Source organism: Flavobacterium stagni (genome assembly GCF_004122105.1).
GTDB lineage: Bacteria > Bacteroidota > Bacteroidia > Flavobacteriales > Flavobacteriaceae > Flavobacterium > Flavobacterium stagni.
The window spans coordinates 807,400-865,070 of sequence record NZ_SBKN01000001.1; the positions used below are offsets into that span (position 1 = coordinate 807,400).

Sequence of the window (57,671 nt, forward strand, 5' to 3'; positions counted from 1 at the left end):
TGATGGAGTTCCAGAAGGAGATACGTATGATATAGATTATGTTGTTCACGAAGTTGGGCACCAATTAGGAGCTAACCATACTTTTACCCATGCCAATGAAGGTTCGGGTTATAATGTTGAGGTTGGTTCTGGTATTACAATTATGGGGTATGCAGGTATTACTAATTATAATGCTGCAATGCACTCGATTGACACCTACCATGTTTTGTCAATTTCTCAAATTCAAAACAATTTAAATACAAAAACTTGTCCCGTTTCTTCTCCATTAGCTGGAGTTAATGCTACTCCAACAGCTAATGCAGGCGGAAACTTTACCATTCCAAAAAGTACTCCTTTTATGTTGATTGGTTCGGGTGCAGATGCTGATGGAGATGCTTTAACCTATAGCTGGGAACAAGTAAATGTTGATTCAGCGGGGTCTTATACTGCAGCAAACAGTGTGGCTTCACCAACGAAAGCAGGAGGTCCAAACTGGATTTCTTATTCGCCTTCAACCTCACCAGTTCGTTATTGTCCTGTTTTACCTACTGTGTTTAATGGTGGTCAAACTACTACTGGAACTGGAAACATTGTGGTAGAAGCTTTAAGTTCTGTAGCTCGTACATTGAATTTCAGATTAACTGTTCGTGATAATGCAACGTATGTTGCAAATACAAAAGTGGCTCAAACAGGAACAGCTAATGCTACTATTACTGTAGATGGAAATAAAGGTCCATTAACGGTAACTTCACAAAATACCAGTGGTATTTCGTATACTGTTGGTTCAACACAAACCGTAACTTGGGCTGTGAACAGTACAGATACGATTACTGGTGGTGCAAATGTTGACATCTTGATTACTACAGATAATGGAGCTACTTGGACAACCTTATTAGCAGCTACGCCAAATGACGGTACTGCAGACGTAGTTATGCCAACCACTCCAGCAGTTTATTGTCGTTTAATGGTTAAAGCGAGTAATAATATTTTCTTTAACGTAAATAGTACAGATTTCTCAGTAGGTTATACCATTACTACAACTTGTGCAACGTATACCAATACTACTCCAGTAGCTATCCCTGATGGATTAGGTGCAAATACACAAGGTGCAGCAGTAAACAGTGTGATTAATGTACCTGCTACAGGTAACATTTCTGATGTGAATGTAAGTTTGAATGTATCACATACGTATCCAAACGACTTAGTGTTCCAATTGGTTCACCCTAACACAACTACTTTTGTAAATGTTTGGAACAGAGCATGTGGTTCTAATGACAATTTCAACGTAACCTTAAGTGACGGATCGCCAGCATTTACTTGTGTGGCAAACATGACAGGTACCTATGCGCCTTCTAGTCCTTTGTCTGCATTTAATAATTTAGCAGCAAATGGAAACTGGACGTTATATGCAGCTGACTTTTACAATACAGATACAGGAACTTTAAACAGCTGGGGTATTGAAGTGTGTACAGCCGTAGTTCAATTGAACAATGATACCTATAACCTAGACGGATTTGTTGTTTACCCGAATCCAAACAATGGTATTTTCAATGTTAAATTTAATCCTGCATCTAACGATATCAATGTAACGGTTCACGATATTCGTGGAAGAGAAGTATACAACAAAGCGTATACAAACAATGGTATTTTTGATGAGTCATTAAATTTAGGTGCTGTTGAAGCTGGAGTTTATCTAGTTACAGTAAAAGACGGTTCTAAGAAAGAAGTTAGAAAGATTGTAATTAAGTAATTCTTCTTACTATAAAACAGAAAAGCTCCCAATTTGGGAGCTTTTTTTATTCAATAAGTATGATTTTATTTTCCGTTATATTCATTCATTGTGTTAGCAAGTCCGGCAAGTACGAATGAATGTATTGCCGCAGCACTTGTCTCGTATCTTTCGGGTAATTTGGCTTGTTCTTCTTCATTCCATTCGCCCAAAACATAATCCACTTGTTGCCCTTTTTTAAATTGATCACTGATGCCAAATCGAAAGCGCGGATATTCAGTAGTATTCAATAAAAGCTGAATGTTTTTTAGTCCGTTATGCCCGCCATCACTTCCTTTGGCTTTAATACGAAGGGTGCCAAAGGACAAGTTTAGATCGTCGGTAATCACCAAAATATTCTCCTTGGCGATATTTTCCTTATCCATCCAATATTTAACTGCTTTGCCGCTTAAATTCATGTAGGTGTTGGGTTTTAAAAGCAATACGGTGCGGCCTTTGATTTTGAATTCGGCTAAGTCGCCCAATTTGGCCGTTTGAAAACTCACCCCTTCTTTTTTTGCTAAGAAATCAACTATTTTGAAACCTATATTGTGGCGCGTATTCACATATTCGGCACCAATATTACCTAACCCTATAATGAGGTATTTTTTCATGGGATCTGTTTTTTCTTGAGTTGTAGTCGAGCGAAATAATTGATGAAACCAATTCATGGGCACAAAAGTACTTTAAAAACTAATTTCTATTCAAAAAAAAAGCACCGGAAACTCCGATGCTTTCTTTGTATAAGTTGAAAAGATTATTTTTTCTTTCCTTTTGCAGCTGCCTTTTCTGCTTTTGCAGCTTCTTGAGCGGCTTTCATTGCAGCACGTGAAATCTTCACTTGACACACTACTGTATTGTCTGGGTGCATTAATTTGTAGTTTTCGTTACCTAATTTAGTAACGTACAATTTGTTACCCATTTGTAATTCTGAAATATCAGCATATACATAATCAGGAAGGTTTTTCGGTAATGCTTTTACTTTTAAACGACGTAAGTTTAAGTTCAAAACACCTCCTAAAAGTACCCCTGGAGAAGTTCCTGTAATTTTAACTGGAACTTCCATAACGATTTCTTTCTCATCGTTTAATTGGTAGAAATCGATGTGTAAAATCGCATCAGATACCGGGTGAAACTGGATATCTTGTAAGATTACGTTATACACTTTTCCTCCTAAATCAACCGCAACTGTGTGCGCATCTGGAGTGTAAACTAAACTTTTGAAAGCTTTGCTTTCTGCTTGAAAGTGTACTGGTTGTTCTCCTCCGTAGATTACGCAAGGAACCATTCCAGCATCACGTACGGCCTTCGTTGCCTTTTTGCCTACGCTTTCTCTTTCAGATCCTTTGATTGAAATTGACTTCATTATATAAATTAATTAATTATTTACATTAAAAATTTTCCGCTGATGGAATTGTTATGCTGTACCATATGCATTACTTCTGCAAATAACGGTGCACAACTTACCACTTTTATTTTCGCCGATTCCTTTTTAAGCGGAATAGAATCGGTAACTATCAATTCACTTAATTGCGAATTTTCAATTTTTTCATACGCCTCTCCCGAAAGAATGGCATGAGTACAAATTGCGCGAACACTCAAAGCACCACGTTCAATCATCAAATCAGCGGCTTTGGCCAATGTTCCTCCGGTATCGATCATGTCGTCTACCAAAATCACATTGCGACCTCTTACATCCCCAATCAACTCCATCGTTTCAATTACGTTAGCCGCTTTACGTTGCTTATAACATACCACAACATCCGAGGTCAAAAATTTCGAATAAGCATACGCTCTTTTCGAACCGCCCATGTCGGGTGATGCAATGGTGAGATTTTCTAGGTTCAAACTTTGTACATACGGCAAGAAAATGGTAGATGCAAATAAGTGATCTACTGGTTTTTCGAAAAAGCCTTGAATCTGATCCGCATGTAAATCCATGGTCATGATTCGCGTAGCTCCTGCCGTTTCTAATAGTTTGGCAATTAATTTTGCCCCTATCGGAACTCTCGGTTTGTCTTTACGGTCTTGTCTTGCGTAGCCAAAATAGGGGATTACCGGAGTAATGTGTCGGGCTGATGCGCGTTTAGCCGCATCAATCATTAATAACAACTCCATTAAATTGTCTGCCGACGGGAAAGTCGAACAAACAATAAAAACGCGTAATCCACGAATGGATTCTTCGAAAGACGGTTGAAACTCGCCGTCGCTAAATTTTGAGAACGTAACTTTACCTAGCGGCACGCCATAATTTTTGGCGATTTGCTCCGCAAGGTGTACACTTTGGGAACAAGCAAATATCTTTGCTTCCGGTTCTTGATGTGACATTGCTTTTAATTTGTTGTTTAGTAGTCAGTTAGTGTGTGTTGTGCAATTCGAGGTGCAAATTTAGGAATTAAATTCGACTAGGGAAGGATATTTTTAAGTATTTTTTTATTGTTTATTTTAAATTTTGATTACATTTGCACCCACAAAACACTAAAATCCATGCCCGGATGGCGGAATTGGTAGACGCGCACGACTCAAACTCGTGTTCTTAGGAGTGTGGGTTCGATTCCCACTCCGGGTACAAAACCTCTCACAACGAGAGGTTTTTTTTATTTCTTTTTTTGGGCGCGTCCCGGTCTGGCCTAGCGGCTGCCACCGGGTCGGGTTATCCGTTACAAGCTGCCTCCTCCTGCGTCGTCTGCAGGCTTTCCACTGCTACCCCTCGCGCGAAACTGCACAAATCATAACCTATTATAAAAAAACCGCTCTTTCAAGAACGGTTTCTATTTTATTGATAGACTCGAATGTAGTCAATTACATAGCGTTGCGGAAATATTGTATCATCGACTTCAGGTCCGCCAAAGTTGCCCCCCACCGCCATATTCACAAGTATAAAAAACTGCTGATCAAAAGGCCAGACTTCGGGTGTGCGTTCTTTGGGAGCAAACACATATACAGATTGATTGTCCACAAAAAACTCAATCTTCGTGGCGTCCCATTCTACTGCATAGGTATGAAATCCCTCTTCTATGGTTGGAAATTCAGTAACCTTACTACTCGCATGATCTCCATGATTGGCCGTAGTATGCAACGTAGTATATACTTGATGCGGATTTTTACCGACATATTCTAAGATGTCAATTTCCCCACAAAGTGGCCATCCCACTTTTCCAATGTTGGCGCCCAACATCCAAAAGGCCGGCCAAATGCCTTGCCCAACGGGAAGTTTGGCACGGGCTTCAATACGACCGTATTGGAATTCCTTTTTTCCTGCCGTTGTAATTCGCGTCGAAGTATATTTATTTCCTTCTTTACGCGCTTCTATCGTTAAATAGCCATCTTTAACTAGATGATTGGTTTGGGTGTAAATCTCTCGTTCATTATTTCCCCAGCCGCACACATTGGGACAACCATCTCCCAATTCGTAATTCCATACCACAGTATTGAGTTGGGTACCTTCAAAGTTTTCTTCCCAAACCAATTTTCTTTCTTTTTGTTGGCCCCAACTGATTTGGGACAGCATGAAAAGTGAGACGATTATTTTTTTCATAATAAATTTATTTAACCAATTCAAAAGTAGCGTGTAAACGGATATCCTCAGAAGAACTTCCTAACATTAACTCAAAAGCACCCGGTTCGGAAACCCATTCCAATTGATCATTGTAAAACGAAAGGAGTTCATTGTCCACAGTAAACGTAATCGTTTTTTGCTCACCCGGATTTAACTTAACCTTTTGGAATCCTTTCAATTCTTTAATTGGGCGAACGACAGATGCAAAGGGATCTTTCAAATACAATTGTACTACTTCTTCACCGGCATATTTGCCAGAATTGGTCAGTGTAAAGCTCACGGTAATTGACCCTTTAGATGTAAGTGATGGTGCTGATAATTTAAGATCGTTGTAGGTGAATGTTGTATAACTTAAACCGAAACCAAAAGGAAATTTTGCAGAGTTGGGTAAATCAATATACGCCGATTTATAGATTTTGTCGTTGTCATCTTTGGAAGGACGTCCCGTACTAAAATGGTTGTAGTACAACGGAATCTGTCCTTCGTCTCTCGGGAAGGTCATCGGTAATTTACCTGATGGATTGTAATCGCCAAATAAGACATCGGCAATGGCATTTCCGGCCTCTGAACCCAACCACCACGTATACACAATCGTAGGCATATTGTCGGCAATCCAATTGAAAATCAAAGGTCGTCCGGCATTAATCAAAACCACAATGGGTTTGCCTGTTTTTTGTAATTCTTGAATGAATTCCTCTTGAATGCCAGGTAAATGAATGTTGCTGCGACTCTTGGCTTCACCACTCATGTCATGGCGTTCTCCAATACTTACAATCACTACATCCGATTGTTTGGCAATAGCGATGGCTTCTTCAAAACCAGAACGGTTATTTCCTTCAATATCACAACCTTTAGCATATAATAATTTGGTGTTTTTACCTACTTTTCGCTCCAAACCTTCCCATTGCGAAACGATATAGGTCGAATCCACATCTTTCAAATCAATGGACCAAAACCCATGATTATTGCGTTTGGGTTTGACCATCGGACCGATAAAAGCAATGGTTTTGGTGTCTTTTGATAACGGTAAAACATTTTGTTCATTTTTCAATAAAACAATACTTTTTGCAGCGATTTCTCGCGCTACTTTCGCGTGTTCGGGATTATTTAATGCTTTTTCTTGTCGCTTGGCATCACTGAATCGATAAGGGTTGTCAAACAATCCCAATTCAAACTTTTTACGAAGAATACGACGTACCGCTTCATCCACAATGGACATCGGTACTTTTCCTTCTTTCACGAGTTCGGCTAAATGATACCGGTAAGCATTACTTTCCATATCCATATCATTGCCCGCTAAAATGGCTTTTTCAGCGGCTTCTTTATTGTCTTTGGCATATCCGTGAGCGACCATCTCTCCAATGGAACCCCAATCGGAAACGATGAATCCATCGTATTTCCATTTGCCTTTTAAAATATCACGTTGAATATAAGCATTGGCGGTAGCCGGAATTCCGTTTAAATCGTTAAACGAATTCATGAACGTGGCCACACCAGCATCTACACTCGCTTTAAATGGTGGTAGATAGGTTTCCCACAACATACGGTTGCTCATGTCGACCGAGTTGTAATCCCGGCCACCCACAGCGGCACCATAACCTACAAAGTGTTTAGCACAAGCCATTACCGAATTTAAGTCCCCTAGTTTATTTCCTTGAAAACCTTTGACCCGAGCATAGGCAATTTTTGAACCCAAAAATGTATCTTCTCCAGCGCCTTCCATTACGCGGCCCCAACGGGGATCACGAGCAATATCCACCATAGGAGCAAAGGTCCAATGCACCCCACTTGCCGCTGCTTCAGTAGCAGCAATTCGGGCGGATTGTTCAATCAAAGGCAAATCCCAACTCGCTGCCTCTGCTAACGGTAGGGGAAAGGTAATTTTATAGCCGTGAATCACATCTAGGCCAAAAAGTAGGGGAATCTTCAAGCGCGACTGCATGGCCAACTCTTGGTATTTTCGCGTGCGATCTGCGCCCATAACATTAAGCATGGAACCCAATTTCCCTTCTTTGATTTCTTTTTCTTTGTTAGGATTAATAACCAAAGGCCCGGTTGGATTGGCATCATTGGTATATTGATTCAACTGACCGATTTTTTCCTCTAAGGTCATTTTGAGCAATAAATCGTCAATTTTTTGTTCGGTGGTTTTTTGACCGATGGCAATATTTACCAATAAAAGTCCGAGGCTTAAGATGCTTTTATTCATAGTTTTTATTTTTTTCTTCTTTCGAAGGTGATTTCATTAAGGGCACAATTTCCGTTTTCGATGACTAGTCGTATTTTTTGCATTCCTTTTTTTAAGGTTATCGTCGATGTTTGTGTTTGCCACTTTGGAGTAGTTGCATTTGATGATAATTGCAGGGAAGGCGAAATGCGATTTCCTTCAGCATCTTCAAAATGGATTTGACCATCATTATTCGTAATTGAATAATTAACTTTTACGTTATAGGTATCTGAAAATTGAACAGCCGCAGTATATTGTACCCATTCTTTGGCTTCAGTATGGGTTATGGCATACACGGTTTTGTTATTTTCAGTAAAGGAACTAATATCCACGCCATCATTGCGGTAACTATCGCCAGAATTCCAATCGTTCCGTTGGTTATCAGACACCCAATAGTTCCCAGAAACCGTATCGTAATAGGCGGTATTTATCGGACCTAAATCGTAATCTTCGGCTTGGATGGTTCCGGGAATAGTATGGTTTTTAAAAGGAATACTCTTATCCGATTGCACTTGACGGAACATGGCATCCAAAACATCATAGCGAATGGTGACATTTTCCAAGCGATAATTGTTGACGATTTCGTTCAAATCATTTTGAGCTGATTCGGGGCTTGGTTTAGACGCTTTGCCGTTCCAATATTCGAGCAAGTTTTGGTAACCAGTATTGGTTGTCACCGAAGTGATACCCGCAATGTTTTCAATTTTCTTCATGGGCCAAAATGCCCAACCGATGTTATGGGTTTCCATAAGTTTGATCGCATCACGAAACCAAACGTTGGAGTTTTCTCCACTTTCCCCCAACCAAATAGGAACATTGTATTGCGTGCGGTAATCCAACATTTTTTGGATGCTTTGAACATTATTATGGTTCCAGTATTTGTGAAAACTCAGTGCCATATTTTTGTCCCATAAGGGAAAAATACCGTCGTAATTATTACCCCAACAATTTCCTTCAATAATGATGAGGTGATTGGTGTCGACACTGCGAATGGCTTCCGTAGTGCGTTTCATGAGTTCGCGCAACGGACCGTTTTGGGTTTCGTCGCATCCATTTTTATTCGTTCCCGTAAAGTTCCAATTGGGTTCGTTAATGATGTCATAGCCGCCAATCCAGGGTTCGTTGCGATAACGTTCGGCTATTTTTTTCCAAAGTGCAATCATTTTATCTTGATTGGCTTGTGCTTGCCAAAGCGCGGGTTTAGTGGTGTCGTAATCCGAAATATTGGCATCATTTCCTTGTCCGCCGGGTGCGCCGTGTAAATCAAGTATGAGATAGATTTTATTAGCGGCACACCAGCGAAGGAGATTATCGGTTCGTTGAAATCCTTCTTCGAGCCATGTTTGTTCCCCGAGAACGGGTTCTTTTTCTATAGGAAGTGTAAAAAGGTTATAGTGCATTGGAAGTCGGATCGAGTTAAAACCCCAATGGGCTAGGGAATCGACATCGCGTTTGGTTACGCCATTGTTACGAAAGGTTTGGTACCATTGAGCTGTGGCTTCTTCCCCAAGAACTTCCACTAATTTTTGACGGATAGCAAATTGGGGTCCGGCAAAATCAGCGGTTTTAAGCATATATCCTTCTTGCAGCATCCAGCCACCGAGGCCGAGACCGCGCAACAGTACATTATTCCCTTTTCCATCGACGATACGTTGCCCGTCTTGGTGCAAGAATCCTTGACCAAAAACGGTAGTGATGGAGAAAAGTAATGTGCTACTAAAAGCAAATAGGAATTTAAGTTTCATGCGTGATGTTTAATGCGCGGTGAGTCGGTTGATTTGAAAAACTCAGCGTGTTTATTAGCCCCGATTGACCCGATAGCTCCCGAAGGGACTAAAGGGGAAAGCGGGAAGATAGGTGTTTAAATACTAGAACGTTTGCTCCAAAAATTAATACATCAACGTTTGAATGGCGCGTGCTGGAATGGCAATTGTTGCCGCAGTTGTACCGATGCACAATTGGTATTCTACCGGTTGGTTGCTTTTATTAAGCACCACGGTAACCATTTTCCCGTTGGGATTAAGGAATGAAGTCGTTAACAAATTACTTCGGCTAGCCACGCTACTTATGCGTCGGGCCTTTTTTTCAATGAATTTAGAAAAATGACCGATGATATAATAAGCTGGGGTATAAATGATTTGATTGGTCGAAAGATCGGCGTGAACGGGAGCGAAGCAAAAGTTTTTCACATGATTGGGTCCGCCAAACTGATCCAATAGAATGTTCCAATCCGTCCAAGCGACGGTTCCGTTATTGAAATCGTTGATCATGGATTCGCCGTAGATTTCCCCATTGCGCCATAATTGGTAGTTGGCCGCATCAAATTTTTCTTTGCACCCTTCGGTAAAGATTAGGTTTTTATGGGGATACAATTCATGGACAGCTTTTACATTATCAAACATGGGTTGGCCACCGCTCCAGGTTTCGTACCAATGGAAACCAATGCCCCAAACGTATTTTGCAGCTTCGGGATCGTCGAGAATTGTGGTCGCTCGTTGCACCATAAGATCGCGGTTGTGGTCCCAAGCAATTATTTTTTTAGAGCTAAGTCCGGCTTTTTGGAGTGTTGGCCCCAAATAATATTTTAAAAAATCGCGTTCTTCTTCTGCAGAAAATAGACACGACTCCCAAATTTGAGTCGCCATGGGTTCGTTTTGTATGGACAGACCCCAGATTGGCAATCCTTCTTTTTCAAGTGCGTTGATGTATTTAACATAATAATTAGCCCAAGATTGACGAAATTCTGGAAGTAATTTTCCGCCGTGAAGCATGTCTTTGTTGTCTTTCATAAAAGCGGGTGGCGACCAGGGACTGATATAAAAAGTCGCCTGATTGCCAATCATTCCCATTGCTTGCTTGATCAGCGGAAGTTTGTATTTTTTATCGTGAGTGATATCGAACGTTTTGAGTGCGGCGTCACCTTCTTGGATGTAAGTGTAAGAATCAGAACTAAAGTCGCAACTGTTCATGTTTGTTCGAATAATAGAATATCCGATGCCGTTGGTTTTCGAAAAATAGGCGGTTAGAAATTCGTTTTGTTTTTCTTTAGGAAGTTGGGCAAAAACTTCAGCACTAGCATCTGTGATTGCACCGCCTATGCCCATGAACGATTGAAATTGATGTTGCGGTTGCACAAAAACACACGTTTGACGTTCTACGGGTTGGCGCAATTCACGGAAAGTAGCGGTACCTGTTGTAGTTAGTTTCAATTGCGTGCTATCGGCAGTAGTAACTATAGTGATGGTTCTGTCTTTTGTAGAAAAGGCAGGAGTTTGTTTTGATTTTTTTGTTTGCGCAGAAGTAACGAATGATAGTACTGACGCAAGGATAACAATTGACTTTTTCATGGGAACATGATTTAGAAAATATAGGTGGCGACATCCCCGGGGGTGAGGCTGACAGTGACCCATTTTCCGTTGTATTTAATATTGAATGTTTCAGAGTTTGAGCCGTCATTAACAGCAACAAGGACAATTTTTCCTTGTGGTGTTTTGAAAGCAACGTTAAAAACGCCACCCACTTGATTGGAAGCGATGCGTTGCGAACCGGTAGGTATAAATTTTGAGGCATGTGCTATGATATAATAGGCAACATTGCGTGTAATATTTTCCGACCCAGATAAAGTTAAGGCGCCTTTGCATTGTGTACATCCACCTGGAGTATGCGGGTTGTAGTTGGGGTCATTGGCTAAGTTCCATTCTAGGGCAATTTTACTCCAATTGCGCATTGAGCCGATGATTACGTTGCGAAGGTGCCAACGGAGATCGCCGTCAAAAGAACCTGTAGATCCTGTCCATTGTTCGGTGAAATAGACATTTTTTGTTGGGTAGGCATTATGGACTGACCCTAAGGCGCTGATGTCGCCTGCGTATAAATGGAACGCTGATCCATCAACAAAAGGGCGAGCGGCAGCATCGTTTAATATTTCTAGAGGGTATTCGGGTTTGTCACAATTGTGGTCGTAACAAATAATTTTGGTGGTAATTCCAGCTGTTTGAAAAGCAGGTCCTAAGTGGTTTTTAATAAAATCAGCTTGTTGCGCAGCTGTCATATATAGACTAGGATTGTTTCCTGGATGTAAGGGTTCATTTTGAATGGTAATCGCATCAATAGGGATGTTATTTTGTTTCATTTGTTGGATATACTTCACAAAATATTGTGCGTAAACACTATAATATTGTGGAAGGAGACTGCCTCCAACAGAACTGCCATTGTCTTTCATCCAAACGGGTGGCGACCAAGGCGATCCAAGAATTTTGATGGTTGGATTAATCGTTCTAATGGTTTGTAAAAGTTGGATAAGCGCATTGTCTTGTGCTAGACTAAACTGAGTAAGGTTTACATCGGTTTGACCTACGGGTAAATCGTCATACGAAAATACTGAGCTACTTAAGTCGGATGCACCGATACTTATTCGTAAATAACTAATTCCAATTCCATTAGCGCCGGAACCAAATAATTCTTGTAACAACTCTTGTTTTTTAGTAGCGCTGAGTTGGTTGATGAGTTCGACACTTCCTCCCGTTAACGTATATCCGAAGCCATCGATGGTTTGGTACGTTTGATTTGAATTAATTTCGAGGGTATTGTATTGATTGTATTGGGTGTCAAATGCAAGTGCAGTGACTTGTTTTTCTAATTTTTTAGAGCCATCGGCTTTGGTTAACCACAGATCCACTTCGTTGGTAGTTGGAGTCACTGGATTTCCGTTTCCTGAATCTGAGGAGGATTGTGAGCAAGCACAGGAGAGTAGGGTACAAGTAGCAAGTAAACTTGCAAAAAATAGAGCGCGTTTCATTGGTTTAATTCAATTTGTATCCAAACAGGGAAATGGTCTGAAGGAAAGCGTTTTTCATGTTCCGTTACCAAGACTGAATACTGTTTAATAGTACATTTTTTTGGAGACACAAAGATGTAATCGATGCGCTCTTGAGGGTTATAGTTGTATTTGAATCCGTTAAAGGTGGATTCTGGACCTGATTTTAATTTTGGATTGATGTCATAGGAATCGTTGAGGTGTTTTTTAACTTCGGCAATTCGGTTTGACGAGGGCAACGTATTCAAGTCCCCCATAAATAGCACGGGAAGGTCTTGCGTATTTTGTTCGGCTATGGTTTTTAAAATGAGTTGGATTCCGTTATCTCTAGCCATTTCACCCATATGATCTAAGTGGGTGTTGAAAACCCAAAATGATTTTTGCGTTTTTACGTCTTTTAAGAGTACATACGAACACACCCGATTACAGGCGGCATCCCAACCTTTGGAAACTATATTTGGGGTTTCTGAAAGCCAAAAAGTAGCTTCTTTTTCCAATTGAAATTTTGATTGGTTAAAGAAAATGCAGCTAGCTTCTCCTGTTCCGTTACTTTCACGGCCGATACCTGATCTCTGATAATTAGGAAGACGTTCCGCCAGATCATCAACTTGATGGGGTAGAGCTTCTTGAAAACCAATAATATCTGGATTGGCATTACGAATTTGTTCGCCCATAAAATCTTTGCGGTAATTCCATGCATTTAGTCCGTCAGAAGCAACATCCAATCGAATGTTGTATGTCATGACATTGAGCGTTTGGCTATTTCCCCACAAGGAAAAGAAAATAAGGAGAAAACTAATTTTTTTCATCTTACGTTTCTGCCACAGCTTCTGCATTGGGGTGCAGAAGCTATGTGCAGTAAAACTAACTTAAACAAAATATTACTGAAAAACTCGTATATAATCTACTTCGTAAGTCGAAGCGTTAAAATTAGGGTCAATGGTACCTCCAAAATTTCCACCCACAGCACAATTCAAGATGATAAAGAAATTGTTATTAAAAGGTAGTGAGGCACTGTTATTAAAAGTATAGTAGAGCTGATCGTCTACATAAAACTTGATTGTTGAGGCGGTCCATTCTGTGGCATAGACATGGAAATCCGTAGTTGCATTTGAAATGACTACACTTCCTCCGTCTGCATTTCCTCCTGAATGGTTCGGATGGTGAAGGGTACCGTAAATTCGATTAAGATTATTCCCCACATGCTCCATGATGTCGATTTCGCCACAAGCGGGCCATCCTAAACTTCCGATGGAATTTCCTAACATCCAAAAGGCGGGCCATGTCCCACCACCAGCAGGAAGTTTGGCGCGCATTTCCACGCGACCATATTTCAGGCTGTATTTGTCTTGTGTTTTGATACGTGCTGAGGTGAATGGACTACCTAAATAATTCTCTCTTAGGGTTTTAATTTTTAAAAAGCCACCTTCAACAATTACATTTTCAGGGCGTGATGTATAATATTGGGATTCATTATTACCCCAACCACCTGCACCGATGTCATACCCCCATTTATTAGAATCAGGCGCTCCATTAGTATTAAATTCATCAGACCACACCAATGTGGGTGTCACTAAAACCGTAACATCTACGCTGGTTGATATGAAATTAGTACCGTTGTAAGCTGATGCTACTACGGGATACGTATTCGTTCCTAGGGAAGTAAAAGAATATTGAAAAATACCATTTGCGGCATTTAATATTTGGCCGTTTATAGCAATTTTATAATCCGTTGCATTGGTTGCAGATACGGTAATTGTTACATCACCACTGCCATCACCATTGGGTAATGCGGCGGTTGCACCAATTTTAGTCACTTGTATTTGAATGTTGGAAGGCGTGGTGCTTCCGTTGTTTCCTCCATCTCCGCTATCAGAACTACAGGAAATAAGAAGGAAAAAAGAAAATAAGGCAATCAGTTGTTTCATAGCTTTAATTTAAAAAGTCCGCCCCAAGGTCTCCGATGAGGCGGACTGTGTCATTTTAATACGATCTTAAAGTAAATGTCCACCAACCTTCAGTAGAGCTCCACGATCCGTAATGCATAGTTACAGTTAACAAATCGTAGTCTCCAGCAGGATCAGTTACATGCTGCATACTTTTTACATCATAAGTAATGGATGTTGCTGTTGCACCGTTTGGTGTTTCATTGTCATTGATTGCTTTTTGGATACCAATATGTGCACCTAAGCCAAGTAATTTAATTTGACCTAAACCATAGTGACCTCCTGTTGGAATAACAATAAAATTAAAGTTACCACTTCCCCAAGGTGCTTGTGCAGCCGTGTAGTTTGAACTAGGTTGACAAGTATATCCGGGAGAATTTCCTAAATAACCATCGGAGTAAAAGTCCCCTTTGTCATCGAATACAAAATCACCACCTGCGTTAAATGTGAATTTGTATTCATCATTAAACATACAAGGACGGTCGATTACTTCTTGTGCACCACTGGCCCACCAGCTTCCATCTCCACCAGCCCACTGACTTACCCACATGGCGTTTGGTGCCGGATTTAATTTCCATGTTTTTGTACCACAACCGGTTAAAAAGCCGATTACAGTACCGTTACAAGCATTGGGGTCATTTTGAGCAATGGTTACAGTCTTGGTTACAGTCGTAATTCCTCCTTGAGCGGCTAACATCATTTTTACTTGATAGGTGCCAGCAAATGTGAAGTTCACCGTTACATTATCCCCCTTTAAGTCGCTTGAACCTAAATTCAAAGCAGGAACTTCCCAATAAGCTACCCCAACGGATGAAGAGGTATTTTTTAAATTAATGGAATTGGGATTTGATGGTGATGCATTTGTTGTAAAATCGGCATTAGGTAAACTGCCTAATGATGGATTGTCTTCGTTACATCCGGTCAGGAGTAACCCCAGCAAAGCCATACCTAGTAAAGCTTTTGGTGCTGCTAAAATTGTTTGTATTTTTTTCATAGTCAATGGGTATTAATAACCTGGATTTTGAACAATTTGTGTGTTTTGTAATTCTTTGTATGGAATTGGGAACACTTCATTTTTACCGGCTACAAAGCCACGAGAACTTAATTTAGAAGCGGCTTCACCCCAACGAACTAAGTCAAAGAAACGGTGTCCTTCACCCGCTAATTCTTTACGGCGTTCTGTTTTGATGGCATCCATGGATACAGGAACGCTTGGTAAACCAACACGAGCTCTTACTGCATCTAATAATGCTTGAGCACGAGCGCCAGTTCCGCCTAAAGCTTCGGCTTCCATTAAGTACGTGTCGGCAAGGCGAATGATGTAGGTGTCTTGTTTGTAGTTTAACACCGCATCCCCTTGACCAGTAGTTACATCTGATTGACGAGGTACAAATTTGTTTAAGAAGTACCCAGTGTCTTGGTAACCTGCAATGTAATCAACATCTCCATTTTGTTTCATGGTTTTTAAATCCAAGATGGTTGCATTAAAACGTGGATCACTTTGCAATACATTGTATAAGTCTTGAGTAATCATGTTAAAACTCCAACCAGAAGGAAGATCAGGTGCTGTAGCATTGATACGAACATAACCACGAGGTCCACACATTACATTCAACGTATTCCCTTCATCTTGACCTGAACCCCAAATACCCCAGTAAGAATTACCTGCACTGGTATGAGTCGCTTCAATAATTGATTCTGTGTTGAATTTATTGGTAGTTACCCATAAATCACTGAAGTTATTTAAAAGCTTATAGCCATAAGAGCTAGTACTTCCTGGCGTACCATTAACATCTGCCAATTGAGTAGCTGCTAATGCATTTTTGCCCTGATACAAGTAAACTTTACCTAACATTGCTTTGGCACCACCTTTTGATAATCTTCCCAATTCCTCAGAAGATAGAGTAGTAGGTAAAACAGCAATGGCATCTGTTAAATCATTTTCAATTTGTGTGTACACTGCTGAAGGAGCTGCTTGTGGTTGGCTATACATATTCCCAGGCGTTAACTGTTCTACAATTAACGGGATGTTTTTGAACATGCGTACTAAATTGAAATAATAAATCGCACGTAACGCTTTTGCTTCTGCGATGAAACGATCTTTTTTAGCTTGGCTCATGTCTGCACCAGGAACACGTGCAATTAGAATATTGGCACGGGTAATTCCTTGGTAATGATCATTCCAAAAACTTTCTGGAATGGTGGTTCCACTCATGGTGAAATTTGAAAAACTTTGGATTCCCACACCGTCAGTTGCACCACCACCACCAGCGTAATGGTCGTCAGAACCTGCATTCATCATGGCAATCATGTTTTCAAAACCACCAGAATTCTTTTTCAAAATATCATATACAGAAACCAAACCACTGAAACATTCCGCTTCGTTTCTATAATAATTTTCTGAAAGCGATAATCCTGCATCATTTGGATCGAGTTCCAAATAATCCTTACTACAAGAAACTAGCGATAAGGCTACGATTCCTGTTGCAAAACCAATTTTTATAATTTTATTTTTCATATCAATTTATATTAGAATTGAAGATTAGCACCAAAGAAATACGTTCTAGGTTGTGGATAATATCCTTTATCAATACCCATTACAGTTCCACCAATTTCTGGGTCGTATCCGTTGTATTTAGTCAAGGTGATTAAGTTTTCACCAGAAACATAAAAGCGAACTTTAGAAGCACCGATTTTCTTGATTACATTAGCAGGTAAGCTATACCCTAATTGAACAATTTTCAAACGGATATAGTCTCCTTTTTGTAAATAGAAGTCAGACATTCTACCAAAGTTACCATTGGTATCATTGCTGGTAATTCTTGGGAAGTCATTTGATGTTCCTTCTCCTGTCCAACGATTCAATACATCTGTTGTAAAGTTACCTTCACTGATGTCTAAACGACGGTAGCCTTGGAAAATTTTGTTGCCAGCTACCCCTTGTGTAAACACATACAAGTCAAATCCTTTGTAATCAGCATTAAAGGTAAAACCAAAAGTGTATTTTGGAATAGGCGAACCTAAGAATTTTTTATCAGCATCAGTAATTTGTCCGTCACCGTTGTTATCTACCCAACGGAAGTCTCCAGGTTGTGCATTCGGTTGAATTAAACCTCCTGTTGAATTAGTGTAAGCGTTGATTTCCGCTTGATTTTGGAAAATACCAGCCGTTTGGAAACCATAGAAAGAGTTGTATGCTTCACCTACTTGAGAACGTGTAACAGGACCCATTGACTGGAATCCAGGGGCATCTTGTGTAATGAAATCTACACCGGCACCAATATTGGTCACTTCATTTTTCAAAGTAGAGAAGTTAGCACTCGCCGATAAATTTAATTCACCGATTTGTTTTTTGTAGCCCATTTCAAACTCTATCCCTCTATTGGTCATGTCGGCCACGTTTGCCCATGGTAAGTCAGCAACTCCAACATATCCAGGAATACGAACTTGTTGTAAGATACCCGATGTTTTTTTGTTATAATATTCAACGGTTAAGTTGAAGTTTTTAAACAAACGTGCATCAAAACCAATGTTAGTTTGTTTGGTTTCTTCCCAATGTAAATCAGGGTTTTCTACTGTACGGATGGTGTTTCCTGTAAAGATTTGACCATCAGGACCTAAGGTGTAATTGTATCCCCCTGAAATTGCAGATGCATAATAGAAGTTACCTAAGCTTCCTGTATCTCCTGTAACCCCGTAACCTGCACGGAATTTTAAGAATTCAATCACTTTGTTTTCTTTCCAGAAATCTTCTTTTGAAGCGACCCAACCTAAAGAAACAGAAGGGAATTTACCGTATTTGTTGTTTCTACCGAATTTAGTCGAACCATCTATACGATAAATACCATTGAAAAGGTATTTTTCTTTGTAGTCGTAGGTTAAACGAGCAATTGTAGAAGTTATTTTATGTGGAATAAAGTCATAACTATATCCTTTTTTATCTGCTTCTGCTACTGCATAGTTAAAGTTAGCATCTTGATAGTTGTTTACGGGTAATCCCGAGTGGGTTACACCCATGTAATATCCAATTCCTTGGTTATTAACTTCATACCCTAACATGGCGCTTACATTATGATCGTTAAAGCGTTTGTCGTAAGTAATGTTATTCGTAATCGTCCAATCCAAAGCACGGCCCATGTTACGGGTTAAGCTGTTTTTACCGGCTACGTTATTGTAGTTAGGATTCAAATAAAACTTGGGTGTGAAGAATTCATTACCCCAAGTAGAGCGTTTTCCTCCGAAGCTTGATCTGAATTTCAAACCGTCGATGATTTTTCCTTCTAAATACATATTCCCAAAGAAATCATCCGACCAACCGTGGTTTCCTTTTAAAATTTGAATTAAGGCTAATGGATTTGCAATTTCTTGACCCACTACGGATGACAAACCATAAGGATTTCCATTTGGATCACGAACTACCCATGGATTTGAATTATAGGGTGCGCTATTTGCAATTACAGGGTCAGTTACAATGTCTGGAGTTGTAGGGTCCAGCATAATTGCGGATCCCATTACACCACCAAATTCTGTGTTTGAGCTTCCAATACCCACATTGGTAATGTTGGCATACGTAAAGTTTTGCCCCAATGTGAAACGGTCAGAAAGTTTGTGTGTAGAGTTCAAACGAACTGTTTTTTTGATCGAATTTGAGATTTCAGAAGCAACAATACCTTCTTGGTTTTGCATCCCTAGAGAAACAAAGAAAGTTGAAGTATCATTTCCACCACTTAAACTTAATTCGTGGTTGGAACGCATCGCATTATTATTGAAAATTTTACTTTGCCAATCTGTTCCAGCACCTAAAGCAGCTGGGTTTGGATATTTGATTGGTCCGCCACCGGCTAACGATTTTTCATTCATAATCGTTGCATATTCTGTAGCATTCAATAAGTTGATTGTTTTTCTAGGAGCAGATGTTCCTGTAAATCCATTGTAACTTACAGACATTTTTCCTTTTTTCCCTTTTTTAGTAGTTATCAAGATAACCCCTTTGGCTGCACGTGTACCATAAATCGCAGCAGATGCAGCATCCTTTAATACCTCCATCGACTCAATATCTTGTTGGTTGATTGCGTTTAAGCTTTCGATAGGCATTACTACGTTATCAATAACAATCAAAGGAGAGTTGTCTCCAAAAGTAGTAACCCCACGAACGCGAATTGTTGCTGTAGAACCTGGAGCTCCTGAATTCGCTGCAACAGTTACCCCACTCACACGACCTTGTAAAGCGGTACCCACGTTTCCATTAGGGACTTTTTCTAAATCTCTTGCATTTACTTTAGAAATAGCACCGGTTACCACACTCTTTTTCTGAGTACCATACCCTACGTTAATCACTACTTCCTCTAATTTGTTGGATTCTTCGGTAAGTTCAATGGTTAATGGACTATCCGAAACAGCAACTTCTTTTGTAGCATACCCTAAGTAGGAAACTACAATCGTTTTTGCATCATTGGGAACATTGAGGGTGAATTTACCGTCAATATCGGTAGAAACGCCCGTTTTGGAACCTTTAACGTTCACATTGGCACCTGCTAAAGGAATGCCTTTGGAACTTACCGTTCCCGTCACTTTTTTTTGTGCGCTAGCCATGGCTGCAAACAAAAAAATCATGGAAAAAAGGAATAATTGATCCCTAAGTTTTCCAGCAAACAGTTTTACTTTCATAAATAAACAGAATTTTTGGTAAGAGTTAATTTTTTCCCAAGCCAAATCACTGACTTGTTAACAAGGTGTTAAATTATTTATTAACGAAATAGGAGATTCAGAATGAACCACAACAAAAAATATACATTTAGAAAAAAAAGCGATAATAATTTCAAGATATCACAACTACGCCCGAAAAATCAGGAGTTTTGAGCCTGTTAATTTTTTTAGCAAATGCGAAATTGGGGATAAAACAGGCTTACGAAAAGGTTTTTGTTAAGGTAATGTTGAGGTAAATTGACCCATTTTGTATAGTTAAATGCTCAAAATGTAGTTCACCAAACCGTCATCATGGAGTAAATTCAGCTTTTTTCGCAAACGATATCGTTTAATCTCTACACTTCGAATCGATATATTGAGCATCGGAGCAATCTCTTTTGAAGATAAATTCAACCGCAAATACGCGCATAATTTTAAATCACTCGGCGTTAAACTCGGATGGGCTTGTTTGATCTTTTTTAAGAAATCTTTATCGACACTATCAAAAGCTTCTCTAAAAGTATTCCAAGATTCATCTTTGGAAATGGTGGTGTTGATTGTTGAAATTACAGATTTAAGACTTTTTCCGTCTGTACTATCTGCAGTTTTCTTTAAGTCTTCTTTGATGATTGCGAGCAATTCGTCTTTCTTAATCAAGGATAGAGTAGAAACAGCCAACTCTCTATTTTTAGCATCAACATCTTGGGACAACTGTTCATTGCGCAATTGCATCAATTGTTTCTCATTTTCTAACGCCGCAATTTCTAATAGTCGGTTGTTTTCTTCTATCAATTTCTCCTGCTGTTTACGGTAGTAATCTTGGTAAAATTTATTAATCTTAAAGGCCAATACAATAAATAAGATCAAGTAAATCACCAAGGCAAGATTGGTTGCGTACCAAGGCTTTAATACTGTAAAATGATATTCCGCAACATTTTCAGGAGTTCCATTAGCCACTTTGGCCCGTACCTTAAACGTATATTCTCCCGCTTCTAAATTCTTGAAGGCTACATTGGTTTTTGAGGTCCATTCACTCCAGTTGGATTGAAAACCTTCTAAAATATATTGATACTCAACATCGATAAAACGATTGTATTGGGGAACCGTGTATGTAAAAACAACATTGTTTTCATCATGCGCAATTTCTCCTTCTGTAGTAATTGAGAGATTCTTTTCACTGTTCTTATTTTCAGATGGTGTCGTTGTTACAGCCGTAATAAGTACACGATGACTTTTTACCTTAAAATCATTAAGATTAATGATGAAATAGCCATCCGTTTTACCCACGAGATAGCGGTTATTTGAAATTGGACTGATATTTTCATAACCCACCATCGGATTGGTAATTACCGTTGGAATCGGAATCTTATGTCTTTTTAATTGTGCGTTGAAATTGCCTGAAGTGAAATAATAAATGTAACTCTTCGTGAACAACCACATTTTATTCGAATTATCCACCGTCAATTTTCCTGAAATGTACTCGTTGTTATTAAAGACTTTACTTAACTCCGTATTCTTTTTAAAGTTACCTGTAGTTTCGTCCAATACAAAAATCCCTTGTTTTCCTGCAAAATAAATGGTGCCGTTGAATTTCGCCAAACCAATATTTTTCCCCTTAGATGGGGTTGATAGTATTGAAAATTTACGCGCCCGTAAATAATCCGGTTGCATAGCTACTTTTATTATTCCTTTGTATTCATGACCCACATATAAATTATTCTTTCGGTCAATTTCAAAATAACGCGAGGAAATATCAAATCCGGCAACTTTATTTCGATACACCCACTGATTGCCGACTTTTTGCAATACAGAAAGTCCGTTGTAATTTCCTTGAATCAACCAATCCGGATGACCATTCACCCGATTGAACATCCATGTTCCAGTCTGTCGGGCAATATGTTCTACCGACCCACCAGTTACAATAAACGTTCCTTGATCGTGGCCGCAAAACAATTTTCCATCATAGGCATACAACGACCATACCTGTCCTTTTGTTCCCGGAACCAACTGGAAATTTCCTCCCGTAGCCTGGTTGCGATAGAATAAACCTTGGTTGGTTCCCAAATAAATGTAATCTCCAAACCGAATCGATGCATATACCGTTCCCAAATAACCGCCGTCATCTTTGTAACTGCGTATCGGCGATTGCAAATTGATGCAGTCAATTCCATTGTCCAGACCCAACCATAAATTGTTGTCCGTATCTTCATTTAATGACAAAACGGTATTGTTGCTCAATCCCAGATTCTGAATGATATGGTAGCGTATTTTACCATTGCGGTCCAAAATATAGATCCCATTGGAAATCGTTCCTAACGCATAGCCACCATCAGAAAGTTTTTTAGCCGAAAAAATCGAATTGACTCCCAACTCAGCCTCCGATTCAAAATGATAGTCTTCTAATAGATGATCTTTTAATTTAAAAACACCCGCGCGTTCCGTTTGCAACAAAAGCCCATCCTCTCCTGGATAAATTTCGACAATACGGTTGTTCTGTATCCGCGGATCATTGCTCACCAAAACACTTTTCCCATTGACAATTTCAAACAATCCTTCGCCTATACCTTGAAAATAAATGGAGTTATTGGTTTTGTAACAGCGAAATATATAGGGATGCTTATCGATAAATTGAAAAGTTCCCGAACGGGTATCATACACATAAATGCGGTTGAACGATTGAAATAAAACCCATTTGTCCAAATGAATGATGTTCCAAAAATGCTCGTCTTCAATCAACTTATTCTTGATTTTAGCCGATAGCGAAGTGTACTTTAAACGACCGTTGGCTTGGCGGTCCCAATACCCAAACTCCATATAACAACCCGTAAAAATGCGGTTGCCCACCACTTTTACCGAACGAACAATCGTTTCATTAGGCGACGGATATAAGGTCCACTCGGCACCATTAAATTCCAGCAACCCTTCATTATTCGCAAAATAAATGAATTCATTCTGGCCCTGCGCCACCATCCAGTTCTGATTCCCAGCGTGGTAATTGGTCGATGGATACTTAATAATCGGAGGAAGTTCTTGCGCATACAAAGACGTTGTCAGTAAGCCAATCCAAAAAGTGCACAAAGCAACCAAGCGAAGTTTCATAAAATCTGTGGTGTTTAGGTAGTATCAAAGATAAAATTTCCCGCGAAATCCTACTATTTTTTTGGGCACCCGGGCGCGCTATCCGCTATTCCTGCCTGCCGGCAAAGGCAGGTCCCTCCACTCCGTTACGGGGATGCCGCTCCTATCCCTGGTGCAAATCGCTGCTTTAATCAAGTGTGGTTTATTTCACCCCACACTTTTAATCACATAAGTCACAATGCCCCAAATGATCAATTCGTTTTCTTCGGTAATTTTTATAGGAGGGAAAACCGGGTTTTCGGGCATTAAGTACACCGCGTCTTTTTCCTTATGGATCCGTTTTACCGTAAACTCACCGTCGATAAAACAAACGGCAATTTTATTATTCGTCGGTTCCAAACTGCGGTCAATAACCATAATATCGCCATCATCAATACCCGCACCAATCATTGACGTCCCACTGGCTTTCGCGTAAAATGTGGCTTCACGGTTGCGCACCAATACATGGTCCAAACTGATTTTCGCTTCATCAAAGTCTGCAGCCGGTGAAGGAAATCCCGCTTTGATCCCGCCTGCAAAATACGAAACCCCTTCACTGGCGGTGAAGTCCGGAATAAAAAACGTCAGTTTTGTAGGTTCTAGCGACATTGTACGGTAATGATATCGTTAATATTGGTTGTAAATTTAGGCGATAAATAGTTCTGTTTCATCTTCCAGGTCCGATTCAAGTCGTGCATGCCCAACCGAATTTTTCGTTCGCCCGTTTTTTTGAAATACGTATCCATGACTTTCATCAAGGCTTCATGCTTCGGATTCTCGTCTTGAAATAAATTGTATTGTTTCTGATTTTCTGGGGTAATCGCCGAAACAATCACGCCCGTTTTTTTATATTCTTCACCCTCACGGTACAGTTGTTCAATCATTTTTGTCGCCACTTTTCCCAAGGTTATACTGGAATTCGTCGGGAAAGGCAGCGTTTCTTGCGCATAAAAATTGTACCGTCCGTTGTCGGGATTGTGAAATTTGTCTTTTCGTAAATACACGGTCACCACTTGACAATTGGAATGTTGCTTGCGCAATTTTTCACCACAAACCGAGGCAAAGGTAGAAACGCGTTCTTTCAGTTCGTTTAGATTCGCAATACGTCCTTCAAAGCTTCGGGTCACGGCAATGTGTTTTTTGTCTTTGGCTTCTTCCATTTCCAATACCGATTGCCCGAGGAGTTCCAACCGTAGACGATTCCCTACAACACCCATTTCCTTTTGGATAAAAACTTCGTGCTGCGGCAGTGTAAAGTCATAGGCCGTCAGAATGTTTTTTGCCTTCATCTTTTTCGTTAGGCGAAAGCCAATTCCCCAAACGTCTTCAATTTTGGTCCACTTCAGTGCTTTGATTCGTTTTTCTTCCGAATCGATAACATACGAACCACCCGTGCGGTCTGGGTATTTTTTGGCAATTTTATTGGCAATTTTGGATAACGCTTTTGATGGGGCAAATCCAACACAGATGGGAATGCTCAACCATTTTTGAACGCGTTTGCGCATTTGGATGCCATACTCCTGTAAATCAGCTATGGGCATTCCGTCAAAATTGAGAAAGGCTTCGTCAATGCTGTACACTTCGACATGAGGCGTAAAACCTTCTAAAATTTTCATCACCCGACTACTCATGTCACCATAGAGCGCATAATTGGAAGAAAACACATGAATACCGTGTTTATTGATTAAATCCCTACATTCAAATTCGGGAGCACCCATAGGTATGCCCAAGTCTTTTGCTTCATAACTGCGCGCAATCACGCAACCGTCGTTATTCGACAAAACCACGATAGGTTTCCCGATTAACTGCGGCTGGAACACCCGTTCACACGAAGCGTAAAAGTTATTGCAATCCACTAATGCATACATGGGATAAAATTAGGAATTCGATCCCAAAAGTGAAGTTGGAACAAGCGTTAAATTTCACGATTGTTCATAAAAAAAGGCTGCCCTTTAGAGACAGCCTTGTATAGTGAGTTTTGCGTTTTATTTTAATAAATCAAACATGCAGCCTGGGTAAATTCCCATCCCGATGTTTAATGCGATTGCCAAAACAGCCACAACGGTGTACACCCATGGGAACGAAGTCGTTTCTGCATCTGCGTCTTTGTTGTACATGGCCAAAATCAATTTGAAGTAGTAGCCAATACTAATGATCGAACTGATAACTCCGGCAATAACCGCTACTAAATAACCGGCTTCAATCGTTTGTGTGAACAAAGAAAACTTAGCGAAGAATCCAGCAAAGATTGGAATACCCGCCATCGATAACAACGACATGGTTAACACCGCTGCCAAAACAGGATTCGTTTTTCCTAAGCCATTAAAGTCGGATACATTTTGAGTAGCCTTATTTTTAGTCACCGAAGTAATCACGGCAAACGAAGCAATTCCTGCAAAGGCATAAGCTGCGGTATAGTAAAATAAAGTACCTGCTGCAGTGGTCAAACTTAATAAAGCCAACAACATAAAGCCCGCATGTGAAATCCCTGAAAAGGCCATCATACGTTTTACGTTTTCTTGACGAAGTGCCAACAAGTTACCTACAGCCATCGTTAAGATCGCAATGGCCACAATTACAACTTGGAACAAATGTGGCATATTCGCATTCAAAGAGGTAACCAATTTATAAAGCGTAGCTACAGCAACTACCTTGGCTAAGGTACTCATCGTGGCGGTAACTAAGGTAGGCGAACCTTCATACACGTCTGGAGCCCAGAAATGGAAAGGTGCCGCTGCAATTTTAAACAACATACCAATCAAGATCATGGCGATACCAAAGTAGAACCAAACGGGTAAGCCCGCACCTTGAGATAAAGCATAAATTTCAGCCACATCAAAATAGCCGGTAGCCCCGTAAACCAAACAGATCCCGAAAAGAATAAATCCAGAGGCAAATGAACCCAATAGGAAATATTTCATCCCCGCTTCGTTACTTAAAATGCTCAAACGGTCACTTCCCGCCAAGATATATAAGGAGATAGAAAGGATTTCGATCCCCAAGAAAAACATCGATAAATTTCCGAAAGAAACCATAGCTACGGCTCCTGCTAATAAGAAAATTTTAATAGCAATAAAATCTGAAAACTTTGACGGTTTATCTTTATAAAAATCACCACTCATCGCAAGGATGAAAATCGTCAATACGATAAATAAGCTGGAAAATGCAACCGAGAAATTGTTCACAATTACCATGTTGTTGTACCACGCAGAAGGATGGTCAAACTCGGAAACCGTGATTCCAAGAATGGCGATTAGTCCCAATACTGCAACGGGAACGATGGCTTTTCTCAGATTGATGATTTCAGCAAAAAGACAGAAGATGCCTAAACCTGATATAGCAATTAATGTATTCATTCGTATGACGTAATTAAGAACGGTTTATTTGAGTTAGAATTTCCTGAATACTTGGATTCACTAAATCCAAGAGGGGTTTTGGATACAATCCAAAGAACAAAAGGAAGGCAATAAGCACAACCATTACCACAGTTTCACCTACAGTTACATCGGCAAAAAGTTTAGCGTTGGTTTCACCTAGCATTACATTTTGGAACATTTTCAACATATAATACGCTCCTAAAATGATAGTGGTACCACCAATTACCGCATACCAAACATTGATTTGCGATAAACTATACAATACAGTGAATTCCCCAACGAAGTTATAGGTTCCTGGTAATGCAACAGAAGCCAACACCAAAATCATGAATAAGGAAGTGAATTTCGGCGTTTGTGTACGAATACCACCCATATCGGCAATTGTGCGTGTTTCATAACGACGGTAGATGATTTCAGCCGCATAGAACAAACCAACGATGACAAAACCGTGCGCAATCATTTGAGAAACGGCACCGCTTAATCCATCATAGGTAAGTGTATAACAACCTGCGGCAATCAAACCAACGTGTGCTAAAGACGAATACGCCAATAATTTCTTCAAATCCTTTTGGCGTAAAGCCACAATAGATCCGTAGATTACACCCGCAATGCTCAAACCTAATACCAATGGCATATACGTTTTAGCCGCTTCAGGTGCTATGGGTAACTGCCAACGCATTACGCTGTACAATCCCATTTTAAGCATTATACCCGAAAGTAACATGGTACCTACAGTGGGTGCTTTTTGATACACCTCGGCCTGCCAAGTATGGAAAGGAATTACCGGAATTTTAATCGCATAGGCTAAAAAGAACGCGAAGAAAATCCAAGTTTGTTCACAAGAACTTAATTTCAATTGGTACAAATCGGTCAATAAGAAACTTCCCGCTTTGTGGTACAAATACGCAAAAGCCACCAACATGAACAACGAACCTCCTAGGGTGTAAATAAAGAATTTTAAAACCGCTTTTTTACGTGCTTCGATAGCATCATTACCCCACAATAAAGCGATGAAGTAAATCGGTATCAAGGCCAATTCCCAGAAGATATAGTATAACAACCCATCCGCTGCCAAGAAGGTTCCAGCCATAGCAAAAGCCATGAAAAGAACTAACGCATAAAAGTTTTTGGCACTTTTGAATTGATTAGCAAACGAGGATAAAATAATTAACGGCGTTAGTGCTGTGGTCAATAAGACCATGGCCAAAGATAATCCGTCCACTTTTAAAGCAAAATAGGCTTTGGGAGCGGATATCCAAGGATACGAAACATTCAGCGAACTAAACTGTTGTACGGTGGTTAATAGGTAAACGGTCACTCCTAAAGCTGCTGCACTGAATAGTAAAGCGACTTTGGAAGCCAATTTATCTCCCGCAATAAAAGTAATTACGGCACCTACGAAAAGTAATAATAATAGTGTAGTAACGTCCATCAGTTAATTATTTATTAGCTAAAAACAAATAGATGAAAATCGCGCTGAATCCAATCACAAAAGCAAAAAGATACAAACCGATACTTCCATTTTGTACTCGACTTCCCAAACTTCCTAAGCCATTGGCTAAAGATCCTAAACCATAAACCAAACGGGATAAAGCTGGTTCTAAGGTTTCACGGAAGAAGTTGGACAAGCCATTAATAGGTTTCACGATTAACGCCATATACGCTTCATCGACATAATATTTATTGTATACCGTTTTGGCAAAACCATCGATATCTTGGTCTTCTTTAGGTACATAACCTCCTTTAAGGTATTTGTTATACGCTAAGCCAATACCAATCAATCCACCCGCAACTGCAATGGCCATTAATGTATATTCTGTGGTACCTAAATGATGTTCGGCATGATGTGCTTCACTGAATAAAGGTGCGAGGTATTGGTTCAACCAACTGTTTCCAAACGGTAAGCTAATTAATCCACCCACTAATGATAGAATAGCTAAAACAATCAACGGGAACGTGATTAAGCCCGGACTCTCGTGTAAATGATGTTTCTGTTCTTCGGTACCGCGGAAATCTTTGTAAAAGGTAAGGTACATCAAACGGAACATATAGAAAGCCGTCATGATAGAAGCTAACGAAGCAATCACCCACAAAGGAATGTTGGCGTGGAAAGCCGTCATCAAAATTTCATCTTTAGAGAAGAAACCAGAAAACGGTGGAATTCCTGAAATAGCCAAGGTAGCAATCAACATAGTCATAAAGGTGATTGGCATAATTTTACGCAATCCACCCATTCTACGCATATCTTGTTCGTGATGCATGGCGTGAATCACCGAACCTGAACCCAAGAACAAACACGCTTTGAAGAAGGCATGTGTGATTACATGGAATACTGCTACGTTGTACGCTCCTAATCCTAAGGCTAAGAACATTAAACCTAATTGTGAAACGGTTGAATACGCCAATACTTTTTTAATGTCATTTTGTAAAAGTCCGATCGAAGCAGCTACTAAAGCCGTTACCGCACCAACAATTGCAATGATATTTTGAACAAAAGGTGTAAGATCAAATAAGAAATTCAAGCGTGTAATCATAAAGATACCTGCTGTTACCATTGTAGCTGCGTGAATCAACGCCGAAACAGGAGTTGGTCCTGCCATCGCATCGGGTAACCACGTATATAAAGGTAATTGAGCTGATTTTCCAGTTGCTCCAATGAATAAACACAAAGCGGCAACGGTTAATTTAGCGGTATCTGCATTACCTGCAGTGATGGCTGCTTTTAATTGGCCATAATCCAATGTAGAGAACATCGACCCTAAAATAAAAATTCCAATTAGAAACCCTAAATCCCCAATACGGTTCATGATAAAGGCTTTTTTCGCAGCATCGTTGTAATCTTGGTTTTTATACCAGAATCCGATTAAAAGGTAAGAACAAAGTCCGACACCTTCCCAACCAATAAACATGATTAAGATATTACTACCTACCACCAAAGTGATCATGAAAAATACGAACAAATTCAAGTACGAAAAGAACTTGTGCATGTTTTCATCATCGTGCATGTAGCTGATGGAGTAGAGGTGAATCAACGAACCAATTCCGGTAACAAACAATAGCCACAAAAGCGACAATTGGTCCAATAGAATACCAAAATCCAATTTGAAATTACTCACGGAAATCCAATCAAACAATTTCACCGCAATCGGTTTTGCTGTTTGATTTACTTGTAAAAAGAAGTAAACGCTAAGTACAAAAGACAAGGCAACAGCAACAGTACCCAAAGCACCGGCCATTCCTTTTCCTGCTTTTTTACCGAAAAAAACATTTACTAAGAACCCAACAAATGGGGCAAGCAATAATACTAATACTAAATTCTTCTCCATTAGGGCTTATCCTTTTAAGTTCTTCAAATTAGCGATATCAATCGAACCGATATTTCTGAAAATAGCAACCAAAATTGCTAATCCAACGGCAACTTCTGCAGCGGCTACGGCCATTGAGAAGAATACAAATACTTGTCCTTCGGCATCTTGGTGATACGTGGAGAAGGCAACAAATAATAGGTTAACTGCATTCAACATGATTTCAATCGACATGAAAACGATGATGGCATTACGACGGTACAACACTCCGAATACGCCGATACAAAATAGAATCACCGATAGGAAGATGTAGTTTTCGATACCAATATGATTTAAAATATTCTCCATGATTAGTTCGCGTCTTTTTCTTTTTTAGATACTAATACAACTCCCAACATGGCTGCTAATAATAAGATAGAAGCGAATTCGAAAGGAACCATATATTCATTCAACAATACTTTACCCAATGTTTTGATGGATTGGAAGTCTTCACCAGTATAATCGTATTCACCCATAATTGGTTTGGTATCGGTAAATACATAAACCAATACAGCACTCAATACAATAAACACGATAATGGCTGCATAGCGCGTCATACGTGGCTTGTGCACTTCATCCTCTTTGTTCAAATTCATCAACATGAGGGTGAAGAGGAAGAGTACCATAATAGCTCCCGCATAGACTATGAGTTGGACCAAAGCCAAAAATTGGGCATTGAATAACAAATAATGACCCATAATCGAAACCATACAAATTACTAAGTAGATGGCACTATGTATTGGGTTTTTGGTGTAAATGGTCAAGAAAGCTGTGGCTAACGTTACTGCCGACAGAATGTAGAAAATAAGTAATACTGTTGACATGATTAATTTAATTTTTGAGTGTTAGCCATCGCCACTTCAAGCGGCATTACCAATTTATCTTTACCATAGATAAAGTCTTCACGATCGTATTGTGCGGGAACGAGTTCTTTGGAAATCGTCAAATAAATTGCGTCTTTTGGACACGCCTCTTCGCACAAACCACAGAAAATGCATCGCAACATGTTGATTTCATAGATTTCTGCATACTTTTCTTCACGGTACAAATGTTCTTCACCTTTTTTGCGTTCTGCCGCTTTCATAGTGATGGCTTCAGCAGGGCAGGTTAGGGCACATAAACCACAAGCCGTACAATTTTCACGACCCTGTTCGTCACGCTTTAAGGTATGTTTTCCACGGTAAACCGGACTGAATTCGCGAACTTGCTCCGGATAGTGAATCGTTGCTTTTTTACGGAAAAAGTGTTTAATCGTGATCAACAATCCTTTGATGATTGCAACCAGATACAAGCGCTCCCAAAAGGTCATTTCCTTATTGGAAACTTGCTTTTTCTTTCCAGAAAGCGATATGTTTTGAATGGATGTAGCCATATTTTGTTTCTTATTTAAAAGCCAGAATACAAACTCCTGTAATCATGATGTTAATAATCGAAAGCGGGATTAAAATCTTCCAACCCAAATTCATCAATTGGTCATAACGGAAACGCGGTATTGTCCAACGCACCCACATATAGAAGAAAATGAAGAAACAGATTTTAGCGAAAAGCGCCCCAATTCCAAGTAAAGTAGCGGCATTGGTTCCCCAATTTGTACCTACCCAATCCATGCCTGGGTAGTTGTAACCTCCAAAGTATAAAACTGAAATTAAGGTAGAAGAGATGAACATGTTAGCATATTCAGCAAACAAATAGAATCCCATTTTCATCGAAGAATATTCCGTGTGGTATCCACCAATAAGCTCACTTTCACATTCTGCTAAGTCAAAAGGTGTACGGTTTGTTTCCGCAAAAGCACAAATTAAGAAAATCAAGAAACCAACAGGTTGGTACCAAATGTTCCAGTTCATTCCGTGTTGTTGTACTGTAATATCGTGTAAGCTTAACGATCCACTCATCATCAACAAAGCAATGATGGATAGTCCCATAGCTACTTCGTAAGATACCATTTGAGAGGCTGCACGAACAGCACCCATTAAGGAGAACTTATTATTTGAAGCCCAACCCCCAATCATGATTCCGTAAACGCCAACTGAAACAACACCAAAAACATACAAAATCGAAACATCGATGTCTGTGGCTTGTAATTGGATAGTGCGTCCGAACAATTCTAATTTGTCACCCCAAGGAATTACAGCACTCGTAATTAAAGCAGTCGCCATCGCGATTCCAGGTCCGACAAAGAATAAAAATTTGTTGGGTGTATTGGGTTCGAATTCTTCTTTAGCAAATAACTTCAAACCATCGGCAAGCGGTTGTAATAATCCACCCCATCCTGCACGGTTGGGTCCGACACGGTCTTGTAAAAAAGCCGCTACCTTACGCTCTGCCCAAGTAGAATACATAGCCATCAACATGGTAACCGCAAAAACGACTACGATGAAAATACTTTTTTCAATAATTAATGCACTGTCCATGTTATTTCTTTACTTGAGTTCCGTCAATCTTTTCATTATAATCAATGTCGGCCATACTGATTTTTTTACGGTCTTCATCGCGACCCATCAAAATACCTTTTTCCGTATTAATCACAACTTTATCCATTTTACGGGTATAGTTGTTGACATTGATTACCGAATCTTTTTCGAATTTACGAGGACCTTCAATGGTCCAATCCGAAACTTCTTTTTTGTCATAACGACAGGTGTTACAGATGAAATCTTCCACTTCATGGAATTCATCTTTACGTGCCGTTACCCGTTGAATTTCGTTACCAAACATCCAAACTGTTACCTTACCACAACAACCTGGAGTGGTACATTCACGGTGTGCATTGAACGGTTTGTTAAACCATACACGGGATTTGAATCGGAATGTTTTATCGGTCAAAGCACCCACTGGACAAACGTCAATCATATTTCCTGAGAATTCATTGTCGATAGCTGCAGAAACCATGGTCGAAATTTGAGCGTGATCACCACGATTCAAAACTCCATGAACGCGATAGTCAGTCAATTGTTCAGCCACTTGAACACAACGTTGACATAAAATACAACGGTTCATGTGCAACTGAATTTTATCACCTATGTTTTCAGGTTCGAAGGTGCGTTTTTCTTCAATGAATCGCGTTTGTGCTTTTCCGTGTTCGAAACTCAAATTTTGCAAATCACATTCCCCAGCTTGGTCACAAACAGGACAATCAAGCGGGTGATTGATTAATAAAAATTCAGTTACGGCTTTGCGTGCTTCGGTTACACGTTCAGAAGATTTACTATTTACTTCCATGCCGTCCATACAACCTGTCACACAAGAAGCGACTAGTTTTGGCATTGGAGTAGGATTAGCGTCACTACCTTTGGTTACTTCCACTAAACAACAACGGCATTTACCGCCTGTGCCTTTTAGTTTGGAATAGTAACACATGGCTGGAGGAACGACATCGCCTCCAATCATTCGGGCAGCCTGAAGAATGGTGGTCCCAGCTTCTACCTCGATTTCGTGTCCGTCTATTGTTACTTTCATCTTTTGTAGGTTGTCTATTGGAATCCGATAAACTCGTTTTCCATTTTATACAATACTAATTATACGTTTTGTGGAGCCACTAAATGACGCACCTTATCAAAGGGTTCGTGAGTAAAGTGATCTCTGTTTTTGATTTTTTCAGGGAAACGAACATGGTATTCAAATTCTTCTCTGAAGTGACGAATCGCAGCAGCTACGGGCCATGAGGCAGCATCTCCTAAAGGACAAATGGTATTTCCTTCAATTTTGGATTGGATGCTCCATAATAACTCAATATCTTCTTCACGACCTTGGCCGTTTTCGATACGCCATAATACTTTTTCTAACCAACCGGTTCCTTCGCGGCAAGGCGTACATTGACCACAACTTTCATGGTGGTAGAAACGTGCAAAATTCCAAGTGTTGCGAACGATACAAGCGCGATCATCGTACACGATAAATCCACCCGAACCCAACATGGATCCCGTGGCAAATCCACCGTCTGACAAACTTTCGTAAGTCATCAAACGATCGTCCCCGTTGGCTGTTTTATAAATTAAGTGAGCGGGTAAAATTGGCACCGAACTACCTCCAGGTACTAAAGCCTTCAAAGGTCGGTCGGTTTCCATACCGCCACAATATTCGTCTGAGTTGATAAATTCTTCAACAGAAATCCCCAATTCAATTTCATAAACACCCGGTTTTTTGATATTACCTGAAGCCGAAATTAATTTGGTTCCTGTCGAACGGCCGATTCCGATAGCGGCATAATCAGCACCTGAATTATTGATGATCCATGGCACAGCGGCAATGGATTCCACATTATTAACTACGGTTGGGTTAGCCCACAAACCGCTAATCGCAGGAAATGGTGGTTTCAAACGTGGATTTCCGCGTTTTCCTTCCAACGATTCAATCAAAGCCGTTTCTTCTCCACAGATGTAAGCTCCAGCACCACAATGTACGTGTAAATCCAAGTCGTAACCCGAACCTTGAATATTCTTTCCTAACCAACCTGCAGCATACGCTTCTTTAATCGCACGCTCTAAGGTTTTGAACACCCACATGTATTCTCCGCGGATGTAGATATAGGATAGATTCGCTTCCAAAGCAATACTTGACGTAATCATTCCTTCAATTAACAAGTGCGGAATGTATTCCATTAAGTAACGGTCCTTGAATGTTCCCGGTTCCGATTCGTCGGCATTACAAACCAAGTGACGTGGTTTTCCCGACTTTTTATCGATAAAGCTCCACTTCATTCCTACAGGGAATCCAGCACCTCCACGACCGCGCAATCCCGAAGTTTTTACTTCTTCGATGATGGCTTCTGGAGTCATTTTCAAGGCTTTTTCCACGGAGGCATAACCGCCTTCACGACGATATACTTCATAGGATTTAATTCCCGGAACATTGATTTTGTCCAATAATATCTTTCTTCCCATGCTCTTATTTATCGTAAAAAGTTATATCACCGGTTTTACAGTCGTCGATAAGCTGATCGATTTTTTCTTTGGTCAAATGTTCGTGGTAATAGTCGCCCAATTGTAACATCGGCGCATAGCCACAAGCACCCAAACATTCCACACCTCGAACTTCAAATAGTCCGTCAGCGGTAGGTTCAGCGATGCCTACATTTAATTTTTGACAGGTGTAATCCATCAAATCTTCTACGCCGCGTTGACAACAAGGTGAGGTTTGACAGAATTCCAACATATATTTCCCAACCGGTCTTTGGTTGAACATGGTGTAAAAAGTCACCACTTCATAGACTTCGATAGGTTTAATTTCTAATAGTTCGGCTACTTTGTTTTGTAGCTCGATACTCAGCCAATTGTCATGGGCATCCTGAACTTCGTGTAAAACCGGAATCAAAGCCGATTTCTTTTTGTCTGCAGGATAATGACTGACCAACTCGTTGATACGAGCCATCAAGGCATCGGTAATATTTATTTCCTGAGTATAATGGTGTTTTTCCATAGTTGTTAAGCGTCTAATTCGCCCGCAATTACATTTAAACTGGATAAAATCACAATCGCATCCGAAAGCATTGCGCCTTTAATCATTTCCGGATAAGCTTGATAATAGATATAACAAGGTCTTCTGAATTTTAAACGATACGGCGTACGACTACCGTCAGCGATTAAATAAAAACCTAATTCACCGTTTCCGGCTTCTACTGAATGGTAAATTTCTTCCACAGGTACAGGAACTTCACCCATCACAATTTTAAAGTGATAAATTAAGCTTTCCATATTGTGGTATACGTCTTCTTTTGGAGGAAGGTAATAGTCGGGAACGTCAGCGTGGTAAGGGCCTTCAGGTAATTTGGCTAAGGCTTGACGAATAATCGACAAACTTTCCCAAACTTCAGCGTTACGCACACAAAAACGATCGTAAGTATCACCCGATTGTCCAACAGGGATATCAAATTCAAAATCTTCGTAAGAAGAATAGGGGGCTGCTTTACGTACATCATAATCGATACCTGCTGCACGTAGGTTCGGACCCGTAAATCCGTATTGCATAGCGCGTTCAGCAGAAATTGGACCCACATTTACCGTACGATCAATGAAGATACGGTTACGCTCAAAAAGGTTTTCAAATTCTTTCCAAACGGCAGGAAATTCATCCAAGAAAGCATTCAGTTTTTTGAAAGCTTCCTCTGACCATTCGCGTTCAAATCCGCCAATACGTCCCATATTGGTGGTTAAACGTGCACCACAAATTTCCTCATAAATCTCATAGATTTTTTCACGGAATTGGAACACATATAAGAAACCTGTATAGGCACCTGTATCAACACCAAGAATCGAGTTACAAATAATATGGTCAGCAATACGCGCTAATTCCATTACGATAACACGTAAATATTGAGCACGTTTTGGGACTTCTATATTAAGGAGTTTTTCAACCGTCATCCACCAAGCCATATTGTTGATCGGCGATGAACAATAGTTCATACGGTCTGTCAATACATTGATTTGGTAAAAAGCACGGTTTTCGGCAATTTTTTCAAAAGCACGGTGGATGTAACCAATAGTAGGTTCGGCATCCAAAATACGCTCCCCGTCCATCAACAAGATGTTTTGGAAAATCCCGTGGGTGGCAGGGTGGGTCGGACCTAAATTCAAGATCGAAAGTTCGCTTCCGTCTTCATTACGGCGACTTTCAATGATCTTGGCATAACGATGCTCCGGGGTTAATAATAAATCGGACATGTATATGTGTGAGTTATATTAGCAATTAACAGTGGTTCTTCCGAAGAAACGGTCGTCTTTATCGGTACGGCCTCCGTCTTCCATAGGGAATTCCTTACGCAACGGGAAGGATTCCATTTCATCCATATTTAAAATGCGTTTCAATTGGGGATGACCTTTGAAATCAACGCCATAAAAGTCAAACGCTTCACGTTCCATCCAATTAGCGGATAAAAACAAATCCGTGATGGTGTCAATTACAGGGTTTTCATTCAAATAAGCACGTACTCGAATACGTGTATTTTCTACCCAATTGTGCAATTGATACACCACAGCAAATTGATGGTCAGCATCGTTGTCAGGGTAATGTACCGCGGCTAAATCAGTTAAGAAATGGAAATTCAACTCTTCCTCTTCTTTCAGGAATTGAATAACGGCATGAATGATAGAAGCGTTGGCTTCGAATGAAAAAATATCACGTTGCATTTCAAAACGAAATACATTTTCGCCGAATTGTTGTGTGAGTTTTTCCTGAATGTGTACGGTTTCTAAAGCCATAATTACAGGTTATAAGAAGCTAATAATTCTTTATATTCCGGTGAGTTTCTGCGACGAACGGATTCGTTTTTCACCAATTCTTGCAATTGCATTACTCCCTGAACAATTTGTTCTGGACGCGGCGGGCAACCTGGTACGTATACGTCAACAGGGATTACTTTGTCGATTCCTTGTAAAACAGAATAGGTGTCAAAAATACCGCCTGAAGTGGCACAAGCACCAACAGCAATTACCCAACGGGGTTCGCTCATTTGCTCATAAACCTGACGTAAAATCGGTGCCATTTTTTTTGAAATGGTACCCATTACTAACAACATATCGGCCTGACGAGGAGAAAAACTCACACGCTCAGAACCGAATCGCGCTAAATCATAATGGGATGCCATGGTAGCCATAAATTCGATACCACAACAAGATGTAGCAAAAGGAAGTGGCCATAAAGAATTGGCTCTCGCTAAACCTACCACATCACTTAATTTGGTTGCGAAGAATCCTTCGCCTGTAACTCCATCTGGTGGAGCAACCATTTTTGTTTTATTTTCTTCCATAGCTTTTCAAAATTATTCCCACTCTAAGGCTTTCTTCTTGATAATGTAGAAGAAACCTACCAATAAAAGGGACATGAAAATTACCATTTTAATCATTCCTTCATAACCCAACTCTTTGAAGTTCACTGCCCAAGGGTACAAGAAAATAACTTCAACGTCGAATAGAACGAAAAGTATGGCAACCAAGAAATATTTTACAGAGAAAGGAATACGCGCATTTCCAATCGATTCAATACCACATTCAAAGTTCTTGTCTTTGCTTTGAGAATGGCGTTTTGGTCCTAAAAAGTTGGACCCAATAATCGTTAAAGCCACAAAGGCAACGGAAATCCCGACCTGAATCAGAATCGGTAAAAAGTCAGTTTGTGTAGACTGCATACTACTACGTTTTTAGACGTTTTTAAAATAGCCACAAATATACATCGCAATATTGAAAACGCAAAGGTGTAAGGGGAGCGATTGCCGATAAAATGACCTTTTTCGTTTATTTAAATTAATTCTAAATAACTGAAGTTGAGTCCAAAAAAAAACACCCCAAAAAATGAGGTGTTTTCATACGGTAATCAGAAATCTATATATTTTAGTTTTCAAGAATTACTACATTAGTGGCTAATTTTCCTTTGCGTCCGTCTTCTTCTTCATAAGATACTCGATCGCCTTCTTTTAAGCCTTCTCCTTTTAAACCGCTTGCATGAACAAAAATGTCTTTGCCGGTTTCGTCATTCACAATAAATCCAAATCCCTTGGATTCATTAAAAAATTTAACTTTTCCTGTTTGCATTGTAATGGGTAATATTTATTTAATAATGCTAAAGTTAAAATTAATAATTGGACCAACAAATTTTTAATGTTAAAAAAATAAAAACTTTACAAAAAAATATTTTTAGAATTGAAAAGTGCTATAAAGTTTGTGGTTTATTTTTAATAATTTAACAATAAAAAATCGCGCCTTTTAAAAATATGCTAAAAGACGCGATTTGATTATGTATTCATTTAGGATTTATGCTAAACGAATGTGCAATTCTTCCAATTGTGCAGTATCAATCACTGATGGGGCATCAATCATAACATCACGACCTGAATTGTTTTTTGGGAAAGCAATAAAATCACGAATGGTTTCTTGGCCTCCTAAAATAGCCACTAATCGATCCAAACCAAAAGCTAAACCACCGTGAGGCGGTGCACCAAATTGGAAGGCATTCATTAAGAAACCAAATTGGGACTCGGCTTGTTCTTTCGTAAATCCGAGTAATTCAAACATGCGTGCTTGTAATTCTTTATCGTGAATGCGAATCGATCCACCGCCAATTTCATTCCCGTTTAACACCATGTCGTAGGCATTGGCGCGCACTTTTCCTGGTGCTGTTGTGATTAATTCAAAATCTTCAGGTTTGGGTGAGGTGAAAGGGTGATGCATTGCGTGATAACGGCCACTTTCTTCGTCCCATTCTAATAATGGAAAATCAACAACCCATAAAGGAGCAAATTCGTCCGGTTTGCGTAAGCCCAATCGAGTTGCCATTTCCATACGTAATGCCGATAATTGGGTACGGGTTTTGTGAGCAGCTCCCGACAATACCAAAATAAGATCGCCAGGTTTCGCTCCCGTTGCTTCCGCCCATTTTTTTAAATCGTCTTGATCATAGAATTTGTCAACGGAAGATTTCAATGAACCATCGGCTTCGTATTTTACATAAACCATACCGAGCGCGCCAATTTGTGGGCGTTTTACCCAATCAATCAACGCGTCAATTTCCTTCCGCGAGTAGCCTGCACAGCCTGGAACCGCAATTCCGACTACCAATTCTGCATTGTTAAATACCGCAAAGTCTTTGTGTTGGGCTACGGCATTCAATTCGCCAAATTTCATGTCAAAACGAATGTCGGGTTTATCATTACCATACGTTTTCATTGCATAATCATAGGTCATGCGCGGAAACTCAGCAACATCAATACCGCGTAATGTTTTTAGTAAATGACGGGTTAAACCTTCAAATACATTAAGAATATCCTCTTGTTCCACAAAAGCCATTTCACAATCGATTTGTGTAAATTCAGGTTGACGGTCTGCACGTAAATCTTCGTCGCGGAAACATTTTACAATTTGAAAATATTTATCCATGCCGCCCACCATCAATAATTGTTTGAAGGTTTGAGGTGATTGGGGTAGGGCATAAAACTGTCCTTCATTCATGCGGCTTGGCACTACGAAATCACGAGCGCCTTCTGGAGTTGATTTGATCAAATAAGGGGTTTCCACTTCGCAAAAATCCAAATCTGATAAGTATTTTCGGACTTCCATGGCTACTTTGTGGCGGAACAATAAGGCATTTTTTACCGGATTACGACGAATATCCAAATAGCGGTATTTCATGCGTAAATCTTCGCCTCCATCGGTTTCATCTTCAATAGTAAAGGGTGGCAATTGCGCTTCATTGAGCACGGTCAATTCGTTTACTAAAATCTCAATATCACCCGTGGCCATATTTGGGTTTTTTGACTCGCGTTCGATCACAGTTCCTTTTACTTGAACCACAAATTCACGACCCAATGATTTTGCCATTTGAATCACAGCAGCATCCGTACGTTGTTCGTCAAAAATTAACTGGGTAATTCCGTAACGGTCACGTAAATCGGCCCAAATCATAAATCCTTTATCACGTGTTTTTTGAACCCAACCGGCCAAAGTTACTTCTTGTGCAATATGTGTAGCGTTCAATTCGCCACAGTGATGACTTCTGTACATGGTAATTTTATTTAGTAAAAAACGAATTCTTGGGTGCAAAAGTAACGAAAACTAAACGAATTGCCTGAGAAAAAATTGGCAGTAAAAAGTGATTTTGTATTACAAGAATTTAATCGCCTCACACGACAAAACTTTGTTAAATTCTATTTGAGGCGCGATATTTCATTATATTTGGGTAACTAATTCTGAAATGAAAACCATGAAAAAAATGATGACTCTACTTGCTCTGACTTTTACGGTCCTAACTTGGGCGCAAGAGCAAGTGAAATTTACAGCGGATATTCGAAACAAAACCGCGGATGTGATTACCATTAAAAACAATATGGGTAAGGATATCCAACAAATTAAAGCCAACGACAAAGGGATTTTTGAAGCTACATTTGGAGTAGCTGAAGGAATGTATTTTTTGTTTGATGGTCAAGAATATGCCTCATTATATTTGAAAAATGGCTTTGATTTAACCGTGAAATTAGATGCTAAAAATTTTGATGAAACCCTTTTGTTTTCGGGTAAAGGAGCTTTAGAAAATAATTATTTAGCCGATAAAACACGTTCCGGTGAACAAATGGAAGAAACGTTCATGAAGTTAACTACAGACGCTGAAGTGGATAAATTTTGTGAAGATCAAAAGAATGAAGGTTTTAAAAAATTAGAATCGGGAAGCTACGATGCCAAATTTGTCTCTTTGTCCAAGTTAATGTTGGTCCAAGAATTAATGCAATTAAAAAAGTATTACAAAGAAAACAAAGAGAAAGCCAAATTGAACGGTTCCCAGGCACCTGCCTTTGAATATGTTGATGTGAATGGGAAGAAGGTGAAGTTGGACGACTTTAAAGGAAAGTATGTTTATATTGATATATGGGCAACTTGGTGCGGACCTTGTCGTGCAGAAATTCCCCATTTGAAAAAAGCAGAAGAGAAATACCATGGCAAAAATTTAGCTTTCGTAAGTATCTCTGTGGATGTGGATAAAGATTTTGAAAAATGGAAAAAATTTGTGGCCGATAAAGAATTAGGAGGCACACAATTATTTGCAGACAAAAACTGGGAGTCTGATTTTATGAAGCATTTTGGGGTAACTTCAATTCCACGTTTTTTGTTGATTGACCCACAAGGAAAGGTGCTTTATGCGGATGCAAATCGTCCATCTGACCCAGGTTTAATTGAAATTTTAGATAATTTGCTGAAATAAGTAATTTTATAAAAATCATTGAAACCGTCAGTATTTACAGGTGCTGACGGTTTTTTTATGGGTTTTCCAATGTTAAGTTTTACTCCAATGTTACCAAATTGTTAAGTAATTGTTTGGTTTGTGTAAAAGAGTTCGATACATTTGTGTATCAATAATTTGTAAATCCTACTAAAATGAAAAGATATATCGCAATGGCAGCTTTGTTAATCGGTGGATTAGCTACTGCTCAACAAAACAAACCGGTGTTGGAAGAAGTGAATGGTATGGTGAAAGTAACCTACTATTATGAAAACGGAAAAGTTCAACAAGAAGGTTTTTATAAAGATGGTAAATTAGAAGGCAAATGGATATCTTACGATGAAAACGGAAATAAAATTGCCATCGCAGAATATACAGACGGAAATAAAACTGGTAAATGGTTTTTCTGGACAGACAAGAATTTATCAGAAGTAGATTATACGCAAGGCGCTATTGCTGAAGTTAAAGTATGGAATAGAGAAGCTTTAGCAGGTAAAAACTAAAAGGAAATTTAATTCAATAAAAAAGGGACGTTAGCAATAACGTCCCTTTTTTATTTAGGCTTCTGATTGTAAGCGCGCTGCTCTGCGATCGCGCAAACGGTATTTAATGCGTTTCACTAAGAAGAACATTACTGGAACAATCACCAAGGTTAAAATGGTAGCATAGGTTAATCCAAAGATAATGGTCCACGCTAACGGTCCCCAGAAAATTACGTTGTCCCCACCAATAAAGATATGTGGATTCAAGTCGGTAATTAACGAGAAGAAGTCAAAGTTTAAACCAATGGCCAACGGAATTAAACCGAGTACTGCGGTTAATGCTGTTAACAATACCGGACGTAGACGCGATTTTCCTGATTCAATGATAACTTCTTTAATTTCATCTAAAGTCAAATCATCGTGCGTCTCTGCACCTTTTTCTTCAACTTTTCGGTCCATTAATAAAACAAAGAAGTCCATTAATACGATACCGTTTTTCACTACAATTCCCGCCAGCGAGATAATTCCCATCATGGTCATCAAAATCACGAAATCCATATTGGCAATAACATAACCGTAAAACACTCCACTGAAACTCAACAATACCGTAAAGAGGATTACCAATGTCTTCGAAATTGAGTTAAACTGCAATACAATAATGATGGTAATACCTGCAATGGCAAGCAAGAAAGCAATATTCAAGAACGTTTGGTTTTTACCTTGTTCTTCTTGAACTCCTGAGAAGCCATAGGTGATGTTTTTAGGCAACTTATAGCTTTCCATTTGTTGTTTGATTTCTTTGGTAATCGCATCACCATTGAAACCGGTCAACACATTCGAGTAAATCGTCATTACGCGTTTGTGGTTTTTACGCTTAATCATATTAAACGTCTCCGTTTTCTTGTTATGCGATACCGCAGCGATAGGCACCTGCATGATTTGTCCATTATTCGGATTACGGAACGTCATCGATTGGTTGAACAAGATGTTTTCGTTTTTACGTTGGTCGTCTTGCATACGCATCACGATATTGTAATCGTCATCACCTTCTTTGTAGGTTGAAATTTCTTGTCCGTAGACCGAACGGCGTAAAGTGAATCCCACTTGACCTGTAGAAATTCCTAAACTTCCTGCATTGGCGCGGTCCACTTGAACTTCAAGCTCCGGACTGTTTTTATTGATGTCTACTTGAAGTTTTTCAATACCTTCGATGTTTTTCGAATTGATGTAAGCAATAATCTTTTGGGATTCTGCCAACATTTCATTGTAATCTTCACCTTTCAATTCTAAACTGATTGGGTATCCTGCTGGAGGTCCGTTGGAATCTTTTTCAACCGTAACCGTTGCACCGGGAATACCTTTTACCAAACCGCGGATTTCCTCCAATAATTCAGCTGTATTTACGCCACGTCTAAATTTAAACTCACGGAAATTTACGGTTACTTTTCCTTTGTAAGGCGTTTCATTGGCGGAACCGGCATCCACATTGGGATTACCTGCGCCCACACCTACTTGAGAAACGATAGATTCAGCAAGATAATTTTCATTATCCGATTTGTCGATGTATTTGTCTAGAATCTTAATGATTTGTTTTTCAACAAATAAGGTGGCCTTGTTGGTTTTGTCAATGTCCGTTCCCTGAGGATACTCAATGTAAGTAATGACCTGATTCGGAATATTATCTGGGAAGAACAAAACTTTTCTCGGGAATACTCCCACCAATACAAAGGATAAGATCAACATTCCGATGATACCGAAAAAGGCATACCACGCTTTTCTTCCGGTAAGGATTTTAGCTAAAAACACTTTGTATTTTTCTTCCATTCTTGGGAAGAAGCTGTGTTGGAAATCTTGTGTCCATTGGTAAATTTTCACATGATACGCCCACATCATACCCAAAACCAAAACAGCAATGTGTCCCATAGATTTCAAGAAAACACCACCTGTAGTGTAACCAGCTACTAAGAAAATTACGGCAGCTATACCTATATATAGGGTGTTTCTTCGAATGCTCTTTTTGGAAACATTTCGGTCTTCAATATCCATCGAACCACCCGTCATGGCGGCATTCACAACCATCGCCACAAACAAAGAGGCACCTAAAGTTACCGATAACGTCATCGGGAAGTAAATCATGAATTTACCCATAGTGCCCGGCCATAAGGCAAATGGCAAGAACGCCATTAAGGTTGTTGCTGTTGAGGAAATTACGGGCCATGCAATTTCGCCAATCCCTAACTTAGATGCTTGGATTCGCGACATTCCTTTCTTCATGTTGGCAAAAACGTTGTCAACCACCACAATACCGTCGTCTACTAACATTCCTAGTCCCATTACCAAACCAAACAATACCATCGTATTTAAGGTTTTGCCCATCGAAGCCAACAGTGCAAAAGCAATGAACATCGACAACGGAATGGCTGCTCCTACGAATAACGAGTTGCGTAATCCCATAGTAAACATCAACACAATCATTACCAAGATAATCCCGAAGATAATGTGGTTGGATAATTCGTTCACTTGGTGTTCTACGCGTGATGATTGGTCACTCGTAAACTCAATCGATAAGTTTTTTGGCAAATAATTAGCTTGTGCTTCGGTAACTTTTTCACGAGCTTGTTCGATCGCCGAAATCATGTTTTGACCCGAGCGTTTTTTCACGTTCAGCATCACCACTTCTTTTCCGCGTTCACGGGCGTAGGTAGTGCGCTCTTTTTCTTTAAAACTAATGGTCGCGATGTCTTTCAAATAAACAGAACCTCCGAAAGATTTTACAATGATGTTGTTCAATTCTGCAGGATCTTTCATTTCCCCGATGATACGGATGTTGTTACGCGATCCTTGTGAAATCAAATTTCCTCCAGAAAGCGTCATGTTTTCGTTGCGAACAGTATTTTGAATGTCGTCAAAACTCACTTGAGCCGCCGTCATTTTGAAGATATCTACCGCAATTTCCACTTCTTTATTGTCCACACCCAAGATGTCCACCTTTTTCACTTCGGGAACTTCTTCGATATCATCCTGAAGTTTTTCCCCAAATTTCTTCAACTGTTGGGCCGTGTAATCGCCTTTTAAGTTGATGTTTAAAATCGGCACTTCTTCAGAAATGTTCAATTCAAATACGTTGGGTTCGACTTTACTTCCGTTATCCAAATTCGGCCAGTCGGTATCGGCTTTGGCATTGTCAACTTTGTCTTTGATTTTTTGTTTGGCCAATTCGATGCCAATTTTATCATCAAATTCAACAATGATCATCCCGTAATCCTGGAACGAACTCGACGTAATTTTGTTAACCCCACTAATGTTTTTAAACTCTTTTTCCAGTGGTTTAATGACCAATTTCTCTACGTCTTCTGCGGAATTTCCTGGGAATACAGAGGAGACATAGACTTTGTTTTCAATGATTTCAGGGAAATCTTCTCGAGGCATCGAGATGTAGGAGTAAATTCCCGCCACCACGATGATGAAGGTTAGGATGTACACCGTAACTCGGTTGTCCACAGCCCAACTGGAGATGCTAAATTCTTTGTTATGTTTGCTCATATTTGTTGTAATGAGTTGATTTTATATGATTAAAAATTCAATTTCATTCCTTCTGAAATCGTATTCACACCGTCTGTTACAATCAATTCCTCAGCAGCTAAACCACTTAAGATTTCAGTGAAATTATCCGACGATTGTCCTGTTTTTACAACCACTTTTTTCGCTTTAGCGGTTTTTCCGTTGACTTCTGAAGCTACATAAACATAACTTTCACCATTCGCGTCTTTTTGAATAACATTGGTAGGGACTACTAATGCCTTTTTATTTACATAATCAATGATGCGTAATTTCGCCACTTGATTCGGGCGTAGCAATCCTTGTGGGTTGGGTACAGTTACTTCGATACCGAAACTACGGTTGCTTGGGTTGATGAAATTCCCCACTTGGCGCACTTTTCCTTTGTAGGTTTTTCCTAAAGAAGTTAAGAAAACATCCACTTCGGTACCCACTTTTAATTTGCCTACATAGGTTTCTGGAACAGTTGTAGAAACATACATGTTACTCACATTTACAATGCGCATTAACCCTTGAGCACTTGGCGAAACTACTTGTCCTTTTTCTACAAAAACTTCATCAATGGTTCCTGTAAAGGGAGCGCGAATGATCGTTTTTGCTAATTGTGCTTTCAATTGTGCGACTCCTTTTTGAGCCGTAATCATATTGGTTTGGGCTTGCAAATACTGCATTTCCGATCCAATTTTTTTGTCCCAAAGATTTTTCTGACGGTCAAAATTGGTTTTTGCTAAGGCATATTGATTTTCTAAACTTGCCAATTGCTGACTCAAACCGGCATCGTCTACACGACCTAAAACTTGCCCTTTGCTTACGTGCTGACCCGCTTTCGCATTAAGTGACACAAGTGTTCCACTAAATTCAGGTTGGATCAAGATGTTTTCTTTAGTGTCAACATTACCTTGCACTTCTAAGTAATGGTTAAAAACGGTGTCTTTTACCGCTTGAACACTAACCAACGCTTCGTCTACTTTAACGTTCAGTTCAGTCAATGCTGCGTCGATCTTGTTGATGTCTGCTTGCAAAGCGGCTTTTTTTAACTGCAATTCTTTTGCGTTTTTAGCTTCAATTAAGGCGTCAATGTTGCCCGAAGCGTCTTCTTTTTTACCACAAGCTACTAATAGTGTTGTGACTAAAACAAGGGTGATATATTTTTTCATGGATATAGGGAGTATTTATTTAGTTTTTATTGAGTAATTTTTCTAATGCTGCTCTCTTGGTAATCACGTCTACCATCGCTTGTAGATAGGTTTGTTGTGCCGTGTACAATTGGCGTTGTGCGTCGGTAAGGTCAAAACTCGAGGTCAAACCTTCTTTGAATTTCACTTGGTTTTTCGATTCGATGCGTTCTGCCAAATTCAAATTGTTTTTGGAGGTGCCCAACTGTTCCAAACTGAACTCATAATCGCTTTTTGCTTTTTCAAATTGTAGTTTTAACTTTTGTTCCGTTTCTGTTAGTCGAGTTTTCGATTGCTCCACAGCAATTTTTGCTTGTTGGGTACGAGCACTTCGCCCTAAACTACTGAAAATTGGAACAGTTAATCCAACACCTAAATTGGAATAATTAAACCACTGTTGGTCTGAATTAAAAAACGTGAATTTATTTCCGAAGGAATTGGCTCCAAAGTTTACTTGAGCACCCAAAGAGGGTAATGCTTTACTTTTTTCCAATTTCAACAACAACTCAGAACTGGTTAAGGTATTTTGACCAATTTGATAATCAATGTTGTTTTTTACCTCAAATTGTTCTTTTAAAATCGCCAAATCCATGTTGGTTTGGGTCAGATAATCTAGTTTATCTTTTAAAGTAAGTTGGTCTTCCAAATTTACACCTAAAACTAATTTTAACATATCTAAGGCGATACGTTTTTGGCGTTTTACATTCTCCAAAGCGCTATTCACTGAAGCTAATGTGATTTGTAACTGCTCCACATTTTCCTCTTCTGTGAATCCGTTTTTGTAGATTTCACGGGTATCGTTTAAGGTTTTTTCCAAAGCCGCTTTGTTGCGTTCGAAAATCACGATACTCTCATCCGCTAAAAGCACATTGCCATACGAAGTAGTCACGATTTCGCGCAATTCTTGGTTGGTTTTTACTTTCGCATTTTCAGAAATTTTTAAATACGTTTTAGCGGATTGTAAACCTACTAAATAGGAGCCGTCAAAAATCAACTGACTAAGCGTTAACGCCGCATTCATATTGTGTTTGGTTCCAAAAGTAACCGGAATGAATTCGCCCGGTTGTCCTCCAAAAAATTCAGCAGGAATTAACGATTTCTGTAATTTAAAATTGTCTTGATAGTTGACACTGCCACTGATTTGAGGTAACCCCATTGTGGTGGTTTCCCATTTTTTCTTTTTGGCCGCCTCCACATCACGGTTGGCATTGATCGCCGAATAATTATGCTGAATAGCATGATCAATGGCTTCTTTTAAAGAAAACGCATACGACTGCGGCTGTTCTTGTGCCATGAGTGCCATCGGGAGCATGAGGAGAATTGCATAGAGTTTAGTTCTCATGAGATTGATGATTAAGTATGGATTGATAATTGTTTTTCTAATTCTACTAAGCCCGCCGATGTAGCGATGGCTCGGGTGTGGTATTCTAAGGCTTTGGCTTCCAATTCATACGCCTCTTTTTCGAGCATTGTATTGCCGTTGATGTCAAAAATCAAGGTGTAATAAAACCGAACAGCAGCATCAACATCCACATTTTCACGGTACAAACCTTCGGATATTCCTTTTTCAATATTGCTGCGAAACATGTGGCGACAATCTTCCATTTCATTGACAATCAATTTGTCATAAATTTCAGGATAGTGCTTTTTCAATTGATAAGCAGGTGAATGATCAAAGGTTTGAAACATTTCTTTGAACATGTTGCGCATTTCAAAATTCTCTTCAATAGCATTGTAGTTGCGGGCAACCACTTCGTCCATTAGGGTGTGAATTTTTTGATGAATGACTTCTGTGCCTTCTTCAATCAACGCTTCTTTGTTGCTGAAGTATTTGTAAATCGTTTTTTTCGAAATACACATCTCACAGGCAATATCATCCATTGTAACACTTTTGAAGCCTAACTTCAAAAACATCTCCGTTGCCTTTTTGATGATTTTTTCTTTCATAATTATTGCGCTAAAGCATATTGTGTAAATTCCAAATGTGCGGTCAAATTAATGTGTTGTCCTAATGGAAATCCATCAATCATAATGGGTTCGTGATCGTTCCAACCAAACTCTCTTTTGGTCAATGTGCCATAAATTTCAAATCCGGCCTTATTGATCCCGTTTTCTTGTGTCAATGATGTCAACACAGCTTCCATTTCAACCATCTTACTCACATTGTTCATCGTGAGTATACCTTTTATGAAATTGATATTGGCATTGATTTTTTGAAAACCAACCGACTTGAAACTGATTTTTGGGGAAAAGGTCGAACGTTGGTTCGGACTCAAATCCAAATCAAATTCGATGGTCGCGTCGGTTAACGCATCATTTTCTATATGAATGGATCCTTGTGTTGAGGTAATGGTGCTGTTCAAATAACGCCCTACTCTTCGTCGGGGCTTGATGAGAACATCTGAAGCAGCCGTGTCTATGGTCCAAAATGCATGTTGCATAAGTGTGTCCTTTTTACGATTTCGGCTACAAATGTAAAATGGAAACTTTTAATACTAAAAAAGTTTCCGTGTTCTTAACAGAAATTTAACGTTGGACATTTTTGAAGAATTTATGAAGTGTTTCGTGACGGAATTCCTTAGTTTTGTCGGAATTAATTTTGAAGCACATGCAATCTTTAGCGCATTATCAATCACTTATCGCGGATTATTTTGAAACTTCATCCGTAGTGAAAGAGCCAAAAAATCTCTACGAACCCATTCAATATATTCTTTCCTTAGGTGGTAAAAGAATCCGTCCCGTACTCACGTTGATGGCGACTGAGGTTTTTGGAGAAGATTGCAAAAAAGCTTTAGCAGCTGCTACTGCTGTAGAAGTGTTTCATAATTTTTCCTTAGTGCATGACGATATCATGGATGATGCCCCGCTGCGTCGTGGTCATGAAACGGTACATGAAAAATGGAACATCAATACAGGCATCCTTTCCGGTGATGCCATGCTGATTTTAGCCTACCAACATTTTGAAGAATATGAACCCGCTGTATTTCGGGATTTGGCCAAATTGTTCAGTAAAACGGCAATCGAAGTCTGCGAAGGACAACAATACGATGTCGATTTTGAAACCCGCGATGATGTTACTTTGGATGAGTATTTGAAAATGATCGAATACAAAACCGCTGTGCTTGTTGGTGCTGCCTTGAAAATGGGTGCTATCGTGGCGCAAACATCCAAAGAAAATGCCGATTTAATCTATGATTTTGGTCGAAATTTAGGCATCGCCTTTCAATTGCAAGACGATTATCTCGATGCCTTCGGAGATCCCGAAGTATTTGGAAAACAAGTGGGCGGCGATATTATCGAAAACAAAAAAACAGTGCTTTACCTCAAAGCGCTGGAGTTTGCCAATGAAGCAACCCGCGAACAATTGATGCAGTTGTATTCCATTCAACCTGTTGACCCAACGGATAAAATAGAATCCATTAAAAGTCTTTTTGAATCAACAGGCGCCGTAGCTGCAACACGTGAAGCTATTGAATCCTACACCGCAAAAGCTTTTCAATGTTTGGACCAGTTGCAAATTAGCAGTGAAGCCAAAGCGATCTTGCACGCCTTCGGTTTGCAATTAATGGGTCGAAACGCCTAGTCAAGTGGCCATAGCCTGTTTTCCATCCCATCGGTTTTTTGTTGGAATCGCTATTTTTTTCTTTGTATTTACCTCATTCGCGCTAGCCCTCGAATCGGGAAATTTTTCCACCCAGGGTCGCGAATGGACCAACGGTTTGGTCATCGTTTATTTTGCAGGATTGGTTTGCCTTGTTTCCCAACCTTTGCGATGGTTAATGGTGCACATGGTTTGGCTTTCTTATTTGGGCGAACTCTTGTTTTGCGAACTTTTACATTGGTATTCTTACCGTACGACAGGCATTCCGCTATATGTGCCTTTCGGACATGCACTAGTGTATGCAACAGGGTATATTTTAGCGCAACAACCGGTGTTCATTCGGCAAGAGCGTTCCATTCGTAAAATTTTCATTGTGCTATTTTCTAGCGCATTTTTAGGAATTGGTCTTTTTTTAAAGGATTATTTTACGCTGGTTTTAGGATTGTTGTTTTTTCTTTTACTTCGAAGAAAACGATGGCAAAATCTCTATTTTTTTATTGCGGTTTGTGTTATCTTTATCGAACTCGTAGGCACCTATTTTCAATGTTGGACCTGGAAGCCCAACGTTTGGGGATTGCCCACTTGTAACCCGCCCATTGGGGCCGTATTTTTATATGCTGGCGGCGATGTATTGCTCGCCAAAATAGTACAAAAAGTAAATAAAATAAACGTGTAAAGAATGCTATTGAAATGCAATTTATAGCTCCCATATCAACCGATTTATTGCTCGATGAAGCGACTCGAGACGGCCTTTATCTCAAACTCATTGAACAAATCAACAAGGATTTTAATTTTGCCAATGAAGCGGTAGATTTTCATGCATCGACTACTCCCCATGAATTGAAAATTCAGTTGCATGAAAAAGTCTTTCGACTCATTCAACACAAATATGCCGAACTCTTAAATCTGCTTTACATTATTGATGTTCCCGAGGATAATCTTAAACAACTTGATGGCGCAGATACCGTGGAATTGGCCGAACAAATTGCTTTTTTAATTTTAAAAAGAGAATGGATGAAAGTGTGGTTTCGTGCCCATTATTAGAAAAATACCCGCACAAAAGGAATCAATGCATCTCCATATACGCCTTTGTCTTTTTCAAACAAAACATTGTACCGAAATCCGATGGTAATGTTTTCAAAGCGATACCCCGCTCCTAAAAACAATCCCGTATTCCAAAAATGCTCGGAATAATTACTCTGTTCGCTTTTATAATGCACGCGTAATTGTTCCAATTCCACCGAAAGTTGGACCTGTTCAATGGGTTGTACTAGTCCGATCAAACTGCCGCCATACATTTTAGAAGAAAACAAATTATCCTGATTTAAAACACTGTACTGCAATCCCGCACCAGCAGCAAGGTATTCATTAAAGTTATAAATTGCCGAAGGAGCCACAACCACATTGGTGAATCCATTGCCAATTGCTAATCCAAATGTACCTCCAAATTGTACCTGATCCCAAAAATTAGTTTTTTTCACGTCTTGTGCATTCACTGAAAAACTTAAACAGAAAAGTAAGAGGATTTGCAAAGGATTTGTTAAAATTTTAGCAAGTTTCTTTCTCATGATTTGGTATATATTTATTTAGCGATATAAATGTAGTAAAATCGTTGAAAGATTATTATAAATATCATACTTTTGCACTAATTTTTTGAAATACAAGTATACATACCCAAAAATATCATGGATAGGTTTTCCTTTTTAAATGCAGCACATACTCAGTTTTTTGCTGATTTATACGAACAATATCTTGCAAATCCAGACAGCGTTGAGCCCAGTTGGAGAGCGTTTTTTCAAGGATTTGACTTTGCTTTGGAACACTACAGTGACGAAGCGAATACCGGCGAGCAATTGGTGGTTTATGCCAATAGCGAAGGCGGTAATGCAGCGGCTTCCGAGAAGTTGCAAAAAGAGTTTAATGTTTTAAAACTAATCGATGCGTACCGCACCCGTGGTCACCTGTTCACAGAGACCAATCCCGTGCGTGATCGTCGAACCTACAGTCCGAACCTAGACATCGAGAACTTTGGTTTATCGGCCTCTGATTTGGATACGGTTTTTGATGCAGCCAAAGTTTTGGGTCATCAACCTTCTACTTTGAAAGAAATTTTAGCGCATTTAAAAAATGTATACTGCCAGCACATTGGTATCGAATATATGTACATGCGCCGCCCTGAAGTGATTCAATGGATTCAAGATCGTTTAAACATCAACGATAATTTACCCAACTTCAATGCCGATGAGAAGAAGCATATTTTAGGGAAATTGAACGAAGCGGTTTCTTTTGAAAACTTCTTACACACCAAATATGTTGGGCAAAAACGTTTCTCCCTAGAAGGTGGAGAAAGTTTGATCGCTGCTTTAGATGCAGTTATCGATGCTGCAGCCGACAAAGGAGTAGAGCAATTTGTGATGGGAATGGCCCACCGTGGTCGTTTGAACGTGTTGGCCAATATTTTTGGCAAACCTACCCAAGACATCTTCTCAGAATTTGACGGAAAAGATTACGACAAAGAATATTTCGATGGCGACGTAAAATACCACTTGGGGTTAACCGCTGAACGCAAAACCAAAAATGGTAAAAAAATCAACATCAACTTAGCACCCAATCCTTCCCATCTTGAAACCGTAGGTGCCGTGATTGAAGGTATTACCCGTGCGAAACAAGATAAATATTATGCCGACGATTTCTCGAAAGTATTGCCGATCGCCGTACATGGTGATGCTGCGGTAGCCGGTCAAGGAATCGTATATGAAATTGTACAAATGTCGCAACTCGACGGGTACAAAACAGGTGGTACGATTCACATTGTGATCAACAACCAAGTAGGTTTCACCACCAATTATTTGGATGCACGTTCGTCAACCTATTGTACCGACGTGGCTAAAGTAACGTTGTCTCCTGTATTGCACGTCAATGCGGATGATACGGAAGCCGTAGTACACGCGATGTTGTTTGCGCTTGATTTCCGTATGCAGTTCCAACGCGACGTGTTCATCGACTTGTTGGGTTACCGTAAATACGGTCACAACGAAGGGGACGAACCCCGTTTTACCCAACCCGTATTGTACAAAATCATTTCCCGTCATAAAAATCCGCGTGATATCTATGCCGAGAAATTGATCACGCAAGGTATTGTCGATGCGGCGTACCTGACCAAAATTGAAAATGAATACAAAGCGAAATTGGATGAAAACCTCCAAGAATCGCGTAAAAAAGATAAAACCATCATCAAACCGTTCATGCAAGACGAATGGAAAGGATTCGTGCAAGTATCGGATGATGAAATGTTGAAAAAAGTAGACACCAAATTTGACCGCAAGAAATTGGATCAAATTATCGAAACGGTTTCTACCTTACCTGCTGACAAAAAATTCATTAGTAAAATCCAAAAAATTGTTTCCGATCGTAAAACCATGTACGATAACAATGCCTTGGATTGGGGAACGGCTGAAACCTTGGCTTACGGAACCCTTTTGATGGAAGGATACGACATCCGTGTTTCGGGTCAAGACGTAGAACGCGGAACGTTCTCGCACCGTCATGCGGTTGTAAAAGTAGAAGATAGCGAAGAAGAAGTAATCTTATTGGATACCCTAAAAGACAAAAAAGGGAAGTTCCATATTTACAACTCCTTCCTTTCTGAATACGGTGTTTTAGGATTTGACTATGGTTACGCTTTAGCCAATCCGAATGCCTTAACCATTTGGGAAGCGCAGTTTGGGGATTTCTCCAACGGTGCCCAAATCATGATTGACCAATACATTTCTTGTGGGGAAGACAAATGGAACAACCAAAACGGTATCGTACTTTTGTTGCCACACGGTTATGAAGGACAAGGAGCCGAACACTCGTCAGCACGTATGGAGCGCTATTTACAATTGTGCGCGCGCCACAACATGTATGTTGCCGATTGTACGACACCAGCCAACTTCTTCCACTTGTTGCGTCGTCAAATGAAAACGAAATTCCGCAAACCGTTGGTGGTTTTCTCACCAAAGAGTTTGTTGCGTCACCCGTTGTGTGTGTCCACCGTTGATGAATTGGCAAAAGGTCATTTCCAAGAAACGATTGACGATAACACCGTGGATAAGAAAAACGTAAAAACCGTTGTATTCTGTACCGGTAAGTTCTATTACGACATCTTGGCCGAACGCGAAAACTTGGGCCGTAATGATGTCGCTTTGGTGCGTATCGAACAGTTGTTCCCGCTTCCTGTTGACCAATTGAAAGAAATCATCGCGTCTTATCCAAATGCCGATGATTACGTTTGGGCTCAGGAAGAACCAAAAAACATGGGCGCTTACGGCTATATGTTGATGAATTTTGATTTAGTACCATGGCGCTTGGCTTCGTTGAAAGCCTATGCCGCACCAGCAGCCGGTAGTCATACTCGTGACCGTCGTCGTCACGCCGATGCGATCCGTATGGTATTTGATAAAAATTTATTCCGTTCCTAATTTTTTTAGGAGCTAATTCCCGCTTTCCGCAGTATCTTCCCACCTAACAGGATGGCAAGGATACTTGAGCAACCTGCCTGCCGGCAGGCAGGTCGGGGCTAGGGCAACCTGCAATTAATAACGTTCCATTAAAGAACAACACATACAATACAAAACTTTTAAACTAAAGGATTATGATTTTAGAAATGAAAGTGCCTTCTCCGGGCGAATCGATTAAAGAAGTGGAAATCGCTACATGGTTAGTCCAAGATGGTGATTATGTAGAGAAAGACCAAGCGATCGCTGAGGTAGACTCGGATAAAGCCACTTTGGAATTACCGGCTGAGGCCAGTGGAATTATCACATTAAAAGCATCAGAAGGGGATGCAGTTGCTGTAGGCGCTGTAGTTTGCCTTATTGATACCGCTGCTGCAAAACCTGCAGGTGGCGCTCCAGCAGCAGCTCCTGCTAAAGAAGAAGCAAAACCAGTAGCAGAAGCGCCTAAAGCAGCTCCAGCACCGGCTCCCGCTCCAGCACCTGCAGCAACCTATGCCGCACAAACACCTTCGCCAGCAGCGCGTAAAATTTTAGAAGAAAAAAACATGCAACCTTCTGATATCGTAGGTACAGGTAAAGGCGGACGCATCACGAAAGAGGATGCTATCAATGCCGTACCTTCTATGGGAACACCAACGGGTGGTAACCGTGGTTCGGAACGTACTAAATTATCCATGTTGCGTCGTAAAGTTGCCGAACGTTTGGTGTCTGCGAAAAACGAAACCGCTATGTTGACGACGTTCAACGAAGTAGATATGACCAATATCTATGCGTTGCGTGATCAATTTAAAGACGAATTCAAAAACAAACACGGTTTAGGATTAGGCTTTATGTCGTTCTTTACCAAAGCCGTTACCCGTGCATTACAATTATATCCCGATGTGAACTCGATGATCGACGGTCAAGAAAAAGTATCGTACGATTTCTGTGATATTTCTGTAGCCGTTTCCGGACCCAAAGGGTTGATGGTTCCTGTTGTTCGTAACGCAGAAACTTTATCTTTCCGTGGAGTAGAAGCTGAAATCAAACGTTTGGCGATTCGTGCCCGCGATGGTCAAATCACTGTTGATGAAATGACGGGAGGAACGTTTACCATTTCCAATGGTGGGGTTTTCGGAAGTATGTTGAGTACCCCAATTATCAATCCTCCGCAATCCGGTATTCTAGGAATGCACAACGTAGTGGATCGTCCTATTGTGCGTAACGGTCAAATCGTGATTGCACCGGTAATGTATGTAGCCTTATCGTATGACCACCGTATTATCGACGGACGTGAGTCGGTTGGATTCTTGGTGGCCGTTAAAGAAGCTTTAGAAAATCCAGTAGAGATTTTAATGAATAATAACCCTAAAAAAGCTTTAGAGCTATAGGGTTTCTATCGTCCTCGGATGAGGCGCCTCTATATGTAAAAATCCCAAACTCAAAAGGTTTGGGATTTTTTTGTTAAACCGTAAAATATGTTAAACATGTTAGAGTGAAATCTGTATTTTTAGCCTCAATTTTAAAACGGTATAGAATGACTGTTTTAATCCAGTAAAGTGACAAGTTGCCTCAACATGAATAGCCATCCTTTCCAATCTTGGATTAATGATTTCCTACAAAGTATGCAAAATTGCTTCAAAAGCAGTGTGCTGCTTGGTATTGTCTTCTTTTCAGGACTCGGATGGACACAAGAATTGACCAATCAAGAAGAACAAGAGATTCGCTCCATTCAACAATGGCTTGTTACCCAGCCCCATCTTGCTTTCCAACACGCTCAAAAAATGACTGCATCTTCCCGAGAAGTGGTGCGTGATTGCGGACACTATTATGTGGCCAATTATTATTATAACATTTCCGATTACACGAAAGCAAGACAGATTTTACAGACACTTCTGAAAAAAATTGCACAAGATAAACCCCTACACGAGCACCAGCGGTATAAGGATTTGGTGCGTATGTGTGTCAATAAATTATTCTATATCCATAAAAATTTAGGCAACTATAATCAAGCTTTAGCCCTTTTGAAGTACTATAAAAGTAGTATTCCTGAAGATCGTTATCACGAGCAAATGGCCATCGCAAAAGTCGCTATGGGGGAATATGAAGAAGGAATAGCTTTATTAAAACAGAATCTTCAAACCTCCAATTATTTATTGCATGCAGAAGGCGAGAAGAAAGTCATGCACGATAAATTTTACGCGGATAAGTTAAACGAGATTGGGGAAGCTTATCAAAAATATTTTGTGCAAACACAAAAGGAAGTTTTGTTAGATTCAGCGGATCATTATTTTGGTGCAGCAAATGAATTAATGCTTCGGGATCGTTTTCAAATCCCGTATACCCAAGCGTTATTGTATATGCATAAAGCCAAAAGTGCAGCATTGAAAGGCGATTATGAAACGGCATTACTGTATTATTCAAAACGGCATGCGTTTCCAGAAATTCGACAAAATTTGCGTACGGTTCAAATTTTTGACTTAGGGATGGCCGATTGTTATTTTCATTTGAAGCAACCCGAATTAGCCTTGCAGTTTGCGCAGCAATTTGTCAAAAACTACCAAGTAACCAAGGTTTCTAAAGAAAATTTGCTGATTGCATATACGCTTATTTCGCAAAGTTATAAGCAAATCCATAATTCTGAAAAGGCATTTGAATATGCGCAAAAATGTTTGGCACTGATCCAAGAAATGGATGCCATCAAACATCAATCTCTTGATTTTTTGCACGATTATGATTTGGATTCAATCAAAAAGAATTCGGATGAAGTGATCGCCGATAGAAATGCATTTATGTATATCATGATTGGCTTGGCGCTACTTTTACTTGTGGGATTGACCGGTTTTTATTTTTATCACC

The 57,671-nt window shown here is 39.8% G+C and carries 47 protein-coding genes and 1 tRNA gene (2 of these 48 only partly in view); 10 read left to right on the forward strand and 38 right to left on the reverse strand.

Translation table 11 applies throughout. From position 1 onward, the window contains the following. Positions 1-1,729, forward strand: the 3' portion of a protein-coding gene (locus tag EQG61_RS03525) for a zinc-dependent metalloprotease (protein WP_129460506.1). 1,043 nt of this gene lie to the left of the window's left edge; only the last 1,729 of its 2,772 coding nucleotides appear in the window; its start codon lies off the left edge, out of view; its stop codon occupies positions 1,727-1,729. Positions 1,730-1,794: 65 nt separating this feature from the next. On the opposite strand, the gene pth is transcribed toward EQG61_RS03525, so the two are convergent. From pth to EQG61_RS03540, 3 genes are all read right to left on the reverse strand, one after another. After that, entirely contained in the window at positions 1,795-2,361 is a 567-nt protein-coding gene (pth, locus tag EQG61_RS03530; RefSeq protein ID WP_235829018.1) for an aminoacyl-tRNA hydrolase, read from the reverse strand. A 143-nt stretch (positions 2,362-2,504) separates the two neighbouring features. Then, positions 2,505-3,113: a 50S ribosomal protein L25/general stress protein Ctc gene (locus EQG61_RS03535; protein WP_129460508.1), complete on the reverse strand. Its 609-nt coding sequence runs from the start codon at positions 3,111-3,113 to the stop codon at positions 2,505-2,507. A gap of 20 nt (positions 3,114-3,133) precedes the next feature. Beyond that, entirely contained in the window at positions 3,134-4,075 is a 942-nt protein-coding gene (locus EQG61_RS03540; RefSeq protein ID WP_129460509.1) for a ribose-phosphate pyrophosphokinase, read from the reverse strand. A gap of 161 nt (positions 4,076-4,236) precedes the next feature. Between EQG61_RS03540 and EQG61_RS03545 the strand changes: the two genes are divergently transcribed. Further along, positions 4,237-4,316, forward strand: a tRNA-Leu gene (locus EQG61_RS03545). A gap of 207 nt (positions 4,317-4,523) precedes the next feature. On the opposite strand, the gene EQG61_RS03550 is transcribed toward EQG61_RS03545, so the two are convergent. The 29 genes from EQG61_RS03550 to aspS all read right to left on the reverse strand — a co-directional run bounded on the left by EQG61_RS03550 (position 4,524) and on the right by aspS (position 40,308). Further along, positions 4,524-5,285, reverse strand: coding sequence for a glycoside hydrolase family 16 protein (locus EQG61_RS03550; protein WP_129460510.1), 762 nt, complete (start codon positions 5,283-5,285; stop codon positions 4,524-4,526). Positions 5,286-5,292: 7 nt separating this feature from the next. Then, entirely contained in the window at positions 5,293-7,515 is a 2,223-nt protein-coding gene (gene bglX / locus EQG61_RS03555; protein WP_129460511.1) for a beta-glucosidase BglX, read from the reverse strand. A gap of 5 nt (positions 7,516-7,520) precedes the next feature. Beyond that, a complete protein-coding gene (locus tag EQG61_RS03560; RefSeq protein WP_129460512.1) occupies positions 7,521-9,278 on the reverse strand; it encodes a cellulase family glycosylhydrolase in 1,758 nt (585 codons plus the stop codon). A 144-nt stretch (positions 9,279-9,422) separates the two neighbouring features. Next, entirely contained in the window at positions 9,423-10,880 is a 1,458-nt protein-coding gene (locus EQG61_RS03565) for a glycoside hydrolase family 30 protein (RefSeq protein WP_129460513.1), read from the reverse strand. 11 nt (positions 10,881-10,891) lie between these two features. Continuing rightward, the gene (locus EQG61_RS03570) at positions 10,892-12,331 is read right to left on the reverse strand and encodes a glycoside hydrolase family 30 protein (protein WP_129460514.1); all 1,440 of its coding nucleotides are present in this window, start codon (positions 12,329-12,331) and stop codon (positions 10,892-10,894) included. Then, positions 12,328-13,092, reverse strand: a complete 765-nt coding sequence (locus tag EQG61_RS03575) for an endonuclease/exonuclease/phosphatase family protein (protein WP_235829019.1) — start codon at positions 13,090-13,092, stop codon at positions 12,328-12,330. The genes EQG61_RS03570 and EQG61_RS03575 overlap by 4 nt, the downstream gene beginning before the upstream one ends. Before the next feature lie 138 nt (positions 13,093-13,230). Continuing rightward, positions 13,231-14,277: a glycoside hydrolase family 16 protein gene (locus EQG61_RS03580; protein ID WP_129460516.1), complete on the reverse strand. Its 1,047-nt coding sequence runs from the start codon at positions 14,275-14,277 to the stop codon at positions 13,231-13,233. Positions 14,278-14,332: 55 nt separating this feature from the next. After that, positions 14,333-15,289 (reverse strand): hypothetical protein, encoded by a 957-nt coding sequence (locus EQG61_RS03585; RefSeq protein WP_129460517.1) that lies wholly within the window; start codon positions 15,287-15,289, stop codon positions 14,333-14,335. A gap of 12 nt (positions 15,290-15,301) precedes the next feature. After that, a complete protein-coding gene (locus EQG61_RS03590; RefSeq protein ID WP_129460518.1) occupies positions 15,302-16,813 on the reverse strand; it encodes a RagB/SusD family nutrient uptake outer membrane protein in 1,512 nt (503 codons plus the stop codon). An 11-nt stretch (positions 16,814-16,824) separates the two neighbouring features. Next, positions 16,825-19,962, reverse strand: a complete 3,138-nt coding sequence (locus EQG61_RS03595) for a SusC/RagA family TonB-linked outer membrane protein (RefSeq protein ID WP_235829020.1) — start codon at positions 19,960-19,962, stop codon at positions 16,825-16,827. A gap of 294 nt (positions 19,963-20,256) precedes the next feature. After that, positions 20,257-23,079 carry a helix-turn-helix and ligand-binding sensor domain-containing protein gene (locus tag EQG61_RS03600; RefSeq protein ID WP_129460519.1) on the reverse strand — a complete coding sequence of 941 codons (2,823 nt, stop codon included), beginning with the start codon at positions 23,077-23,079 and terminating at the stop codon, positions 20,257-20,259. Between the two features lie 186 nt (positions 23,080-23,265). Further along, the gene (locus EQG61_RS03605) at positions 23,266-23,706 is read right to left on the reverse strand and encodes a LexA family protein (protein ID WP_129460520.1); all 441 of its coding nucleotides are present in this window, start codon (positions 23,704-23,706) and stop codon (positions 23,266-23,268) included. Further along, complete coding sequence (locus tag EQG61_RS03610) at positions 23,697-24,965, reverse strand: Y-family DNA polymerase (protein ID WP_129460521.1); 1,269 nt, start codon at positions 24,963-24,965, stop codon at positions 23,697-23,699. Before EQG61_RS03610 ends, EQG61_RS03605 begins: the two co-directional genes overlap by 10 nt. Before the next feature lie 117 nt (positions 24,966-25,082). Further along, a complete protein-coding gene (locus EQG61_RS03615; protein ID WP_129460522.1) occupies positions 25,083-26,453 on the reverse strand; it encodes an NADH-quinone oxidoreductase subunit N in 1,371 nt (456 codons plus the stop codon). A gap of 13 nt (positions 26,454-26,466) precedes the next feature. Beyond that, entirely contained in the window at positions 26,467-27,906 is a 1,440-nt protein-coding gene (locus EQG61_RS03620) for a complex I subunit 4 family protein (protein WP_129460523.1), read from the reverse strand. Between the two features lie 7 nt (positions 27,907-27,913). Further along, a complete protein-coding gene (nuoL, locus tag EQG61_RS03625; protein WP_129460524.1) occupies positions 27,914-29,800 on the reverse strand; it encodes an NADH-quinone oxidoreductase subunit L in 1,887 nt (628 codons plus the stop codon). 6 nt (positions 29,801-29,806) lie between these two features. Next, entirely contained in the window at positions 29,807-30,127 is a 321-nt protein-coding gene (gene nuoK / locus EQG61_RS03630; RefSeq protein ID WP_129460525.1) for an NADH-quinone oxidoreductase subunit NuoK, read from the reverse strand. 2 nt (positions 30,128-30,129) lie between these two features. Beyond that, positions 30,130-30,642 carry an NADH-quinone oxidoreductase subunit J family protein gene (locus EQG61_RS03635; protein WP_129460526.1) on the reverse strand — a complete coding sequence of 171 codons (513 nt, stop codon included), beginning with the start codon at positions 30,640-30,642 and terminating at the stop codon, positions 30,130-30,132. Between the two features lie 2 nt (positions 30,643-30,644). After that, positions 30,645-31,190: a NuoI/complex I 23 kDa subunit family protein gene (locus tag EQG61_RS03640; RefSeq protein ID WP_129460527.1), complete on the reverse strand. Its 546-nt coding sequence runs from the start codon at positions 31,188-31,190 to the stop codon at positions 30,645-30,647. Between the two features lie 10 nt (positions 31,191-31,200). Next, a complete protein-coding gene (nuoH, locus tag EQG61_RS03645; protein WP_129460528.1) occupies positions 31,201-32,232 on the reverse strand; it encodes an NADH-quinone oxidoreductase subunit NuoH in 1,032 nt (343 codons plus the stop codon). 1 nt (position 32,233) lies between these two features. Further along, a complete protein-coding gene (locus tag EQG61_RS03650; RefSeq protein WP_129460529.1) occupies positions 32,234-33,277 on the reverse strand; it encodes a 2Fe-2S iron-sulfur cluster-binding protein in 1,044 nt (347 codons plus the stop codon). A gap of 59 nt (positions 33,278-33,336) precedes the next feature. Next, the gene (gene nuoF, locus EQG61_RS03655) at positions 33,337-34,701 is read right to left on the reverse strand and encodes an NADH-quinone oxidoreductase subunit NuoF (RefSeq protein WP_129460530.1); all 1,365 of its coding nucleotides are present in this window, start codon (positions 34,699-34,701) and stop codon (positions 33,337-33,339) included. 4 nt (positions 34,702-34,705) lie between these two features. Next, the gene (locus tag EQG61_RS03660) at positions 34,706-35,236 is read right to left on the reverse strand and encodes a complex I 24 kDa subunit family protein (protein ID WP_129460531.1); all 531 of its coding nucleotides are present in this window, start codon (positions 35,234-35,236) and stop codon (positions 34,706-34,708) included. A 5-nt stretch (positions 35,237-35,241) separates the two neighbouring features. Beyond that, positions 35,242-36,477: an NADH dehydrogenase (quinone) subunit D gene (gene nuoD, locus EQG61_RS03665; RefSeq protein WP_129460532.1), complete on the reverse strand. Its 1,236-nt coding sequence runs from the start codon at positions 36,475-36,477 to the stop codon at positions 35,242-35,244. An 18-nt stretch (positions 36,478-36,495) separates the two neighbouring features. Beyond that, complete coding sequence (locus tag EQG61_RS03670) at positions 36,496-37,014, reverse strand: NADH-quinone oxidoreductase subunit C (RefSeq protein WP_129460533.1); 519 nt, start codon at positions 37,012-37,014, stop codon at positions 36,496-36,498. Between the two features lie 2 nt (positions 37,015-37,016). After that, positions 37,017-37,562 carry an NADH-quinone oxidoreductase subunit B gene (locus EQG61_RS03675; protein WP_129460534.1) on the reverse strand — a complete coding sequence of 182 codons (546 nt, stop codon included), beginning with the start codon at positions 37,560-37,562 and terminating at the stop codon, positions 37,017-37,019. 12 nt (positions 37,563-37,574) lie between these two features. Continuing rightward, complete coding sequence (locus EQG61_RS03680) at positions 37,575-37,940, reverse strand: NADH-quinone oxidoreductase subunit A (RefSeq protein WP_129460535.1); 366 nt, start codon at positions 37,938-37,940, stop codon at positions 37,575-37,577. Between the two features lie 202 nt (positions 37,941-38,142). After that, complete coding sequence (locus EQG61_RS03685; protein ID WP_129460536.1) at positions 38,143-38,343, reverse strand: cold-shock protein; 201 nt, start codon at positions 38,341-38,343, stop codon at positions 38,143-38,145. A 219-nt stretch (positions 38,344-38,562) separates the two neighbouring features. Beyond that, complete coding sequence (gene aspS, locus EQG61_RS03690) at positions 38,563-40,308, reverse strand: aspartate--tRNA ligase (RefSeq protein WP_129460537.1); 1,746 nt, start codon at positions 40,306-40,308, stop codon at positions 38,563-38,565. A 190-nt stretch (positions 40,309-40,498) separates the two neighbouring features. Between aspS and EQG61_RS03695 the strand changes: the two genes are divergently transcribed. Both EQG61_RS03695 and EQG61_RS03700 read left to right on the forward strand, forming a co-directional pair. Continuing rightward, positions 40,499-41,500: a TlpA family protein disulfide reductase gene (locus EQG61_RS03695; protein WP_235829021.1), complete on the forward strand. Its 1,002-nt coding sequence runs from the start codon at positions 40,499-40,501 to the stop codon at positions 41,498-41,500. Between the two features lie 173 nt (positions 41,501-41,673). Next, positions 41,674-42,021, forward strand: coding sequence for a toxin-antitoxin system YwqK family antitoxin (locus tag EQG61_RS03700; RefSeq protein ID WP_129460539.1), 348 nt, complete (start codon positions 41,674-41,676; stop codon positions 42,019-42,021). A 54-nt stretch (positions 42,022-42,075) separates the two neighbouring features. Here the strand turns inward: EQG61_RS03700 and EQG61_RS03705 are convergent, their stop codons facing one another. Genes EQG61_RS03705 through EQG61_RS03725 form a run of 5 tightly spaced genes read right to left on the reverse strand, consistent with a single transcriptional unit; the run spans position 42,076 to position 49,174 of the window. Next, positions 42,076-45,543, reverse strand: coding sequence for an efflux RND transporter permease subunit (locus EQG61_RS03705; protein ID WP_129460540.1), 3,468 nt, complete (start codon positions 45,541-45,543; stop codon positions 42,076-42,078). Positions 45,544-45,572: 29 nt separating this feature from the next. Continuing rightward, a complete protein-coding gene (locus EQG61_RS03710; protein ID WP_129460541.1) occupies positions 45,573-46,715 on the reverse strand; it encodes an efflux RND transporter periplasmic adaptor subunit in 1,143 nt (380 codons plus the stop codon). 19 nt (positions 46,716-46,734) lie between these two features. Next, positions 46,735-48,075 carry a TolC family protein gene (locus EQG61_RS03715; protein ID WP_129460542.1) on the reverse strand — a complete coding sequence of 447 codons (1,341 nt, stop codon included), beginning with the start codon at positions 48,073-48,075 and terminating at the stop codon, positions 46,735-46,737. An 11-nt stretch (positions 48,076-48,086) separates the two neighbouring features. Then, a complete protein-coding gene (locus EQG61_RS03720; RefSeq protein WP_129460543.1) occupies positions 48,087-48,680 on the reverse strand; it encodes a TetR/AcrR family transcriptional regulator in 594 nt (197 codons plus the stop codon). 2 nt (positions 48,681-48,682) lie between these two features. Next, positions 48,683-49,174 carry a YceI family protein gene (locus EQG61_RS03725; protein ID WP_129460544.1) on the reverse strand — a complete coding sequence of 164 codons (492 nt, stop codon included), beginning with the start codon at positions 49,172-49,174 and terminating at the stop codon, positions 48,683-48,685. A 167-nt stretch (positions 49,175-49,341) separates the two neighbouring features. On the opposite strand from EQG61_RS03725, the gene EQG61_RS03730 reads away from it, so the two are divergent. The 3 genes from EQG61_RS03730 to EQG61_RS03740 are packed head-to-tail and all read left to right on the forward strand — an operon-like array spanning position 49,342 to position 51,378. Then, positions 49,342-50,316: a polyprenyl synthetase family protein gene (locus tag EQG61_RS03730; protein WP_129460545.1), complete on the forward strand. Its 975-nt coding sequence runs from the start codon at positions 49,342-49,344 to the stop codon at positions 50,314-50,316. A 4-nt stretch (positions 50,317-50,320) separates the two neighbouring features. Further along, positions 50,321-51,010 (forward strand): hypothetical protein, encoded by a 690-nt coding sequence (locus EQG61_RS03735; RefSeq protein WP_129460546.1) that lies wholly within the window; start codon positions 50,321-50,323, stop codon positions 51,008-51,010. Between the two features lie 14 nt (positions 51,011-51,024). Next, positions 51,025-51,378 carry a hypothetical protein gene (locus tag EQG61_RS03740; RefSeq protein WP_129460547.1) on the forward strand — a complete coding sequence of 118 codons (354 nt, stop codon included), beginning with the start codon at positions 51,025-51,027 and terminating at the stop codon, positions 51,376-51,378. Here the strand turns inward: EQG61_RS03740 and EQG61_RS03745 are convergent. After that, complete coding sequence (locus EQG61_RS03745) at positions 51,375-51,902, reverse strand: hypothetical protein (protein WP_129460548.1); 528 nt, start codon at positions 51,900-51,902, stop codon at positions 51,375-51,377. The two genes, EQG61_RS03740 and EQG61_RS03745, sit on opposite strands and share 4 nt — an antisense overlap. Positions 51,903-52,019: 117 nt before the next feature. On the opposite strand from EQG61_RS03745, the gene EQG61_RS03750 reads away from it, so the two are divergent. The 3 genes from EQG61_RS03750 to EQG61_RS03760 all read left to right on the forward strand — a co-directional run. Continuing rightward, positions 52,020-54,797, forward strand: coding sequence for a 2-oxoglutarate dehydrogenase E1 component (locus tag EQG61_RS03750; RefSeq protein WP_129460549.1), 2,778 nt, complete (start codon positions 52,020-52,022; stop codon positions 54,795-54,797). Between the two features lie 173 nt (positions 54,798-54,970). Beyond that, entirely contained in the window at positions 54,971-56,203 is a 1,233-nt protein-coding gene (gene odhB / locus EQG61_RS03755; RefSeq protein ID WP_129460550.1) for a 2-oxoglutarate dehydrogenase complex dihydrolipoyllysine-residue succinyltransferase, read from the forward strand. A gap of 234 nt (positions 56,204-56,437) precedes the next feature. After that, positions 56,438-57,671: the 5' portion of a helix-turn-helix domain-containing protein gene (locus tag EQG61_RS03760; protein WP_164974876.1), read on the forward strand. It continues 488 nt past the right edge of the window; the window shows 1,234 of its 1,722 coding nt (coding positions 1-1,234); it begins with the start codon at positions 56,438-56,440; its stop codon lies beyond the right edge, outside the window.

Coding starts and splice junctions, on each gene's coding strand:
- pth (WP_235829018.1), bottom strand. CDS start 2,361: ATGAAAAAATACCTCATTATAGGGTTAGGTAATATTGGTGCCGAATAT.
- EQG61_RS03535 (WP_129460508.1), bottom strand. CDS start 3,113: ATGAAGTCAATTTCAATCAAAGGATCTGAAAGAGAAAGCGTAGGCAAA.
- EQG61_RS03540 (WP_129460509.1), bottom strand. CDS start 4,075: ATGTCACATCAAGAACCGGAAGCAAAGATATTTGCTTGTTCCCAAAGT.
- EQG61_RS03550 (WP_129460510.1), bottom strand. CDS start 5,285: ATGAAAAAAATAATCGTCTCACTTTTCATGCTGTCCCAAATCAGTTGG.
- bglX (WP_129460511.1), bottom strand. CDS start 7,515: ATGAATAAAAGCATCTTAAGCCTCGGACTTTTATTGGTAAATATTGCC.
- EQG61_RS03560 (WP_129460512.1), bottom strand. CDS start 9,278: ATGAAACTTAAATTCCTATTTGCTTTTAGTAGCACATTACTTTTCTCC.
- EQG61_RS03565 (WP_129460513.1), bottom strand. CDS start 10,880: ATGAAAAAGTCAATTGTTATCCTTGCGTCAGTACTATCATTCGTTACT.
- EQG61_RS03570 (WP_129460514.1), bottom strand. CDS start 12,331: ATGAAACGCGCTCTATTTTTTGCAAGTTTACTTGCTACTTGTACCCTA.
- EQG61_RS03575 (WP_235829019.1), bottom strand. CDS start 13,092: ATGACATACAACATTCGATTGGATGTTGCTTCTGACGGACTAAATGCA.
- EQG61_RS03580 (WP_129460516.1), bottom strand. CDS start 14,277: ATGAAACAACTGATTGCCTTATTTTCTTTTTTCCTTCTTATTTCCTGT.
- EQG61_RS03585 (WP_129460517.1), bottom strand. CDS start 15,289: ATGAAAAAAATACAAACAATTTTAGCAGCACCAAAAGCTTTACTAGGT.
- EQG61_RS03590 (WP_129460518.1), bottom strand. CDS start 16,813: ATGAAAAATAAAATTATAAAAATTGGTTTTGCAACAGGAATCGTAGCC.
- EQG61_RS03595 (WP_235829020.1), bottom strand. CDS start 19,962: ATGAAAGTAAAACTGTTTGCTGGAAAACTTAGGGATCAATTATTCCTT.
- EQG61_RS03600 (WP_129460519.1), bottom strand. CDS start 23,079: ATGAAACTTCGCTTGGTTGCTTTGTGCACTTTTTGGATTGGCTTACTG.
- EQG61_RS03605 (WP_129460520.1), bottom strand. CDS start 23,706: ATGTCGCTAGAACCTACAAAACTGACGTTTTTTATTCCGGACTTCACC.
- EQG61_RS03610 (WP_129460521.1), bottom strand. CDS start 24,965: ATGTATGCATTAGTGGATTGCAATAACTTTTACGCTTCGTGTGAACGG.
- EQG61_RS03615 (WP_129460522.1), bottom strand. CDS start 26,453: ATGAATACATTAATTGCTATATCAGGTTTAGGCATCTTCTGTCTTTTT.
- EQG61_RS03620 (WP_129460523.1), bottom strand. CDS start 27,906: ATGGACGTTACTACACTATTATTATTACTTTTCGTAGGTGCCGTAATT.
- nuoL (WP_129460524.1), bottom strand. CDS start 29,800: ATGGAGAAGAATTTAGTATTAGTATTATTGCTTGCCCCATTTGTTGGG.
- nuoK (WP_129460525.1), bottom strand. CDS start 30,127: ATGGAGAATATTTTAAATCATATTGGTATCGAAAACTACATCTTCCTA.
- EQG61_RS03635 (WP_129460526.1), bottom strand. CDS start 30,642: ATGTCAACAGTATTACTTATTTTCTACATTCTGTCGGCAGTAACGTTA.
- EQG61_RS03640 (WP_129460527.1), bottom strand. CDS start 31,190: ATGGCTACATCCATTCAAAACATATCGCTTTCTGGAAAGAAAAAGCAA.
- nuoH (WP_129460528.1), bottom strand. CDS start 32,232: ATGGACAGTGCATTAATTATTGAAAAAAGTATTTTCATCGTAGTCGTT.
- EQG61_RS03650 (WP_129460529.1), bottom strand. CDS start 33,277: ATGAAAGTAACAATAGACGGACACGAAATCGAGGTAGAAGCTGGGACC.
- nuoF (WP_129460530.1), bottom strand. CDS start 34,701: ATGGGAAGAAAGATATTATTGGACAAAATCAATGTTCCGGGAATTAAA.
- EQG61_RS03660 (WP_129460531.1), bottom strand. CDS start 35,236: ATGGAAAAACACCATTATACTCAGGAAATAAATATTACCGATGCCTTG.
- nuoD (WP_129460532.1), bottom strand. CDS start 36,477: ATGTCCGATTTATTATTAACCCCGGAGCATCGTTATGCCAAGATCATT.
- EQG61_RS03670 (WP_129460533.1), bottom strand. CDS start 37,014: ATGGCTTTAGAAACCGTACACATTCAGGAAAAACTCACACAACAATTC.
- EQG61_RS03675 (WP_129460534.1), bottom strand. CDS start 37,562: ATGGAAGAAAATAAAACAAAAATGGTTGCTCCACCAGATGGAGTTACA.
- EQG61_RS03680 (WP_129460535.1), bottom strand. CDS start 37,940: ATGCAGTCTACACAAACTGACTTTTTACCGATTCTGATTCAGGTCGGG.
- EQG61_RS03685 (WP_129460536.1), bottom strand. CDS start 38,343: ATGCAAACAGGAAAAGTTAAATTTTTTAATGAATCCAAGGGATTTGGA.
- aspS (WP_129460537.1), bottom strand. CDS start 40,308: ATGTACAGAAGTCATCACTGTGGCGAATTGAACGCTACACATATTGCA.
- EQG61_RS03695 (WP_235829021.1), top strand. CDS start 40,499: ATGAAAACCATGAAAAAAATGATGACTCTACTTGCTCTGACTTTTACG.
- EQG61_RS03700 (WP_129460539.1), top strand. CDS start 41,674: ATGAAAAGATATATCGCAATGGCAGCTTTGTTAATCGGTGGATTAGCT.
- EQG61_RS03705 (WP_129460540.1), bottom strand. CDS start 45,543: ATGAGCAAACATAACAAAGAATTTAGCATCTCCAGTTGGGCTGTGGAC.
- EQG61_RS03710 (WP_129460541.1), bottom strand. CDS start 46,715: ATGAAAAAATATATCACCCTTGTTTTAGTCACAACACTATTAGTAGCT.
- EQG61_RS03715 (WP_129460542.1), bottom strand. CDS start 48,075: ATGAGAACTAAACTCTATGCAATTCTCCTCATGCTCCCGATGGCACTC.
- EQG61_RS03720 (WP_129460543.1), bottom strand. CDS start 48,680: ATGAAAGAAAAAATCATCAAAAAGGCAACGGAGATGTTTTTGAAGTTA.
- EQG61_RS03725 (WP_129460544.1), bottom strand. CDS start 49,174: ATGCAACATGCATTTTGGACCATAGACACGGCTGCTTCAGATGTTCTC.
- EQG61_RS03730 (WP_129460545.1), top strand. CDS start 49,342: ATGCAATCTTTAGCGCATTATCAATCACTTATCGCGGATTATTTTGAA.
- EQG61_RS03740 (WP_129460547.1), top strand. CDS start 51,025: ATGCAATTTATAGCTCCCATATCAACCGATTTATTGCTCGATGAAGCG.
- EQG61_RS03745 (WP_129460548.1), bottom strand. CDS start 51,902: ATGAGAAAGAAACTTGCTAAAATTTTAACAAATCCTTTGCAAATCCTC.
- EQG61_RS03750 (WP_129460549.1), top strand. CDS start 52,020: ATGGATAGGTTTTCCTTTTTAAATGCAGCACATACTCAGTTTTTTGCT.
- odhB (WP_129460550.1), top strand. CDS start 54,971: ATGATTTTAGAAATGAAAGTGCCTTCTCCGGGCGAATCGATTAAAGAA.